Origin of the sequence: Flavobacterium zhoui, from assembly GCF_042787235.1 — a bacterium.
GTDB classification, from domain to species: domain Bacteria; phylum Bacteroidota; class Bacteroidia; order Flavobacteriales; family Flavobacteriaceae; genus Flavobacterium; species Flavobacterium zhoui.
The window spans coordinates 57,672-115,342 of the sequence record NZ_JBHZPY010000012.1 but is presented as its reverse complement, the minus strand read 5'-3'; the positions used below and the strand labels follow the sequence as shown (position 1 = coordinate 115,342).

The window sequence follows — 57,671 nt, the reverse complement described above, 5'->3', positions numbered from 1 at the left end:
GCTATATCATTATTCCGGGAATGCATTACTTATTTTAAAGATGAAAATGCAAGAGCGTATCTAAATTCACTCCATTTAATGGGGCTTTGCCATAACAAAATAGGTAACTACGGTTTATGTTCAGAAACAAATGAAAAGGGTCTGGCAGAAGGAAAAAGGCTTGATAATAATGAAATGAAATCCTACTTTATTCACTCGGAAGGGATAAATCAATATTTTAAAAACAATTATGCAACGGCTATTAAAAAAATAACCTATTCGCTACCCGTTATAAAAGAGAACGAAGATTTCGCTAATGAATCTGTTGGGTATTTTTATATTGGAAAAAGCTACTGGGCACTTAATAAACCTGAAATGGCCATACCGTATTTCAGAAAAGTAGATGAAATCTTTGATACTAAAAGTTACATTCGTCCTGATCTCCTAGAGAACTACAAATTGATAATAACGTATTATAAGTCTCAAAATAATCTGAAAGCACAACTTCACTACATTGAAAAATTACTTAAAGCGGACCATATTTTAGATACTAAATACGAATATTTATCCGGTAGAATTCGTAAAGAATATGATACTAAAGAAATCATTTCGGAGAGAAACAATATTAAAACTCTTCTTGATAGAAGAAAATACAATGACTTCATTTTTATAGCCGTAATCACTTTTTTATTTTTCTCAATACTTTTCCTTGTCTATAGGCATATTAGAAACAAGAATTTGTACAGACAAAAATTTGAGGAGCTTATGAAAAAAAGCGAGGTCCCTAAAGTTCAAGCCAAAAATGCAAACAAAGGAACTTTAAACATTAATGAGGATACCGTTGCAGCTGTCTTGAAACAATTGGAAAAGTTTGAAAAGGATAAAAAATTTCTCGAAAAAGATATGATGGCAGCCAAGCTCACAGTAGCTTTCGGTTCAAATGCAAAATATCTTTCTAAAATAATTTACCATTACAGAGGGAAAAAATTCACAAAATACATCAATGATCTAAAAATTGATCATATCATTTCATTATTAAAAGAGGATAAAAGAATAAGGAATTATACAAACCTAGCTTTAGCCGAAGAAGCGGGTTTTAGTAGCACACAACGTTTTACTACTGCTTTTTATTCCAAAACGGGAATGCCGACTTCCTATTTTATTGAAGAGCTCCAAAAAGTACAGCCCTGATTGTTGGTTTACAATTTTTTTGCTGAAATTGCACTGACAAAACAAACTAAATCCTTAGAATAAAACACTTGTTTGATTCTTGAAAATCAGAATGGCTCTGATATTCCATAACTGATTCTACATTTATCAATTCCCCTCATAATTTTATAGAATTCTAAAATATTTAAATGCTAATTAATTCTTGTTTAGATACTAATTTTGTTACTGTATCGTATTGAAACCGTAGCCAATTAGTACATTAGCTGTTGTTTGTAAAGATAATAATTGTATATTTGTTCATAAATTATCATTGTTCACGTTTTCGTGAACAATATAAATAAGTGAACAGATGAATGAAAAAGAAATCATACAGCACGCTATAGATAATATCCAAAAGGAAGGTGCTATCAATGTGGAGTGGAAAGAACTCCACAATGACAATGCTATTGATGGTAAACTACTCCTCCAGTTGAATAAACATACCGTAGAACTATATGCTGAAATAAAAAAAGAACTTAGGAACATACATCTTGCTAAAATAGAAGAATTGGCTATTACAAAAAATCCTTTTATTATTGTTGCGCAACGTATATTCCCTAAGATAAAGGAAGAGCTACGGAAGAGAAATATTGCCTACATAGAAGCTAATGGTAATATATTCCTGAATAAAGATGAAATCTATCTCTACATTGATGGTAATACACCTATTGAATTAAAAAATAAAACAACTAATAGAGCCTTTACTAAAACAGGATTAAAAGTGATTTATCAATTTCTAATTAAGGATTGTATCAATAAAACCTATCGCGAAATTGCTGAATTAACTGATACCGGAATTGGCACTTTAAACACCATATTCAATGGTTTAAAAGAGGAAGGTTTTCTAATACAGCTAACCAAGAATGAACTCCAGATGGAGAACAGGAAAAAATTATTAGATAGATGGGTAATGGAATATGAAAAACGCCTTAAGCCAACATTAGCGATAGGAACATTTCGTTTCCTCAATAAAGACGATTTTTATAACTGGAAAGCTATTCCCCTTAAAAAGGGTAAAACAATCTGGAGCGGAGAACCGGCAGGAGATCTTCTGACCAATTATTTACGTCCAGAGGAACTTACCCTATATACCAACGAAGAAAGAAGCGATTTAATGAAAAATTACCGTCTCGTTCCGGACTTAGAAGGCAATATTAAAGTATTTAAACAGTTTTGGATAAACGAACAAGAAAACACAAAAACCGTACACCCACTCCTAGCCTATGCCGATTTAATGAATAAAGGAGACCGCAGATGTACAGAAACCGCACAAAAAATTTACGATGGGTATTTACAAGATCAGTTTTAAACAATTACAACAACAACCTCATATTTCAGAAATGCTTACGGCATTAGAAAAAGGACTGAATAAATATGGAATAGATTTTTACCTCGTAGGCGCTGTGGCACGAGATGTTTGGATGACGGCCATAAATGATATACCACCCAGCAGAGTTACCGGAGACATCGATTTTGCCGTTTTTATAAATGACAAAAACACCTATGCTGATCTCAGAGAATATCTCATCAACGTAGAAGGATTCATCCCTTACAAAGGCAATGGCTTTGTACTTAAATGGAAAAATATCATACAAATAGATTTAATGCCTTTTGGGGAAATTGAAGCTAAACCTTCTAATATAACAGTTGAAGGAACAGGACTTACCAGTCTCAATATGCCTGGTTTCAAAGAAATCTATGATTCCGGTCTTCCGGAAGCGGAGCTAGAAGAAAAACACCGCTTTAAATTTTGCACCTTACCCGGTATTGTACTGCTCAAATTACTTGCTTTTCAAGAACGTCCCGAAATAAGACGCGACGATATCAAAGACATTAGCAAAATCCTGAAGCATTTTTTTGATATGTATGCGGATGAAATATATGAAAAACACAATGATCTTTTTGGAGATAAAGATATCAACCTAAATTGGATTGCTGCAAGAGTTTTAGGAAGAGATATGAGTAAAATTGCTCAATTAAACGAAGATCTTTTTATCAGGATAAAAAAGATATTAAAGAAAAACACTATTGATATTCATTCCAGTGATATCGCCAAAATTATGGCAGAGTTTTTTCAAAACACGATCGAAGAGAATGTAAAACTGTTGGAACAGGTAAAAATTGGGTATTTAGAAAACTCATAGCTTATAAAACTACAATCGAATAACACCCTCAAGTCGCTTATAGCCAACATAATTCGTCTATATTGAATTACATGCCACAGCTACTCCTAAAAAGTGAGAATTTTAACAGCAAATTAGTTATATCTAATAAGCAAACTTTTTATTTTTACATCCTAATTTAATAAAGCATTATCATGAAAGATCTAGTTGCAAAAATCAACGCTGAATTCGAAACATTTAAAACAGAATCTGAATCACTACTTGAGAAAGGGGTCAAAGCTGCCGGAGCGAGAGCTCGTAAATCAACTTTGGAGTTAGAAAAACTTTTAAAAGAGTTTAGAAAAGTTTCTGTAGAAGAATCAAAAAAATAAATTCATCTTTAATTGCCAGCCCTTTGGATTTTCTGGAGGGCTTTTTTGTATTGACTATTGGGTTTGGACTTCCCTATCCCATAATTTAATATTCAAGTTTTCCTACCAACTGCAAAATAAGAACTTCCATTCCCTCATTGATTTTCTACAATGCCTCTTTAACTGTAAACCATAGTGCTCTATCAATCTTAGGAAAGCTTATTACTATTCCTGACTTTTGTGGTCATTCTATCTCATAGATATTGCTTACCACAGTATCTCCTAAAAAGCTTACTTCACAAATAGCTAAAACCTAAATATAAGTTGAAATGCAATAGTTTCTTTTTCAATTTGTAGTACATTTATCTTAGACTGGAAATTTTTTCAAAAGAACATTTTAAAATGGCACAATATGTTATCAAAAACAATTGAAACACTAAAATATTTACTATTGGAATATCGTTTTTATTTCTTAAGTATTGCATTGTTATTGGCACTCTTGATTTACAATCATAATGAAACTTTGGCATTTGAAAAAGAACTTATTCGAATAGAAAAAGAACTCCATATGAATCAAGCCATTTTCGAAAGAAGGCAAAAGGCATATGATGAAAAAGTAAAACAACAGCGAGAAAAACTCGAGCGTATGATAAAAGAGATCAAATCAGAGAAATAAAACTTATAAGCGATTCCGTTCAACCGGGGTTTCATTGTTCGTTCTACGCACGCAACAAAACCCTAGCTTTTAGGTAGCTCATTATTTTCAAATTATGATCAAATACAGAGATTTTTCGCGTAAAAGCAATAAAGGATAAATCAATTGTAAAATACATAAGATTTTAGTTTCTTTGTTTGATGAATTTTGAACCAGGATTTTTTAGTCGCTTTGAATTATTAATTAGCAGTATAGGTGTTGTTTTGGGGTTTTTCTTTGGAATAATACTTCTTGCCAAAACAAATAAAAATTCAAAAGCAAATTTATTTTTGGCTGTATATCTTTTAACATTAAGCTTGCGCACAGGAAAAGCGTTATTTCACAATTATTATGCAATTAGCGATTCTATTCTCACCTTATTTTTAGGCTTATTTTTATTAATAGGTCCCTGTTTATGGTTTTATGTAAATCTTTTATATAATAATAATAATAATAATGCTTCCTTAAAAAGGATAGATTGTTATCGGCATTATGCACCATTTTTTTTGGTAATGATTTTAACAGTGTTTGTCCCAAATAATGGAATTACGAACTTAGGAAATTTTTATTTGTTCTTATTCACACACGGTTTAATTTACTGTTGTTATAGTTTTTATTGGTTAGTAAAACACCCAAACTTTCATGATGTTTCACAAAAGAATGTGAAAATTAAAAATTGGTTAATTGCATTTATAGTAGCTACAACTTTAATTTTTATTCATGCAATATTAGTATTCTTTGATGTTGTTTCTTTTTATCCTAGTAGTGCTTTCTTGTTTTCATTTATAATTATTTCTTTAGCAATTTTGGGATGTCAAAATTTGTGGATATTTGAAGATGAAAAGAAGAAATATACTAATTCAACATTAGATAATACAAAAGCAAGTGAGTATCATAAACAGCTTAATCAATTTATGGAAAATGACAAATTGTTTTTAGATCCAGAGTTGACTTTAGTAAAATTAGCAGAAAGAATGAACATTTCTTCTAAGCAACTATCTCAAATTATCAACCAAATTGAAAACACAAACTATTCCCAATATATTGCTAAATATCGTGTTGAAGAAGCCAAAAAAAAATTAAAAACCCCCGATTTTTATAATTATAAAATTGCTGCAATTGCATTTGAAAGTGGTTTTAATAGCATTTCTTCTTTTAATGATACATTTAAAAAACTTACAAATACTACTGCAATTGATTATCGAGAATCATTTATAAAAAAATCAGAATTAGATTTATAATTTTGTTTGCCAGAATCATGAATTTAGTATCTGTTAGTAGTAATTTAAACGAGTTTTGCATAAATTCTTTAAATTATTCAAATGACTAGATTTTTCTTATTATTCCTCATTTTCCAATTTGTTCATTTTTTAGCCACTTTTAAATTGTATGTAAAAGCAGGTAGAAAATCTTGGGAAGCATTAATACCAATTTACAATGCCATTATATTAATGCAAATAATTAATAGACCTAAATGGTGGGTGTTTTTATTTTTTATTCCTATAATAAATTTAATAATGTTTCCTGTTGTTTGGGTTGAAACCATTCGTAGTTTTGGTAAAAACAGCACAAAAGACACTTTGTTAGCAGTCTTATCTTTAGGTTTTTATGTTGCCTATATGAATTATAATTCTGATAAATTAGAATACGTAAAGGGTAGAAACTTAAGCCCGAAAGCAGGATTAGGCGAAACCGTAAGTTCACTATTGTTTGCTATAATCGTGGCAACTATTGTTCATACTTATATTATACAGCCTTTTACAATTCCGAGTTCTTCTATGGAAAAGTCATTATTAGTTGGAGATTTTTTATTTGTAAGTAAATTGCATTATGGAGCAAGAGTACCAATGACAACAATAGCTTTGCCAATGGTGCATGATAGTATTCCTTTAATAAAAAATAAATCATATTTATTTAGTGATGATTTTTCTAAAAAAGAAACCTCAATATTAAATATGTTTCAATTACCTTATTTAAGATTACCCGGTGTTCAAAAAATTGAACGTAATGATATCGTGGTATTTAATCAACCAGCCGATACTCTTAGGGATATGGATAATTTTTCGCCTGATAGAAATTATTACAAACCTATCGACAAGAAAACAAACCTGGTGAAACGCTGTGTAGGAATTCCTGGAGATACTTTGGAAGTTAGAAATGGTTACGTATTCATTGATGGAAAACAAACTAAACTATCTGATAGAACAAAATTGCAGTTTTCATATACTATTAAATTTAAAGCTCAATTTTCTTCTTATGAGGAGGCGTCTAATATTCTAAAATTATATGATATAACCGATGGAATAGCTTACGATTCTAAATCTGGAGAATATTTTGTTCAAGCAACAGAAGAATCTGTTGCTAATGCTAGGAATAATCCATACATAGAAAGTCTTGAATTGAGAAAAAATAATAAAGGAGATCGCGATTCTAAAATATTACCTCATGACAAGAATTACAATTGGAATGCTGATTTTTTTGGACCAATTTACATTCCTGAAAAAGGAAAGACAATTGACATAAATGTAAATATTCTACCGCTTTATAAAAGATTAATCACGGAATATGAAGGTCATCAGCTATCGGTGCGAGGAAATCAGATTTTTATTGATAATAATCTTGCTACAAATTATACCTTTAAACAAGATTATTACTGGATGATGGGCGACAATAGAGATAATTCAATTGACGCTAGATTTTGGGGATTTGTTCCTTTTGACCATGTGGTTGGCAAGCCAATTTTTATTTGGTTAAGTTGGAATACTGATGGCAAAGGAATTAATAAAATTAGATGGAATCGAATGTTTACAACAGTTGGAGGCATAGGAGAACCGCGATCTTATCTCGTTTATTTTGTAATTGTTTTAATTATTTGTTCGGCTTACAATAGATACCGAAAAATAAGAGATGTCAAAAAGGAATAATTTTACTAATTAAAATCTTTCAAAAAAATATACTTTTTAAGTGCAATTTTGTAACCGAGTTACCTACAACGTCTGTTCATCTAAAAACCTCCAAACAAACTTTGTTTTTTTAATTAGGAAGTAAATATATAGGATTTAAACTACCTCCGGTTCCGTTCAACACAGGTTTCATTGTTCGTGCTGCGCACGCAACGAAACCTTTGCTGTTGCAGGTAGTGCTTTATTTTGATATTTTAGACTTCTTAATGTTCAAAGCTTTATGTTTTATCCATTGAACTGAAATATCAAATGGTTCTGTAATATTTTCAGAAGAAGTATTGTGTCCTAATTTAGAAAACAAAGTATATTCGAAAGGTTTACCTTGAGCTTTCAATGAATTTTATTGCTCCATACACAACTTTACCGGAATCTGTATATCTTTCTCACCAAAAAGCCAAAGTCCCGGAATTGAAAGAGTATTCAGAGAAATTTTTGGGTCAGCCGCAACGAATTGATACCTGTCTGGGTCATTTTTAGTATGTTCACGAGCTTCTGCATCAGTATGATTTTCCCAAAATTTATTATCTCCATTCGTGTAAAACTGAAATCGTAGTTGTTCTAAAGTTGTTATCGTCGGACAACTAAATAAAACCATAAATTCAATTTGTGGATTCTTGCGTGCAGTAATTGGAATTATCCATCCTGCTTGACTGAAGCCAACTAATCCAATTGGTGTTTTTTTATCTTTCAAATAGGTTCGAAAAGTGTTTACTGCTGAACTTGCATCGTGAGATAATAAATTAAGATTAGTAGTGTCAATATTATTAGTACCAACAGATGGCCCTACATATGCACCGCCCGATTCCCCAACTCCTAGTTTATCATATGTCAATACAGCAATACCCTCTTTGGCAAGACGTATTGCGAAGTCCATTTCTCTTTTTACAGGATCAGAACCGTGAACAATTACAACTGCTGCAACTGTTTTTTTAGGCGTTAAAATTGAGCCTGCAAGAGTGACGCCCTGACTTTCAAATTTTACATCTTGAATGATAAAGTCGGCCGATTGACAAAATACCATATCTGGTAATGTGATTAACAATAACCAAAGAAATAAGTTAGAAAAAAAGCTAATGTTCATTTTGGTTTACTATAAAAAAAATGTTTTGAATGGATTGCTTTAGCATTGCCTACAACGTCAATTCGTCTAAAAACCTCCGTTTGATCGTTTTATGTTTAATTATAAGGTAAATATAGGCGATTTAGATTACAATATTATTATTCTTATAAAAAAGAGATTGGATTTGAAGCAATAAAAAAAAGTCCGTAGAAAGCTTTAAAATTTTATAAACTCTAATTCTATATTATGTTGTGAACACGAAAGGAATCGTATTAATAAGCATTTAATTAGACTTGTTTTGATTTGAGCGCACAGGTAAATACCTGCGCGAACGATTGTGGTGATAAGTCTGCGCGGTCGGGGCAGTGTGGAGTATTTTCTAAAGAATCACGAAATTAAGCCATTGAGGCAAACCGCCGTTATAGCCCGTTTATGAATATTTTATATACTTATTTAAAAAGCTCTTTAAAGTAATGATTTTGTTTTTTTGATACCAATATAGTAACGAATCATCAAGCCCATCGAGTAAGTGAATAAATACTGGAAACTTGCATTCATCAATAAACTTTCTCCAATGTTTTTTTTTAAAAACAATTATTTGATATAGATCTTTATGATTTAAGTGAAAGTGGCTATCAAAATTTTTTCTGATTTCTTCTGAATCATAGTATCCATAAAGTTCATTCAAAATTTCTCGGACTGTGTAATAAAAATTTCGTTCAATAGAATGAAAGTCTTTTTTATTATAATAATCAAATTCAAACCAACAACCGTTATCTTCGCTAAAGTTTTTTAAATCGGGATCGTCCTTTAGATTTTGAAAAAAATCGGTTTCGAACAAGTACTCCTTAAATTCATCCATATGGTAACCCTCTATGATTGAACTATACTCTGGAATTATAAAATGGAAGGAATATGCCTTTTTGTATAACCGATAATTTATTGAAGAATTACTTGCCAAAGTCTTTCCATTTATTATCCATATCATATTTCGTTTACCATAGAAATTTTCTCTTTGTCAAATTTCCTCAGGTTTTATTGGAGAGTTTTGAACTTCAATCACTAACCCATTTCCTAATTGAATATCGGCACGGTGTAGAACATTATTTTCCGGATCTTTTAATATTACTTCTTGATTCTTCAATGGAAAATAGTTTTGCCATGAAAGATGCCATAAGGTTGTTGGTTCATACCATGAGTCACACTCTTTAGCTTTGTGGCGCCAATACTTATCCTTAACTTCGCCTTTGTTACCAATTACTATAGAATTACATCCAGGGCAGAAAGCTTTTTCTCCCGAATGTGAAACTTCAATTCTAAGATTTTTGTCGTTAACTGCGAATTTCATTTAAATGGTCTATAACGTCAGTTCGTATAAAAACCTTTAAACGAACTTTATTTAGTTAATCAGTGAGTAAATATATGGGATTTAAACTACAATTAAAATTCTTTTTACCTACTTCTGTTCCGTTCAACACGAGTTTCATTGTTCGTGCTGCGCACACAACGAAACTCTAACTGTTATGGGCTGGTTTTGTTCGTTATTTCTAATACTCTTTGGATTTCCTTAATCATATTTTCGTAACGATTTTTATTTTTTTCACTATCCCAAAATCTACTACCTAAAAATTTACTTTCTCTCGTAATAAATGGAATATTTTTATAACGATATACAAAATCGTTATCTAAACTTGCATTGAAATTGAATATAGTTTGTTTTTTGTCGTGAAGAATTTTTTCAGTAAAACTGTTTGCGACAATTACCAATTTTGGATTTATTTCTGTAATTAAATCGAGAGTTAATTTTGCTTGTTCTAGAATAAAGTTTCTATCATTTTGTGTTTTATATGAATTTTCTATATCGAGTTGCTTGGATTTTCTAAGATACAGTAAATCTAGAAATGTCCAATGTTCATTTATTTCATTCTGAATTTTAAAAAAATTTTTAAAATGAGGAACAGATTCGTTTTCTTCATAGGAAATTTTTGAGTTCAAAAATCTCCACGGATTTGATTGGGTAAAACCATACTCAACATCTTTTACAAAAGACGGTAAAGATGGATTTAGAGATAAAAACAAAACGTGATTTTTTAAAACACATTCAGGAAACATAGGCGCAATGGAGTTTTCATTTTCATAATAATTCGCCCATATTTTTTTTAGTTTTGGGTTAAGATAATCTTTAAGTGTAAATATATCCATTGAGGTTTTTGATTAATATTTTTTATATCCCTAGTACATTCCGACTTGTATTCATAATGTCCAATATTCCGCTATGAACTTGGTTTTCTTCAGTTTCTAATTGAAAATAAAAGTTACTTGAATGTGCGAATGGAATTTTATTCATTTTTTCTTGAACTGCCAAACATTCTTTTGTGTCTTTTTTCCAAGTTATTAGTCTAGTTTTAGTCATTAAACGTGATTTGTATGCTTGGATATGTTTTGTTAGACTTACGGCAATTTTGGATTGCAATTTATAGTAAGCTCTCCATTGTGTAACTGAATTATCTATTTTTTCAATTACGTCGCTCTTTTTTTCATTTAAAACATAATCAAAAATATCTCCTGTTAGAACGCATTTTTTATTGTTTTTTAAAAGAAGAATCTTATCGTCTTCTAATTTGAATTTTATCTGTAATTCAGTTGATACTTTTATAAATTCATTTACTTTTTCTTCTGGTTCAAAGTGAAATATCGTTTTTAGTTTTTCAGCATCTAAATATTCATCGCCTTGAGAATATGTGTTATAGGAATTTAACATCATTGTGAAGAATAAAAATAATTTTATTTTCATCGAAAATTTGGATTTAAAGTTCATTTTTTGTGTTTTGATTTGCGATTTTTTGGGTAAACTAGCCCATAACGTCCCGCTAGTAGGCGATGGTCGGGCTAAGTAAAGAAAAAATTTCGGATAGTCACAAGTTTTCCAAATACAAAACAGCTTTTCCATTAAGCCTAGTTCCCGACTATTGCTTACTAGCTGTAATGCGGTCGGCTTTCTTGTCTCACGTTATTTTGCTTTGCGTTTCTCAATTGTTTTTAATATTTCTTTTGTCTTTACGGCAATACTGTCAGTCGTGATTGAAATCATTTTTAACTCGTAATTGCCTATGTAAATTTTGTCAAGTTTATTAGAAACATTTGTCAAATTTTTGTTTACCTCTTTTAATTGAGTATCAGTTTCTGTTGTCTTTGGTTTGGTCGTAATATTTACGAAGTAAATCAGAACAGCACCACTAAAACAAGCTGCCACAACTAAATCACGAATTCTACTAATGGAAACAGAAAATTTTGTGGGTGTCCATTTGTTGTCAATTACTAAATGTTTAAAATTTCTCAAATACGAAATTCTTAGTCGTTGCCAAAGTGTTGGATTGCCATCAAGACTTGTACATTCCATATATGCCATAAGGTCATTCCATTGTTTTTTTAAGAACGATTTATCTTTGAGTCGAATTGGGTCAATCCAAAGTCTAAGTGAGATACTGCTCTCAATCGGTTTTTTATTTTCAGTCCCTGCAGGATAAATGGAAATGATTACAAAACCGCTGTCGTCCCTTTCAAATAATAGTGTTGCACCATATTCAGATAATGCTTTCCAAGAATTTCCAAGAGTAATTGTCTCAAATGGTCTACTACCCCAGAAAACTTCAACAACTCGATTATTGTCTCCACCTGCACGACTTCCAGGACAAACACTTAGCATATAAATTCTTTCAAATTTTTCTGCGTTTGGATCGTTGTCACGAAATGCTTTAAATGTTTCTTTTGCCGTCCCATAAAAATCGTCAAAGTCATTTCTCCTGTCTTGTCTTGTTCGTGCCATTATTTATTTGTTAGTTGTTGTCTTAAGCTGCCGCATAACGTCAGTTCGTCTAAAAACCTTCAAACGAACTTTATTTGGTTAATCAGTGAGTAAATATATGGGATTTAAACTACAATTAAAATTCTTTTTAATAAAAGCCATTTTCTCATTCTCAAAATAAAATAAGGTGTAAAAGGCATTAAAAAGCGCTGTTAGAATGGCAAAATATTGGGACAATCTTTTTAGATATTCTTTTAGTAGATTGTGGTCAATTAGGTTGAAGATCCGGCGCAGGTTGTAGGCTGATAAAATCAATCCTACATCGGCTGAGGCGTTTTTGATGGTTTTCTTTGTCATGATATAATAAAAGTCCCATTGGCGTTTTATCACTCCGTAGGGATGTTCTACAATGGCTTGTCGTCTGGGGTAGATTTCATAATTATTTTCGATTCTTATTTTATTTTGATAAATCAAATCCGCATACTGGGAACGTTCAATAAGTCTGCCTTTGGCATTTTTTGTGCATTTTGCAAAGAGTTTACAAGTCAGGCAGGCACTGGTTTTATAATGCTTCATCTGGGTTATTGATTTGCCGTTCTTTTTGGCGTACCAATTTCCATTGGTCGTTAAAGTTTCATTGGCTGGACAAGTATAAGTGTCGGTTTCTGTGTTGTATTTAAAATATTCTACATCAAAAGCGGTGTCAGGTGCATGTGCAGACACGCAGGGAATAGCGACGAGTACATCAACACCTAGTCGGTTAGCGTAATCAAACTCGCTTCCCGTGTGATATCCTTTGTCGTAAATAGCAGTAAAATTGTTGTGTCCCAAAATAGTTTTGGTTCGTCGCAACATGCCGCCCATCGCTTTGGAATCGTTTTCATTGGTTACTTTGAAATCAATGGGAATGTTGTGCAGCGCATCCTCTGTGGTTTGTACCGTGTAGGCCACTTCCGAGATGTTGTTTCGAGTCATGATTTGTCGGCTATCGGGATCTGAGGTCGAGATTTGGGTGACACCAGTTGTGTCGATCGTGTTTTGATACCCAATGTATTTTTGCTTTTGAATGCTATGTTTTTTTATCTTCTTTACTAGGATTTGTTTTTCTAGAACATCACCATCTTCTTTGGCTAAAGCCGAGTTGTATTCTTCGAGTCTGGCATCGATATAAGCAATGTGACGCTCTATTTTATTAGGATTGAAATTGTTTTTCTTGGAGTTTTGTGCTCTGAGTTTGGTACTGTCTCCTGCGACCAAAGCACCACCAATAAGTTCAAAGTGCGCTGCTAGTTTAACTGTTGCCCGAAAAATGCGGGCAATGGCTTTAGGGTTGTTTTTGCGGAAATTAGCAATGTTATTGTGGTCAGGAACTAAACCCTTCAAAAGCCACATGAGTTCAATGTTACGACTGCATTCTTTCTCCAAAGTTCTGGAGGAACGCATGCGATTGAGGTAGCCGTAAATAAAGAGTTTGAGTAAATCCGAAGGATGATAAGCGGGTCTTCCGTTTTCGACAAAATCGAAAGTGAATCCAAAATCAGCGAGTTTAAGACTGTCTACAAAAAGGACAATGAGCCTGATTTCGTTGTCTTGCGCAATGGCATCATCAATCGATGAAGCAAAAAGCGGGAGTTGGTTTCTGTTGGTTCCGTTGATGAATTTCATACTTAAATGTAATAAAAATCAACGAGTTATACAAATTATTTGAGAGATTTTTAATACAAATATCTAACCGGAAGAAAAGAGGTTATTAGACAGTTTGACGTTCCGCTGCCTGTGGTCTGTTGTGGGAGTTCGTAACCTTTCAATTTTCGGCTTAACGAAAATATGATTGCGAAACGGTAATTCCACTAAATCCCACAATAGCCACAGACAGCTGTTGCCAGATCGGTTTTATTTTTCGGTTTCGCTTTTCCACCGCTATTAAGTGAAAAGTATTTATAAATTATTTTATTATGAAATTATTTTCTATGTTTTTAAAACGCAAAAAAACTTTAGAATCTCTATCAGATAATAAGCAGCGGCTACTAAAGTCCCAATTGCTATTACCCAAGTCAAAAGAACTAACTGAAATTGATTTGAAGACTGTTGCTCTTCGAGAGCGTTCTGCCTTTCAGTCATCTCGTTGTTCCAATTTTCTTTCTTTTGGTTTTCTCGGTTTTGATTTTCGTAACCGCCGTTCTTTATAAAAACACGACCTTCAAAAGAGATATTATAAAAATAGTTTGTTCTTGGAGTGTCAAATAATTGGTCTGTTGTGTTTTCTGAATTTTGATTAACATAACCATCTTTTACTAATTTCAATAATGCTGATTTTAGTATTGCATTATCAATATTTTTTAAAAAGTCAGATTTTTTGTTAGCATCATTTCTTATATGAGCAAATTCATCATAATCAGTCTCTAAAAGATATTTTAAAAGCTCGTCTAAAATCTTATTTTCCATATTTTTCAATTTTTAACCGTTACGCCAAACTCCCTGGCAACTTGTATATAGACGAAACAAACCTTCGTATATACACCCAAATACAGGTAGATTGACGAAGGTTTGTTTGGCTTTATCGATTTTCAAATATATTAAAATTTTCTTACAAATAATAAAGGGAACTTTTTAATTGCTATAACTTTTCCGTACTGACAGGGTATATATTATGGTAGTTTTAGTGTTATTGTACTGATAATTCTTTTACCTTTATAAATCCGCGTCTCTTTCTAGCAGATGACTAATGTCGCTGTGCCACGGCCTGAGGAAAGTGTCTGGTTTTGTAATTTGTACCGCATAAAACAATAAAAGACGCCCCTCAGCATCTTTTATTCCTTCCTCCTACTCTTCCAATTACTATTTTTATCACAATCACTCCTAAGCTCATAAATCTTCGATAAAAGGTAAAGACCTAAAAATCAAACTACAATTAGCCCTGTTCTTATCGACCATTCTCAGCAATCGGGTTAAGTACCACACGAAAGGATTCGTGCGGCAGGGGGGAGTTCCTATGTTCGTGCTGCGTAGCCAACGAATCCTAGTTGCTGGCGACAAGTTTTTATTATTCAATTTTTCTTGCAAACCATTGAGTATGCTCTCTAGAAAAAGCATTTTCACAGTTAATTATAAAATCCGAAAAGTCAGACTCATTGTCAATTGAAACGATTTCTGCCCTAATTAAGACTATTTCATGAGCTGTTAAAGAATACGAGGAAGATAATTCATTATGTTTTTTAGCTTGAATCCATGTAAGTACTGAAGAAGCTCCAACAGCAATTACGTCAATCGGAAATTTTATGTTTGGATGCTGAATATTACATAACAATAGTATTATTGCTAAAGAATGTAATAAAACTGTTACCCAAAACCAAAGTGCACCTTGCCTTTTATTAAATTTTGCTTTCTTCGAATACCAAAGTGCTTGATTCGTAATCCGCTTAAGTCTATAAAATTCAAATCTTTCATTTCTATCTAAATTTCTAATTTGAATCATTGTATTGCTAATGGGTTCTTCTACGCTTGCTTGTAATCCAATTTTACCTATTAGGCTTTCATTTTGCGTTAGTATTGTTTTTAAATCATTAATGAAATGTTTTATGACTCCCGTATTGTCTTCTAACTCGTAAGGATGGGCTTTCATCATCCATCTCCAAGAACGTGTTTTAACTGATTCAGCGACCGCTCGTCCATTATACCAGATATCATGTGGTTTACTTACTCTTAACCATATAATTATTGATAATGTAGCTAAAAATAAAATTGCTGAAACAATTTTTAATACTGGTTCATGTACGATATCATCGTAATAAGTTAATGAAGCGGCAATAAATAATAAAACTAAATACGTAGCAATTCCTATAAAATATTTTTGCTGCTCTTTTATTGAAGACTGATCAGCAGATTGATACAATCCAGGAAAATCTTTTTCTATTATCTCTATTTCCATTATGGTCGTACTGTTATATTATTTGCGATTGGCATTGAGCGTTTATCAAACGCTTGATCTATATAAGTATTTGGTTTTGCAACAAAATCATCCCATTTTACTAAAATACAATATCTATCATCATCGGTCCAAGAGCATTTATTATTAGGAACATAATAATTACAACTAAATTCTTTTATAGTTGTTAAATCATTAATTGCAACAGATCTGTGAGTTTGTTTACAGTTAGGACATACAATTGAGCCAAGAAAGACATTATTATACATATGCGGTAAAACTATACCTAATATCCCATTCTGGGTATTACCAATGCCATGATACAATGAAGCTTGTAATTCTCGTTTGATGAATCTTTGTTCATAACCTCCCAAATTTTCATTGCTGACGGAACCTATTAAAAAGATTGTTACGGTTGATGTAGATAAATAGTCTTCACGAATCTTTCGCATAATGTAATCAAGGTTGTCCGAATTAATTGCTTTATCCAAAGAATGATCTATCATATCAACATCTAAATCTTGTTGAATATAATCTTTATAAAGTATGTCTTCAGTTTTAAAAGAAATAAAGCATCTGTGTCCCATATTATTATTTTAATTTTTTTATTAGTTCTTTTAAGTTTTTTGATTTCTTTAGCAAAGGCAATATTTTCTTATAAGGAATTGGAATAATTTGAATTCCAAATGCAAATCCACTAACTGAATACGTATTAAAAATTATTTCTAAATCATTTTTAGAAATGAAAAAATTAGAAAATTTGTCCCATTCTGGACTTAAACTATCTTCCCAAAACAAAGTATTTGGAGTTTGCTCTTCCAGTTCTTGTTCAGTTGGCTCAGTCCATTCATTATATCTCTTTCTTAATTCTTCGTAGCAATAATTTGAAAGGAAATTTAATATAGTTTCGTGATCATCGTATTCGAATAAATCATCAAGTGTAATCTCGAATACCGGATTTAAAATATAGTTATACGCTTTTATATATGATAATCCATGAGCTCCACCACTATAAGCATAACTATCTTCACTTAAACTTACAATAGATTTTGTTATTAGATTAGGAAAAAAAGTAACATCAAAACTCCAACCGATCTGTAAACTGTATGGTTTAATTAATTTACCTGTAATCTCATGAAATTGCTTCCTAGCAAATGTTGTGTGTTCAATCTTTTTGCCTTTTATTATTTGATTTAGTTCATTTAAATTTGGGTTCGATTCGTCAATAAACTGAAAATATTTGTTGTTGATATCGAATCTAATTTTATTGAAATATTCGAAAACTTCTTCTTTTTCCTCGTACTCAAATAACTCCTTCTGAGCTATTTGTTTGTTATCGAACTCAACATATTTTTGTCTTTGAATTGATAATGAAGTAAGAACTAAATTGAAACAATTTTTACTGTCGTATTCAACCCATTGAAATTTAGATAATCTATCTGGAACTTCACAATCATTTATTTTTAAAGGAATCAGATATATATCTTCTTCAAGTTTTTCTTCATAATATTCAAGAGCTAGCTTAAATTCTCGTTGAATATATCCTCTTTTTTGCACTGAATTACTAGATAAAAGTAAGATAATATAGTTAGCTTCTCGTAACGCTTTCCTTATTATAAAATTCCAATCTTGCCCTGGCAAGAGCGCTTTTTTATCTAACCAAGGGCGAAAACTGTTTTCTTCTAAAAAATCATGAAGTTTTTCGGCAAATGCAAAATCTTCTTTTGCGTAACTTATAAAAACTTTATCGTGCATTAAAATGATGATTTATATTAATTCTAAAGTCAATTAGTCAAACTTTCAAACGAACTTTATTTTATTAATTAGTAAATATATATGATTTAAACTACATATATTATTTTTAAAACTACCTCCCTGTTCCGCAACGCAGATTTTATTGTTACCTTTTCAAGCCCAACGAAACCTTAGCTGTGACAAATCTGTTTTTCATTTTGCATAAGTTCTTATAGCCTGAACAATACTTTCTGTATTCCATTTAACATCAGCAACAGAATATTTAGTAACAGTTTTCGAAATTCTTTCTTGACCCCATGGAGCTACCCCGATAATCGGAATGTTATTTCCATGAGAAGTTAATATTTCCCATTCAATCCAATCTGAATGAGATGCGTAAATTCCTGAAATAGCTAAGACAACATCTGATTCTAGTATTTTTTTCTTTAAAACAGCTTTTATATAGGCTGCACTCAATGAGTTAATAGGTTGCTCCTGAGTAGCTTCTTTAAATTCCACATTAAAATATCCTCGTTGATTTAATAAATTTTGTAAGTTCTTTAAATCGTCTGGATAACTCCATGAATGACTAATGAAAATTTTATAATTTTTTGCCATAGCTTTTAATTTGTTATTTCTATTAGTTGTTTTTTACTTTTTTCAAATGTTTCTATTTCCCAATCTAATGAATTCTCTAAAAACTTACTTTCAAATTCTTTCGCTTTATCTTGCATATCAATTGATAAATAACAATGTGATAAAGTTGCATAAACCCATTTTGTGTCAATTCTATGGTGAAATTCATCATCATTAACTTCCTTTTCCAAATTTTGAATTATTTTTTGTCTTGCTATTTTCGCTTCAAAATTGCAATAAATTTTTTCGTCACTTTCTTCTATTACTTTTGCTTTTAGATTTAAGCAAAGAGCATAATTTTCTCCTGTATAATAATTTTCATTTATATTCCAACCTTTTCTGTAATTATCAATTGCTCGATTTAAGAATTCTATATCATTATTTAATAAATACAATCGTTTATAAATTGCTCCTATAATTCCAAGAGTTTCTGGGTCAATTGACGGTAATAAATCTTCTATAATATTTAAAGCATCTGACAACGCAAGTTGTTCAGATGGTTCTTTTGATTTATATCTGCAAAGTGATTTTTGTTGAACAAAATACGTTTCACTTTCAATTAGTTTACTTGCTTTGTCCCAATATTGATAAGCCTTAGAAAAATCATTTTCCTCCATTAAACTTTTTGCATTTTCTACTATTGCAAAAATATGTTTTTCTTTGTCGGCTAGTTCGGTTATAATACTTTTGAATTCACCATCTGGTAATTTTGGAGGTTCAATTGAATTAAAATATTCATAAAGTGGGCTGTCTGCTTGTTGATTTTTGGTTATCGCATTAATTAAAGAACTTAAAGCTTTTACACAACGCTCTGCTTCATCACTTCCAATATCCTCTCCTAGATGTGTATATTTGAATGTTCGCGTATGGTCTAAATCAAATGGAACTTTTCCTTCCCTTTCTTTTATTACTATTGTTGAAAAAGGTTTTACAGCATGCCTAATTCCTAATTCATAAATTGCATTTGGATTAAAAGTTGAAATATCAGCAATTACTAAATCAGATTGAATTAAAAGTGCATACATACTTCTATCAATAATTCCACTATCTTGAATTTCATCTGCTCTCACACATTCAAATTCGGAAAGTAAAACTGCTGGCTGAATTATATTTTTATAGGTTTTATCTAAATCTAGAGTCTTTCCTGTTGATGGGTCAGTCTTTTTTCCAAATCCCATAATTACAAAACATATTTTTTTTTTCATATTTTTTCGTTTCTGTACTGTTTAGGTCACTTCCCACAAACTAGTAATTGAAATCAATAAGTTATCCCTTTTTATACTTTTAAATCGATTTATACTATTACCTTACCTTGTAAATAAAAGCTTTTTAAATTGTACTTACAATACCCACTTTTAGTGATATTGCTAAAATTGTAGGAAGTAAAGGTATTCCATAATAATTTTAATTTGTAACAGGCTTTCACAAAAACAAAACTCATAAAAAAAAGACACCTCACATCATGTTTTATCGTCTATCCTTCCCCCTACTCTTGCAATCCGTGCCCGGACTGTATATCAAAATGAGTCTAAAAACAGAACATCTAATTGATTTACTAAACCAGCATAGTTTCTGGCCGATTAAAATGATCATTATTTTATCTTAATAAATAACGCACGAATTGCAAAGCTGCTCTGCCGGCTAAGATTAGCTTTATTACCTAAATATATAGTATTACAATTGATTATTGAGGTTAAAAAAGAATGATGTTATTGTAGTTTAGGATGGTTGTGTATAAATGACATGTACCACACAAAAGGATTCGTGCGGTAGAGTTCCGCCGCGTGGTATAGTGGCAGTTAATTTAAGAAAAATATTCTGTGTGATGAAAGATTTCGGGAAGCCGTTAGTTTTCCGGCAGAGCACTTAGGAGCTATTACGCCAAACGGCTGGCTCTTTCTGCTTTTTAGAATGTGGATAACTTTAAGTTTAAAATTGATAATTATGTAATATTTTTGTAAAAAAACTATTAAATATGAAAACATTAGAATTGTATTTTCAAGAACAGCCAATCCGTTTTATTGTAGGTAAAAATGATCAGGTTAAGGTGAATGGTAGTGACATGGCAAAAATTTTTAATAAAAAAATTCAAGATTTTTGCGATTTAAAAACTACGAGAGAATTTGTAAAAGCGTATTTAGAAAGTGAAAACGTAAATCCTGCGAACTCAACTTTAAAAAGAGATGATGTAATTTTTAACAAGCCAAATTTTCCAGTGATGCTCAACAATGTTTTAGCTATTAAAGCAGCATCTTGGATAAATTCTGATTTGGAAATTTGGATAATGAAAACTATAGATGATTTAAAATTTGAACACTATAAAGCACATCTGAAAGCGGTAAGTGCTCATGAAGAAGAAAAAATTCAATTTGAAGATTTAAAGAATAAGGCGATTAAGGAACAGAATGAATTAGCTCTTTTAATAATTGAAAGTCATAATAGATTGGATCAATTTAGAAATGATAGTGTAAGTGCATTAAAAAAGAAAAGGAGACAAGTTCATAATACACTTTTCACTAGAGAAGAAGAACTAAAATAAAATGTTTTTTATTTGCAGGGTATTTGTGAGCATGCCGCTAACGACTTGCTGCTTTGAGATGGCTGGAAATTCATAACCTTTCAGTTTTCGGCTTAACGAAAATTTGATGCGAAACGGTAATTCCACTATACTCCAGCTAGCTCAAAATGACCGTTGGCAGATCGTTATTTTATATATTTTCCATCTTTAAAGTTTTGAACTTCTAATAAATTTCCATCTATATCATATAAATTTAGTGTTCCATTTTCGTCTTTTAGAGTGCCTTTATCTAATTGCTTTCCATCGCCATCTAAACAATTAATTATATTCATTAGTTTTCCATCAATATATAATCTTTCAGTATAAATTTTTCCATTAGTATGGTACCAATTCCATTGATCAATTAATTTTCCATTATCTAATTTTCCAATTCCTTCTTTATTTCCGTTTTCGTAGAAAAACTTCCATTCTCCGTCTTGCTTTCCATTATTAAATTTACCGATCTGGTGCAATTTGGCATTTTCGTGAAAAATTTTCCAAACACCAATTTCTTCTCAATTAAGATATTTTCCTTTTTGAAATATCTTTCCGTTTTTATGATAAAATTTCCACTTTCCATTTTTTAAATTACTTGATGTTCTCCCGATTTTTTTAATTCACCACTGTCATAAGTTTCTTTTGTCAGTTTACAAGAAACAAGTAATAAAGTCGTAATAATTACGATAATAATTTTTTTCATAAATTAATATTAATTTTTCTACGTTTCGATTAATAATGTTTTCCAACGTTATGCCGCTTTGAGATGGCTGGAAATTATTAACCATTTAGTTTTCGACTTAACAAAAACAGGAATTAAAAACGATAATACCATTGAATTTGCAATAGATAGAGAAGAGTGTTAGCAACCGTTTTTTAAATTTGATTTTTGTTTAAAACTCCTTCATATTGTGATTTTTTCCAAACTTCAGCAAAATCTTTAGATTGAGATTGATTAAAAATTTTCATATATTCATCTTGTCCAAGAACCTCATGTGCTTTAGCGAAGGAAAGTTTTTCAGTTTTGTTTTTTTCCATATACTTTAAAATTTTTGGATGTTTATTTATTAAAGCATTTTGTCGAATGTGCCACTCCTTTTGAATTCGAACATGATCATCGACTGATTTGTTAGTCATTTTGGTTAAATAAATACATTCATCAAAATCATTTCTTTTCACATATTCATAAACTCCAGTATAGCCGAACCAGCCATGCAAATTTATTGAAAATATTTCCGAGCCAAGATTTATTGGAAAGTCAATTCCTTGACTACTTACATCAAAATTAAACACTTCGTTTTTAAAATAGATATTTAAAGTGAATAACGCAGCCATAATTTCGAAAAGGCATTTTACGTTAGCAAAATTTAAACTGTTTCCTCTGTCATGTTTTAAATTTTGGTAAGAATTGTTCCATTTATATGTTAAACGTTCAGTGCCTGTTCGTTTTTCATTTTTAACAAATGGATAAATAACTCGATTAGTTAGATAGCAATTTGGTGAGCTGATAATTATTACTTTTTTTTCGAGAAGCCATAGCTGATTCAAATGTTTTATAGCATCTTCATCATATTTTATTTGTTGAGTTTTTGTACCATCGTTAATTAAGTACAAATCTTTTGATATTGATTCAATCTCAATTGCGGCACGTAAAATTAAATCTGAAATTTTTAATGAATAAACATTGATTTGATTATCATCGATGTGAATGTCAAACATTAGGTCGACAAATTGACGCTCAAGATTTTTAAAAACTGGCCAATAAATATTAATCATTTGTTTTAGTGTAGAGTTGGTATAAAATGAGTGCTAACGTCAGTTCGTCTAATAACCTGCAAACAGAGTTGTTTTGTATTAATTATTAAGTAAATATAGCCGATTTAGATTACAATTAGTTTCTTTTTGTAAAAAAGAAATGGGATTGGAAATACTAAAAAGTAACCTAAGAAATCTTTAAAAAGGGTTATTTTTGCTTCAAAAAACAAAGCCATAGTTTTTAAGTCTTGTATTAATTCATTTTGCTCAATTAAGTTGAATATTATCTTGAGGTTGTAGGTTGTGAAAATGAGTCCCACATCAGCGGAGGCATGTTTGATAGTTTTCTTAGTCGGGTGAGAAGTAAAACCGTAGAACCAGTAATTAGAACATTGGTTAATTTTACTAATATGACGCGTGTAAATACTAGAGAAATTAAGCAAGCTAGCAAACACGTTTTTATGCCAGCATTAACCTATAATTAGAAGAAATACTTGAAGTTTATCACCAAAAGACCAAAGATAAAAGCAGGAATTGTAAGTGAAATACAAGCACAGGCACATATACCAACTTCTCTAAAAACCGCTTTCCATGACTTGAAAAACTTGTTTTTAAGCACCTTAATATTAAAAACGACAACTTAAAACAAAAATAAGCCTCGCTTAAATGAGCTTAAACGAGGTTGTTTTTTATAATTCCTTTTTAAATTTTACTTTTTAAGAGTTGCGCTACAGCTACGGCTGTTAGGCGTTCGTTATTTTTATTCCATCAAAGAAATAATTCAAAATATATTTATCAAATTCGTCCAAATTATTTGTTCTTTCAATAGTGGTTTCTTTTCCTATTTCGTTGAACTTTTCAACTACTTTATGTATTGTCAATTCACTATCATAAAAATCAATAATTCTGGATTCATGAATTTTTTTTGAAATCATTCGCGGCAAACCATATTCTTCTAGTTGGAATACAACTTTAGGAAGAAATGCGTTTGAACACCACTTTATGAATTTTGAAATATCATATTGCTTATTTACTAAAATTCTTTTTTGTAACGTATTTAAATCATTTAAAAGTGCTGAAAATTTATAAGTTACATTTCTTTCTAATAGAAAAAATGTATCAATTCCAACATCATAGTCTTCAAGTTCTTTTAGTAGTTCGGGAATTGATTTAGTCCAATTATAAGCCATTATTTTTATGAATTCAACAAAGGTTTTATAACTACAATCCCAGTTTCCTGGTTGTAATCTTATGACTTTATAAAGTAGTCTATCCCAGTTTTCGGGCTTAAATTCATTCAAGTAGTATAAACCATTCCATTCGTCAGGGTTTTTAGTTAGGTCAATTGCTATAGTTTTTATTAATTCAGAATTGCTTGATTGAAATACGGATGTCGATTTCAATTCTTCATACACTTGAACACCTACAATCTCATTCATTTCATCGTTGTAGAACTTTAATTTTGCAACTTGCTCTTTCGTTAATAATCCCTCATATTTTGTTTCGTTTAAGTCTCCTAGTATTTCATCTGGAAAAGGAATGTCTAGTTGAGTTTGACCTTCCTCTGGTGGTTGTTCTAAAATGTAAATCTTACCGATAAAGTGCTTAAACATTCTACCACCTCTGCCAATAATATTTTTATAAGTGAAGTCGTCCAATTTTGCACTTCCTTTTCTATTTCTCCAAATTATGACGTTTTCTGCAGAAGTGTTAACACCTTCAATGATTGAAGATGTTGAAATTAAATTTCGTATTCCAGTTCCTTCTTCAAATAATTTTACTTGAATTTGACTTAAAGAACGATGTAAGCGACCATTATGAACACCTATTTCACGACTAACTAATTTTGTTAAACTCCAATTAAAATCATAATTCGTTGAAAGCCAATCTGCAAACATTTCAAGAAGTTCATTTTTAACAGGTTCATATGTAGCAAGAAATAGTATGGTTAAACTATCTATGTTGGAGTACGTACCAGCATATATTAACGATTTACCTTTGTTTTTAGATAAAATTTCTAATAATGCTACGCTTTTTTCATCATTATTTTTGATTTGATTATATAGTTCGTGTTTTTCTAAAAAAACGGTATTAAAATCAAGTCTAATAAATTCCATATCCTCTGTAAATGGATTGTTGTCTAAAGACGTGATATTTGGTGCTAAATAATATTTTTGATTTGATTTAGCTCCAAGTTTAATCATTGCTCTGATTAAACTTGGGGACCTTTCTTTATCAAATTTACTACTTGCTTTATAAAATTCATCAACTATCATAATATCGAACGATTCTACGATGTTGACGTAATTCATTGCTCTTTCTTGCGGAAAAATAAATATGTTTTTATCGGATAATTCAACATCAGAGGTTGTTATAATTTTATATTCGTGAGCAAATTTTTTATATAGCCTTCTTCTAGTTTCATCAGTTAGCGCTAAGGTTGGCACTATTATTAATACGTTATTTGGTTTTTTAATTTTAATATACGCATCAATTACAAAGCTTTTACCAAAACTCGTTGGTGCACTTACAGCAATGTTTTTTCCTTCCAAAAGTTTTTTAAGCAAAAAAGATTGTTCCCTATGGAGTGTTAATGGGTTCTCTTCGCCAACATCTACTTTAAATGCGTTATAAATAAATCTTTCTTCCCAATTTGAAGTTTCGATTTCTAAATATGGGAAAAGACCTGTTTCTCTTATTAGATGATTAACTAATGGTGTGTAAGCTAATTGATTAGTATTGTGATAATCTAACAGTTTAATGAGCTCTTGTCTTGCTTCATTTTCTTGGTTATCAATTAAAAGTCCATTAATTATATGGCATCTGTCAAAAATTTGTTCTTGCATATCTAATCTCTGTAAGCTTTAGCGATTTGAATAAATTTATCTACGATTTTAGCCTTGTCAGCAATTGGAAATAATATTATATGGAAATTGACCTTTTCATATAAATGCACGTCAGTGCATTTCTGAATCTGTTTCTTAAAATATTGAGTTGCTCTATCTTTATGGTAATCAATAATACCTTGTTTATATTCTGCGGTCAAACTTGTTCCAAGTTTTGTCTGTTCACATTCATATAATAGTAATATTGGAATATTTAATATTGGCTTTATGTTGTCAATAGATTCGTCTTGCGAAAGACTTGCTTTTATTTTAATTCTTAAATCTTCAGAAATTTCTTCAAAATCGTTGATATCGCTTAAGTTGGTAATTATACTATTCTCTTTTTTAATTTTCTCTAAACTTATAGAGTCCTTTACAGATGCGACAATTGCGTCTAATCTTGCATTTTCTATGCTGTTATAAAATTTTGATTCTCCAAACCAAAGTGAAAATGAATCTTCTGACTCTATAACAATATGAACACTATCAGAACCTTTGGCTTCATCTTTTTGATTTTGCTTATAGAAAATTTTAGGTACAATTGGCAATGCTGAATAATGATTTTTCATTATTCCATAAAGTACAATTTCGGCAATTTCACTTCCTCTTCCAATTGCGTCAACTGATTCAATTAAACGTAGTTTTTTTGCTGATTCTGTTAAAATAGAACCTTCTCCATCATGTAAAAGTGCTTTCCTTTCACTATGACTTAAAGCAGTTTCCTTAATATTGTTCCAGATGAATTTTTGAAATTTATCATATCTCCATTCTCCATTTTCAAAATCGTTAATTATTCCAAGAACTGATTTGTTATTGGTCGGTTTTAAAGTGTCGTCTAATTTGACGTCATCAAAAATTTCATTTAATATAATTTCAAATTTCATTCTGGTTTTTTTATAATGACGCCTAACTTATATATAACATCAATAAGTAACGCTTTTTTTTTAAAAGTTTTACCATATTTCAAGCGATATATTCTAGTTGGTAAATAAAGTCTTTTATAACTATTGTTACAATACCCACATTTAGTGATATTTTGGGTTAAATTAAAGAATATAATTGTAAGTAAATTTAATGCGACATATTTTTCATTTCTTTCCTCTACACCTCCAACTACCATTTTTACTATAATCCCTCCTGAACTCATATATATTTCCCTCTTGTATGCTCAGCGGGGATTATTGAGGTCAAAAAAGAATGATGTTATTGTAGTTTTTGGATGATCATCTACAAATGATATGTACCGTACAAAAGGATTCATACAGAGGCAGCGGTGGACACGAGCGAGACACTCGTGCCAGCTTTAGATTTGTTCTTAATTGATTTAGATTGTAGGCACAAGCGAGACGCTCGCGCAAGCAGGGGTTCTCGCGCTTGTGGCTTTTGCGGGCTTCGAAGACGAGTATTTTCGGCTAAATGAAAATACGATTTAAAAACGATAGCTCCACTAAATTCCGCAATAGCCACATACGTGTGTTGGCAGACGTATTTATTACTTTATTTTTAGTTTAGTTATTATGCTTTCTAATGCGTCAGATTGTTTTTCCGATAATTTTCCTTTTTTCGAACAATTTTCTTTAAGTGAATTAACGAAAGATATGTCAAACCAAGTATTTTCTTCTGCCCATTTTAAAACCATATTTATTCTATTTAAATGAGAATTTGTTTCACTACTTGTAAAGTCTATAAATTTCTGATTTATTTTTTTTTTAAATTCGAGCTGTTTATAAGACAAATTTCGTTTTCTAAAAATATCTAAATAAAACTTATATTCGGTCTCATTTATTATTCTTTTCTTTTTTAAATATTCTACAACTTCTTCGCTGATACTTTTTGAAAAATCATTTTTAATTTTATTGATTGATAGAAAAATTTTATTTCCGTCATCTATTCCAAGAAATTTATTTACACAACAATTTCCAACTTCTGCATCGTTTTGATTTTTTGTGTTTTTAATTATGCAAATATTAATAATTGGAAAATGTCCGCACAAACAAGTTTGAGGTTTTTCACTTTGATATGCATATTCAAAATTCCATTCAAATTTTGCAGATTCCCAATAATGGGAAACACTTAAATTTATTATTTCTTCGGTTAATTTATAGTGCATTTTTCGTCGTTTTTGAGAATATGTCTGCCAACTAGTATATAACATCAACAAGTAACGCTTTTTTAAAGTTTTAACACAACTCAAGCTATACATCCTAGTTGGTAAATAAAGCTTTTTTAAACTATTGTTACAATACCCGCTTTTAGTGATATTGCTAAAATTTAGGCAGTAAAGGATTCCATAATAATTTTAATTCGTAACGGGCTTTCACTAAAAAAAAACTCATAAAAAAAGACACCTCATCAGCATCTTTCTACCCCTTCCCCCTACTCCTCCAACTATCATTTTTATTATAATCTTTCCTAAATTCATTTATTTTCCCGCTAATATATGCACCCACAGGAACAAGCACTATCAATATTATTATTTCATACCATTCCATATTTCAAATATAAAAAGATTAGATCATATTTCATTAAGCATGAAATCATTAATCGATTATGACAACTATTAATCCTGAATTGATAAGTATTCATATCGTTTTAAAACAAAAAAAAGATGTTTAGGCATCTTTTTTTGTTTTTTTATCTAAGTATTTGTCAATAATTGAAATCCCGTACTCTTTTTCAAAATCGGAAAAAAAAGTTGATAAGGCTATTTTTTCTTTTGTACAAATACTAGTTATAGTTGCAAAAGGTATATTATAACCATCTGAAATTTGTAATTTAGTAATAGTTGATGTCGCTAAATTGCAATCTTTTGCATACTTCCTTTTTGTAACTTCTTTACCATTTTCATCAACCCTGTTGATAATCCAACGCTTAGAAATATAATTGCAGATATACTTATTTACAAGCATATTCCTTTGTGAAGTCTTATTTTTATTACTGTTTTCCGTCATTATATTTTCTCTAATTAAACAAATTAAAATAAACATCATGAAAAAAGCGTTCGCGATAGCGAACAATAAAATAATTTATATTATATTTGCATATAATCATTTATGGTTTGTATTTTTGCGACTCTTCAAACAAAACATTGAAGCATTCGCTTTGAATCTCGTATCAGAAAACTGGTAATTTTATAGGAACGAGAAGATAAGTAAGATGCTCACGTCCCATGGCGTGGGCTCACTTATTGTTCCCCGGTATACCAGTACCTCTGATATGATAAGCTGAGTTCCATGCCATTTTTTTTGGCCAATACTTTTGTATTATTCAACTTCCATTCTTAGCACCGCTTCTTCTTTTTCATAGTCTCGCAGCAGTTTAATCCGCTAATACCCGCATGCCTATGAAATAAATACAAAATACTACTTACCTAATGCCTGCACCGAAAGGGTCTTTTGAACAATACACCTAGTTAATTTAATTTGAATTTGTTAATAAAGGTGCAGGTTATTTAGCCGCAACAACAACTCATAACCCTTAACCAATAAAAAAATGCCTATGAAATACTACAAACAAATACAAATAGGAATAATTATACTTTTTATAGTAACGATGTGCCTGTGGCTTTATAGTTGCCATTGTTTCAACGAAATAGATCTTCCTAAGTAGAACAAAAAAAGGCAATCGAACTCTTCTTGGTAGTTGAATAGAGGACCATCGCTAACAAAACTAACGTTTCAATTAACTAACCCAATACTAATTAATAATATGAAGTACTACAGACAAATAAAAGCTGCGTTAATAGTAGCCTTTATAGCTCTTATATTCCTTTGGCTTTATGGTTGCGCCCGTTTTACGGAAAGCTAATATATGTTGAATTTAAAATGTTGCATACAGAACCCGAAAAAGAAATAGATAACTCCAATTAAATGATGCCTATGATAGAATAATAACTAAGCCCTTCGACTGCGCTCAGGGTGACAAAAATTAAGCGCATAAAAAAAAAGGCCCTCTAACTCGTGACCAAACTAGCATAGAGGACCATCGCTAACAAAACTAACGTTTCAATTAACTATACCAATATTATGAAAAAAAATTCATTTTACAAGGGTAGTTCGGCTTTTTGGTACCTGATTCTTTTTGGGTTCTTATTAACCTACACCCCTGTTCCAGCAAAAACCATACTGAGGCAAATACAGTATCTACCTCAACAAAGTCAAGTAAGCGGCACCATTACTGATGGTATAAGTCCCTTAGCAGGTGTAACCATTTTCATAAAAGGTACGCCAAAAACTGCAGTCTCTGATTACAACGGGAAATATGCGCTAACAGCCTCGCCCAACGACATTCTTGCTTTTACTTACATAGGCTTTGCAACTGTTACAGTTCCTGTAGCAGGTCGCCTTGTCATTAACATTCGGATGCAGGAAGACGCGACCGCACTGCGGGAAGTCAAAATCAATGCGGGCTACTATTCCGTCAAAGAAAGTGAACGTACTGGTAGTATTGCAAAAATAACATCCAAGGATATCGAGAAACAGCCAGTTACTAATGTACTGGCCGCTATGCAAGGACGGATGGCCGGGGTTAACATTACCCAAACCACTGGAACGCCTGGTGGTGGCTTTGATATCCAGATACGGGGACAAAATAGTTTGCGAGCTGAAGGGAATGCGCCGTTATACATTATTGATGGTGTTCCGTATTCCTCAGACCCAATTGGTTCCAATTTTACGGCTACCATTTTCCCAACAACTACGAGTCCTCTCAATAGCATTAGCCCTGATGCAATCGACAGCATAGAAATACTTAAAGATGCTGATGCTACCGCTATCTATGGATCTCGAGGTGCCAATGGTGTAGTGCTGATTACCACTAAAAAGGGGAAGAAAGGCAAAACGCAATGCACTGTAAATGCATCAACTGGAGTCGGGCAAGTTACCCGCTTTATGAAGCTAATGGATACCAAGCAATACCTTTCGATGCGGGCACAGGCTTTTAAGAATGATGGCTTTACGCAATATCCGGATTGGGCGTACGATATCAACGGCAATTGGGATCAAAACCGCTACACCGATTGGCAAAAAGTACTCACAGGTGGTACTGCCCAAATAACAGAACTGCAAGGAACCTTTTCTGGCGGTTCAGAAAGCACTCAATTTTTACTGGGTGGCAATCATCATATAGAAACTACCGTATTTCCGGGCGATTTTAAGTATAAAAAGGGAGGCGTGAACCTGAATATAAATCATACTTCCGAGAATAAAAAGTTCCGCCTGACCTTATCCACAAATTACACTGTACAGGATAACGATCAACCTTCATTTGACTTTACAGTCGATTCCCGCAGGTTATCCCCAAATGCCCCCGCTTTATATGACAAAGAAGGCACTCTAAATTGGGAAAATGGCACTTGGGTGAATCCTTTAAGCAATTTATACGGGGTGTATAAATCAAGAATAAATGATTTGGTGGCCAATACCGTTCTGTCATATAAAATTCTGCCTTCTCTGGAAATAAAAAGTAGTTTCGGCTATTCCGACACCCATAGTAGGGAAACGCGCATAGCACCTTCTACCGTCTATAACCCTGCTTATGGATTAGGCCCAGAATATTCAGCACTTTTTGTAAGCAATATAGCGCGAAGATCGTGGATCGCAGAACCGCAAATTGCATATAAAACAGAATTCGGACAAGGCGAACTAAATGCGCTACTTGGAAGCACATTCCAACAGCAGCTTGCGGACCGTCTCACTGAATATGGTGTCGGATTTACATCAAACAGCCTCATTTATGATTTAGCTTCTGCTTCCAGCCGCAGCGTGGTTCTCAGTGACCAAATTGTATATAAATACCAAGCCTTCTTTGGTAGACTGAATTACAATTGGAAAAAAAGATACTTTCTAAACCTGACCGGAAGAAGGGACGGCTCTAGCCGTTTTGGACCAAGTCACCAATTTGCAAATTTCGGGGCAGTAGGTGCCGCATGGCTATTTTCAAAGGAGAATTTTATCATGGACAATCCAGTAATAAGTTTTGGAAAACTTCGGGCAAGCTATGGAACCACCGGCAATGACCAGATTGGTGATTACCAATTTCTCAATACCTATACATCCTCAGCTGGCATATATCAAGGTACGGTCGGTCTGCATCCTTCAAGATTATACAATCCTGACTTTGGTTGGGAAACCAATAGGAAATTGGAAGTGGCACTGGAAGTAGGTTTTCTCCAGGATCGTATTTTTCTAACTGCCGCTATGTACCGCAACAGTTCCTCCAACCAATTGGTAGGAATTCCTATGCCCGGAACCACTGGGTTTACATTCATGCAGGCGAATCTCGATGCGACAGTACAAAATAAAGGCTATGAATTTACGCTGCTTACACATAATTTCAGAAATGATACTTTTAAATGGATAACAAATTTCAATCTGACGGTTTCACGCAACAAGTTGTTGGAGTTTCCAGGACTGGATGGTTCTGTTTACAAAGAACAGTACCGCATTGGGGAACCCTTAAACATCAAACTGGCCTATCACTATACAGGTATTGATGCTCAAACCGGTTTATACCAATTTGAAGATGTAAACAGGGATGGACAAATCACTTTTCCTGACGATAAACAAACGGTCGTTGACCTAAACCCAAAATTCTTTGGAGGCTTACAGAATCAGTTGAATTATAAAAGATGGAGTCTCGATTTCTTATTCCAATTTGTAAAACAGCAAAATCTGGCTTTTACAATGGGCAATGCAGGGACTATGAGTAATCAGCCGGCAAGCCTTACGGATAGTTGGCAACAACCTGGAGATAACGCACACTATCAGATTTATACTGCTGGGGCTAATGCTGGGGCTTTAAACACGCAATCGCAATATGAAAGCAGTGATGCTGCCATTGTAGACGCATCCTTTATCAGGCTCAAAAATATTTCACTCACGTACGATCTTCCTTTGCATGAAAAAATTACGCAGTGCAGAATTTCACTACAGTCCCAAAACCTACTTGTCATTACTCCTTATGATGATGGAGATCCCGAGTTCAGCGGTCTGGGATACTTGCCACCGCTTCGAGTAATTACCGCTGGAATTCAGTTAACATTTTAAAAGCTATAGCTATGACAACAATATACCATTCGAAATTTAAAGGCATAACCAAATGGAAAGCACTTCTTTTTATACTATTCTTTTCTCTTACTTCCTGTGATTCCTTTGTAGAAGTTGATCTACCAAATTCACAACTTACCGGACCTACAGTTTTTAAGGAAAGGGCTACAGCTGATGCCGCTATGGGTCATGTTTATGCAAATATTAGGGATCAGGGTTTGCTATCGGGTACATCATTTGGGCTCTCTTGCAACTTAGGTGCCTATGCCGATGAGCTAGATTTTTATGGAGACACCTCCTACTCCACATTATACTTTTACAATAATAATTTATTGCCTTCTAACACAGCTGTCGGGAATTATTGGAACACGGCTTACAACCAGATATACGCTGCAAACGCAATATACGAAGGGATACAAACATCCACGACGCTTTCCTCTTCTGATTCGAACAACTTAAAAGGAGAAGCGTTATTTGTTAGAGGCCTGTTGCATTTTTACCTTGCCAATTTGTATGGCAACATTCCCTATGTGACTACAACGGATTACAGGGTCAATAGTACCGTCAGCAGGCTATCCATATCCGAAGTTTACAAGCGGATACAAGCCGATTTAGAGCAGGCAGTCCTCCTTTTACCGGACAATTATTTTACATCAGGCAGAGCACGTCCCAACAAATCGGCAGCAAATGCGCTGTTAGCGCGTTGCTATTTGTATTCCGGTTCATGGGCAGAAGCGGCTAACGCAGCATCAACAGTATTAAACCAAACTAACCTATACCAGACGGAACCCAATTTAGAAAAGGTTTTCCTTAACGAATGCACAGAAACTATTTGGCAACTCCCCCCAGCCGCAGAAGGAAGGAACACCGATGAGGCGGCTACCTTCACCCTATTTTCTGGGCCTCCGCTAACTTTTGCTTTAAGTGACTCTTTTATGGAAGCGTTTAGTCCCAATGATCTTCGCAGAACATTTTGGATTGGTGAAGTTACCAACGGAAGCCATACATGGTTTTATCCTCGCAAATACAAACAAACTACTGTTGCAGCAACAGCATCAGAATATGCCATTGTACTTCGGCTTCCCGAACAATACCTCATCCGCGCCGAAGCTCGTGTGCATCAAGAGGATCTAATAGGGGCTAAAGAGGATTTGAATCAGGTAAGGCAACGTGCTGGAATTGGGGAGACCACAGCGCTAAGTAAACAACAACTACTCGAAGCAATACTATTGGAGCGACGACTTGAATTATTCACGGAATACGGACATCGCTTCTTTGATTTAAAACGTAACGGAAAATTGGATGCTGTTTTGAGTACCATCAAAATCGGTTGGAATTCCAACGACAGCCTCCTACCAATTCCAGAAAGTGAATTAAGTGTCAATCCTAACCTTTTACCTCAAAATCCAGGCTACTAAAATGAAAAATACAACAATCAGATTGAATCAGACCAGAAATACTTCTTGTCCTATTCTATACTTCACAACGTTTTGGTCAGTTATTTTGTGGTTAGTTTCCTGCCCTATAATGGGGCAGGCTAAACTACAAAAACAACTTACAGAGAAAGAATATCATTTGTGGGGCGATTTAAACCTGAGTGACATCGCTCCCAAGGGAGATTGGATCAGTTACAAAGTAGGGTATGAAAGTGGGATAGATACCCTTTTTGTAAAAGAGGTTAAGGGAGAGAAAATTTATACATTTCCGAAGACCTATTATGGTATTTTTAGTGCTTCGGGTTGGTATGCGGCACCAACGTCTGAAGGATTAAAATTAGTAGAGCTAAAGACGGGAAATACCCATACTATTCCAAACGTCAAATCCTTTGCCTTTACTGCAAGCGGCAACGAGTTAGTCCTTTTAATTGCAGGAAAAAAAATAGACCCTCAGCTTAAAATTATGGAACCTGACGGCAAAACAATATCTATCATTTCCGGCGCAACAGAATTTACGATGAATCCATCGAACGACAAATTGGTATATGCTGCAAGCAATGGTGATGAAAGTACGGCAGGTATTGTTGAATTTAAAAATAAAATTCAGCAAACAATAATACCAACAGGTGACGCTAAGGGATACTTTCATAATTTAGTATGGGAAGACCATGGAAAAGCAGTGGCGTTTTTACGGAAACGGGATACCTCAACTAATACAGAAAACAACAGCCTTGTATTCTTTAATATTTCTAAAGGAAAATCACACGAATTAATACCGGAATTTACCTCTGATTTTCCAAAAAAGGGGCATATAGTACCAGTCGACAGGTACAAATTAACCATTTCAGATGATTTGGAAAGAGTGTTCTTCGCCATAGATGATTTCGAAAATCCAGAAGAAGTTTCTGATAATCAGCTACAAATATGGAATGCTAATGACAAGTATGTCTTTCCTCAACGGCAGTATTTAAAAGATTCGCGCAAAACAAAGGTGGCTGTTTGGTGGCCTGATACGAACCGTTTTCTGCAAATTAATTCAGATGAAGTACCGCTGGTAATGTTAGCCGGAAATCAAAAGTATGCAGTAACCTATGACCCGAAAGCATACGAACCCCAATTTGCCTATAGTGGGCCAAAGGATTTTTATATTAAAAACCTCCAAACCAATGAATCAAAGCTACTGCTAAAAAAACAGTCTACTTATATAATGTACACCCTTCCCTCACCTGGAGGAAAATACATTACCTATTTTCACCGGGGGAATTGGTGGGTCTATGATATTTTAAAAGATAAACACAAAAACATTACAGCCGCTATTGGTTTTCGTTTTGATGATGAAGAAAACGACATGCCTGGCCAAGGCGATGCGTATGATTTAGTAGGATGGACGCAAAGTGACAAAACGGTTTTAATTTATGATCAATTTGATATCTGGGAGATTAATCCAGAAACAGGGAGTTACAAAAGGCTGACAAAAGGGCGTGAAAAAAACATACGCTTTCGTATTGCAGATACCAAAAAAAGCAATCAAAAACCAAACTTTGATGGTGGATATGGCAAAAGTATAGAACTTGAAAAAGGGCTATTGTTACAAGCAGCCAGTGATGATGGTAATTCAGGATATTTCAAATGGACACCCCACTTGGGAGAGCAAAAAATTACCTACAAATCTAGTAGAATAGACCAACTCCTTCAAAGGGATCAGACTTTTATTTATAGGGAACAACGTTTTGATCTTTCTCCAAGAATAATGTACCATTCTGTCAAAAGAAAGGAGAAAGTGCTTGTTCAAAGCAACCCCCAACAACAAAAATTTAGTTGGGGAGCCACTAAACCATTTACTTACCAAAATGCTATTGGAAAAACGTTACGGGGCTTTCTCTGTTTTCCTTCGGAATACGAGCCTGGGAAAAAATATCCCATGATAGTTCATATTTATCAGCGTCAATTTCGTGATTTACATACTTACACAAACCCTGAAGAATATCCTTCCATAGGATTTAATGTCACTAATTTTACATCAAAGGGGTACTTTGTGCTTTACCCCGATATACAATATGAGATTGGTAATACGGGGCACTCAGCAGTGGAGTGTACAGAAGCTGCCGTAAAAAAAGTTATTGAGCTAGGGGTTGTAGATGAAAAAAAGATTGGGCTGATTGGCCATTCCTTTGGGGGTTATGAAACTGATTTTATTATTACTCAGTCGAATATTTTTGCTGCGGCCATAGCTGGTTCAGCGGCAACGGATTTAAACTCTTTCTATTTAACACTGAACTGGACAACGGGAAAACCAGATATGTGGCGCTTTGAAGATCATCAGTGGAGGATGGAAAAATCACTATTTGAGGATCGGGAACGATATAAAACAAACTCACCCATTACCTATGTGGAAAATATAAAAACTCCATTGCTCTCTTGGACAGGTCAGGAAGATTTACAGGTGGACTGGCACCAGAGTATTGAACTGTATCTGGCATTGCGCAGACTAAGTAAAAAGCACATACTACTTCTATATCCAAAAGAATCTCATGAGCTTTTCAAACCAGAAAATCAGAGGGACCTTTCTAAAAAAATGCAGCAATGGTTTGCATATTTTTTAAAAGGTGAATCCCCTGCAGATTGGATTAGCAAAGGATTAAAATGATTAATTGAAATTATAAAAGTGATGCAGTTCCTCTCAGAACTGCATCGTTTTTTACTTAGACCGCCATCTTAAGGACGGAAAAGTGGTTGTAGACATGTAGTACCAGGCTTATCGGAAGCAATATTTCCGGAAGGGTAATTCACACGACAAAGTTGGTTACCAGTGTCAGAACACTGTACTTGAAGCGAACAAGGCTCTCCTTGGGCATTTGTCGCCCATCCAATTTTTGGTGCCAAAGCATCAGCTGTTTTTTGCATGGACATAGTCCCAAAAGCTCCAGCGATACCTAGCGCAAACACGGACATAGGCATCATTTTTTTTAAAATTAAAGTTTTCATAATTAAAATATTTAAGATTAATGATCTACTCTTTTACAGGTTTTCGATCTTACCCTGATACTGGCCAGTATATCGTTAATGTGACGCGTTAAAATCGCCACTGAATTGCATCATTTCCTTTTTCAGATTGCCCTTGATAGCATAGGATACTAGTTGCGTATCAATTAAGGCATAGAGATGAGTTGGGGTAACCAATAGACTTTTTAACTTATTGCCTTCTATTCCTGCAATATAAAAACTAAATAAATAGACGTTTTTTTTCAAATCGTAAACATCAACAGTGGAGGCATTTTGCCATGCTTTCAAATTATCATACTTTCCTCTAAGTGTCGAATTGACAAACAAAAGGGAATTACAGACAGCCGTAGCAGTATTAACTGAAAGTGGCGGTGCAGCCATTTTCCTTTCACCATCAATTTGAGCAACTTTGATTTGTGCCCGACTTACAGTATCAATTGTATTTCCGCGATAAACTATATTAGCCCTTTTATCGGCTACTACAAATTGATTTCGATATCTATAAACATATACAATATTGGAAAGGCCGTTATTATACAGCAGTGTTCCATCAGTATCAAATATGCCATCTCCTCCCGGTTGTTTCTCTAAAAGTTTAGGAGACAAGGACACGATTGGAGGTGTTGTCAATTTAAAAGTGCCTAGTACGTTGACACCTGAGTTTGAACTGTTAGCACGAAAGGCAAAAGTTATTGAATCGATTGGCTCTGCGAAAGTAAAATAAGGATTCTCTTTTAGCCTTAAGCTTGCTTTCCAATCAGTAATCTTACCACTATATACGCAAGGTACTGTTCCATCCATCAAGTAAAAATTAGGCGGAGCTACCCGAAGTTGCACAGAACGAAATTGAAAATTGCTTTTCTCTGGAGTTATCCTAATTTCTTGCTTATCCTTAAAAGTGGTGTCAATCGCTATACCATGTAATGGTGCTGTGTAATTACCTAGATAAAGTATTCCCTTGTCATAACCTGCAAAATAATAAGAGTTAAACCTTAAGTCAGCTTGTTTGACATATTCTGCCAGATGCGGAGGAAAACTGCGCAGAAAGGGATTCTGTCTTTTCATAGTGGCCTCAGAGATGTGATACAATATCAATAGAATGGATACACCTACTACTGTCGTAATCAATAAAGAAATAAGCAATACTTTTGATTTCATGGCTTTTAGTTTTTATTAAACACATTATTTCGAGTAGAACTATCTTTTAACAAAAATAGTCCAGAAATGGCCAATAGTAGGAATCCTAAATTGAACACAAGATGTTCTGTCCAACCTAGTTTTTCAAGGATACCGCCACAAGAACATGGGACATATGAGCTATAGTTAAGAATAATATAAATGTAGGCTGTGAACATTGTCATTAAGATAAAACCTGCGTATAATGCCCAGAAGCGTATGGAATAAAAGCACAAAGCAATGGCAATAACGAGTTCTATTAATGGAACAAGCCAAGCTAGCCAGCTCGCAAAAATATTGAGCAAAGGGGACTGCCCTAACTGAACCCGGAAATTCTCAAAATCCAGAAGTTTACTAACTGCTGCATAAACAAACAATAAAATATACAGCAGACAAATACTGTTTATAAAAATACTTTTAGAGGTGGCAGTTAGTTTCATATCGGCGAAATTTAAATTTAATTCGATATAAAATTCCGAAAACAAAACGCCATAAGCATTATCAAATCAAGATATTGGCTTATCAAATCAGGATTAGTTTATTTCTAGTAGTTCTATTTACTATTGAAATGACCTCTATAAAAATGAAGTTTATCGACTCATGGTTGGTCTTTCCAAATCAGTTGGAGAATGCCCATACTTAATTTTAAATGCTCTTGAAAAATTTGGATAGGTAGAAAAACCAGCCATAATAGCAATCGTTTTTAATGGTATTCTTGTGTATTGTATTAAAAGTTGTGCCCGATTGAGTCTTTCATTATTATAAAATTGCTGGATAGTTGTCTTAAATAAATGCTTAAAGCCATTCTTCAATTTGTATTCATTAGTGCCGAAAATGCGGGAGAGTTCTCTTAAAGTTGGCAGTCCGGAATCTAAATTTGCCAATATATAGTCATAAACCGACTGTGTTGATTTTGCATCTAAATAATTTTTGATTTTCCATTCTTCAGCTGTCAACATTTCTCTTGCACCAGTTGGTTTTTCGGTAGTGTCTATTCTATTGGCAGAAAAAAAAGTAATCATCACTTCTGTACTTCCGACTAGATTGCAAATAGTACAAGGAGCTGGAATACTTAATTTTTTAGCACTAACTAGTCCAAGTGAAATAATTGTGCTATTGGATTTATTCTCTACTACATCATTCCATAGTGTTTTAAATAAAGGAACTGATTCTTTTGCAAGAAGCGAAGTAAAATCTAACTCTAATAATTCATTGGAGGTACATCCCAAAAGTTCAGGCACATTTACACTAAAGTCTTTTATAATGAATTTATTATCTACCATAAATGTACTTTCTGCTATATACTGATAACTCTGATGCGGATTACTATAGCCGCTATGGAATACAGACTCTTTCATTTCTTCGGCCATCCAATTCACCAGAACAGCTAATGCTTCTAATTGATCATCAATTCCTGTTCTTGGTATGCGGTAGGCAAAATTTCCTTCTGCCATTTCCAAAAGCATTTTACAGATCGCATTGATGCGCTGTTGGTCTATTTCCTGATCCATCTCTAATTATTTAAATTATTACTTCTAGACAAAAGCTTTCAAAAATTCTAGTGCAGCCGGCTTATCACTAAACACTTTTGTTGGTACTTGCGGCTTACATATTTTCAGGTAAAATGACATCATTACAAACGATACTGTTTGGTGTGCCAAGATACTGACCGCCTTAATCAGAACAGAGCCATGTTGCGCCAAATAATCTCTGGCAGCTTTGTCAGAATCGGCAATGCCTCTAACATCGCACAAAACTGGATAGGCTTTCTCCTTTTGCATTTGCATTCTATCCGTTACAATGCGCTGTGCAGCCACTAAATTAATGACCACACCCGGTTTATACTCAAAAAAAAGTATGTTTCCGCTAATCCAGAACAGGGCAAATTCATTTTCAAAATAGTCATCCATATTTTCTGATTTTGTAATGGGACATGGCAAATTAGCAATTCCTTTTCTACCATTAGTTACTCAAAAAAGGGAAAATGTAATAGTAATCAATCATTTTATTTTACACTTGGCAATTCGGGATTATTACTTGTCAATTCGGGATTATCTGTTTAGTTACTTCAATTCTGCCTCTTTAAATTCAGAACTTTAACGAGTTAAAATTTAGCACTATAGGTAAAAAAAATATTCACTAACTAAAATCATAGAATACTCATGGCGAAAATAAAACACAACAATTTTATCGATACTGTCGATGAAATGTTAGCAACGGCAAAAAACGAAGGGACAATCCATCTCTATGCAGAAGACAAAATCTTTACTGGTCGAAACCTTAAAATTAATGGAAAAGAACTATTTCATTTTGCCACCACCAGTTATCTTGGCCTTGAATATGAAGCCAGGCTAAAAGAAGCTGCAATTTCTGCTATTTCAAAATACGGCACTCAATTTCCCCTTTCTAAAACCTACATTTCTCATCCATTATATCATGAACTGGAAACTAAAATTGAGGCTATGTATGGCGTGCCGGGAATTGTAACCAAGAACAGTACACTGGGACATTTCGCAGTGATCCCAACTGCAATTCGAGATGAAGATGGAGTACTATTAGACCATCAGGTGCATTGGAGTGTACAGAATGCCTGCCAACTCTTAAAATTAAGAGGGATTCCTGTGGAGATGATTCGGCACAATAACCTTCAAATGTTGGAAGAGAAGATAAAAGAACTGTCCTCCAAATGCAAAAAAATATGGTATATGGCTGATGGTGTTTATTCCATGTTTGGTGATTATGCCCCAATATCTGATTTACTGGAATTGTGCAAAAAATACGCACAGTTACAACTCTATTTTGATGATGTACACGGTATGAGTTGGAAAGGAAAAAATGGTACCGGCTATGTTCTTGATATCCTAAAAGAATTACCTGAAAACATTATGATTGTAGGCACACTGAGCAAGACATTTGGTGCCAGCGGAGCCGTCTTTATAACCTCTGATACTAAACTCCGGAATCGAATTAAGAATTTTGGAGGACCCCTCACTTTTTCAGCACAATTGGAGCCTGCATCGGTGGCTGCGGCATCGGCTTCAGCGGATATACATCTTTCTGCTGAAATCACCATTTTACAAGAAGAACTCGCGCAAAAGATTGGGTATTTCAATTCGTTGATTAAAGCAACTTCGCTTCCTATGATAGCCCCAAATAGTTCTCCCGTTTTTTTTCTAGGTACAGCCATGCCATTGACTGCCTATCGCTTAGTGCAACGCCTTTTCAACGAAGGCTATTTTGTCAATCCAGGACTCTATCCGGCAGTACCCGTAAAAAATTCGGGTATCCGTATTACCGTTTCTCGCAATAATCAAGAAGAAGATATAAAAGGACTTGTTCAGGCTTTGGAATACCATTTTCCAAAAGCCCTTGAAGAAACTTCCAACACGCTGCATCAGGTTTCAAGGGCCTTTGGCATCCCTGAATTTTCGGAGAAAAAAGAAAAATTAATTCCGCAATCATCCCTCAACCTTCAATATGAAACATCGATACAACAAGTGGATAAGGCGACCTGGAATGCGCTTCTGGGTGGGCAAAGTACCTTTGATTGGGATGGACTTTGTTTCCTTGAAAATGCGTTTAAAAATTCTGCTGATCCAGAAAATAATTGGAGTTTTCATTACTACCTAATCAGTGATAAGAATGATGTTCCGCTGCTGGCTACTTTTTTTACCTTTGGGCTATGGAAAGATGACTTACTTGCTCCCGAGTCTGTTTCACAGCAGCTTGAAGAGAAAAGAATTCGAGATCCTTTGTACCTTACTTCAAAAGTTCTAGGCATGGGTTCACTTTTCACTGAAGGAAATCATTGTTACATCAATACCGCACATCCTTTGTCGAAAAATGCGATAATATTACTTTTAGAACAGGTCGAAATGCTACATCAGAATTTAAATTCCAGTATGCTGGTTTTACGAGATTTTGATGAAGATATACAACTAAATCGCCTGTTTCATAATCAAGGCTTTATAAAAATAAACATGCCTGAAAGCTGCATCATAAAAGACAACTCTTGGAATACTACTGAAGAGTTTGCCGCTACCCTTTCCGCTCGTTCCAGAAAGCACTTTGTGAAAGAGATTTTACCTTTTGAAAAAGCATTTGAGATCATTATAAAAGAACAATTGACAGAAGATGAAATTGCTCAAGGATATAACCTATACAAGAATGTGAAAAATAATAATTATGCCGTTAATAACTTCACTTATTCAATAGATGTCTTTAAAAAAATGGTTGCTAATACCCATTGGGAATTTATACTGCTGCATCTAAAGGATACAGAAAATTTACAAAATGAGAATCCTCTAGTTGGAATCCTTTTCTGCTACAAAAACACAGGTAAAACCTATGTACCTTCCTTAATTGGGATGGACTATGCAGTTCCCAAAAAATTCAGTTTGTATCGCCAACTTTTATTTCAGGGAATTAAACGGGCAAATGAACTAGGTTATAAAAAAATTGATTTTGGAATTACGGCCACATTTGAAAAGAGAAAACTAGGAGGCAAAGTGATTCCAAAAGTAGCTTATATCCAGGCAAAAGATAATTTTTCGATGGAATTTATGGGTACGATGCAAACCAAATAAAAATGTATTGCCATTAGAAAAATAATTCCATTTATAAATAATATACAAAACTGCCAATCCATTATTGAGTAACAAACTTTTATCACTACTCAACAATGGATTGGCGGCTTTTTTTCTACTTCCCGTCACCCAAAGTATTGAGCTTTTCCTTCAACTCAATAAGCCCGGCTTTCTGCAGACATTCGTCTGCTACCGCTTTTAATTCCTGTAAGCTCTCTTCAGGAACACTGCCTAATAATGATAATGATTTATCATCCTCTTTAGCAGACAAACCACGCTCAATAACATGGTTTAATAACAGTACATTTTTTCGTGAAATTTTCAAATCTATTTTCACTATCTCATTCATCCCAGGCGTGCTCAATATCGTATCAAACACTTTGGCCACATCATTTGTTGTAAGCATATTTTTAACGTTTTAATTAATAATTTACTATTCCAAAGGTATAAAGGCTATACTTACTTTTCATGGGTGAAATATACCTATCATAGGTGAGATTCCTAACGCTAACTTATCTTCGTATCAGATTGAAGTAAGGAACTTAAAAACAAATTGTTATAGACACTTTTTTCCTTTAAACGAAATAACAAAAACCTTCCTGAAAACAGTCCGGACTTTGTTACTTTAAAATCGATTTTTTGCTTTGAAAGAGCACGCTCGTTGATTGAAAATTGTGAATCAAACCGGGTATGTGATTACTAGGACACAACGGTACAAAATTATATTCAGCGTGCACTTTCCTTGAGTACTAAATACAAAGACGAAAATACGATTTGCAAAATTAATAATTATATATGTAGTCCTTCTTGATCTCCGAAATACCGTTTTTACTATATCTCATTTTAAAAAGAGGCTATAAATAAGAAATCAACTTTTGAACATTTTAGAAATATTAAAAATTCTAATAGCCGATTAAAGTATCAGGAAGATTGCCACGTTCCTGCAATCGGCAAGATGTCCGGTTGTATCACAACCGATATCTTGCTGCCTATTCACTCGGGACTCGTGGGCAGTGACACTGAAAGATGAAAAGACTTTGAAAACAATAAAATGAGAGATGATGAAAGAGAAAGACAACCGAACAAAGTGGCTTCATCTGCGGTTGACCCCTGATGAATATCAAAAGATAATGAAGGAGTTTAATAAATCTACTTGTCGAAAAATAAGCGATTACGCCAGAAAAAATCTTTTACAGAAACCTATCGTCAACACCTATCGAAATCAATCTTTAGATGATTTTATGGCAGAAATGATTCGTTTAAGAATGGAACTTAATGCTATCGGCAACAACTTTAATCAGGCTGTGAAAAAACTGCATACGCTGCATCAGATTGCCGATTTTAAGCAGTGGTTTATCAGTTATGAATTGGACAAAAAGATACTTTTTAATAAGGTTGATGAAATCAAAAAACACATTCAAAAATTTGCAGAATCATGGTTGCGATAATCAAAACTGGACACTCCATAAATCGCATTTTGAGCTACAATGAAAACAAAGTTCAGCAGGGAGTAGCAGAATGTATTGGCGCCGGAAATTACCCGGTTGATATTGAAAAAATGGCTTTTGCGATGAAACTAAACCGGTTCATAAAACAGGCTGATTTAAATGAAAACGTGAAACGCAACAGCGTGCATATTTCGCTCAATTTTGATGTGACTGAAAAAGGAATTTCAAAAGAGAAGCTAATGGAAATAGCGGATACGTATATGGCGAAAATTGGTTTTAAAGAACAACCTTATCTGGTGTATCAACATCATGATGCTGGACATCCTCACATACATATCATTTCTCTAAAAGTTAGGGATGATGGCAGCCGGATTGACATGCAGAATATTGGTCGAAACCAATCCGAAAAAGCTCGCAAAGAAATTGAAACAACGTATGGATTAGTTCCAGCGGAGAAGCATAAACGAGAAAAAGAATTAGTCGTAAAACCAGTTGATGCCAATAAAGTGGAATATGGACGCATTGAAACTAAAAGGGCCATAACGAACGTATTGGATAAGGTACTTCAAAATTATAAATACACGAGTCTACCCGAATTAAATGCAGTGCTTCAACAGTGTAATGTTGCAGCGGACAGAGGCAACGAAAATTCAAGGATTTTTCAAAATAGAGGATTGGTGTATCGCATACTGGATCAAGGCGGAAACAAGGTTGGTGTTCCAATTAAAGCAAGTGATTTTTACAGCCATCCAACGCTTAAATTTTTAGAAGAACGATTTATTGAAAATGAAAAAGCGAGAATACCCCATAAATCAAGAGTAAAAAATGTCATCGATATTGTATTATTGGACAGCAAAAAAATGTCAATTCAGGAATTGGCAAAAATAATAGAGCCGTCTGGAATCAATTTGGTTCTTCGACAAAATGCTGAAGGTTTACTTTACGGAATCACCTATGTGGATCACCAAACGCAATGTGTGTTTAACGGAAGTGCTTTGGGAAAATCATATAGTGCAAAAGCCATTCAGGAACGCTGCGGCTTATATGAGTTCGAAAATCAAAAAACAAACGTTTCTAAAATTAAAAAATCGGACGGAACTAACCCACAAGTTAATCCAAAAACAGTTAGCGATTTGTCAGTCGAGAGTGGTTCAAAAACAAATATAGCAGTTGAATCAACTAACGTAGTAGAGAAAATAATAAACGCAATCACCCAGACAGAACATGATTCCTCTTATCTGCCCAATCAACTCAAAGGGAAGCGGAGAAAAAAGAGACGAAAAGGACAATCTGATAACCAATAAATGGTACTATTATGGCTATGCAAACCGGAGAAAACGAACAGGCCTTGCGGAAAATTCTAGATATGACCCGACTCATCAGTATCGCAATTTTACTGCTCCATTTTTATTATTACTGTTATACTGCATTTCAACAATGGGGTTATGTGAGCAGATTCAGTGATAAAATATTGGGTAATATTCAACATACTGGATTGTTCAGTTATTTTCATAAATCAAAGATTTTTACTTTGGGATTTTTATTGATTTCTTTGCTTGGAGCAAAAGGCCGTAAAGACGAAAAACTTAATCATAAAACAGCTATTGCTTATATTACGACGGGCGTACTAATTTACTTTTTAAGCTACCTGCTGATGCTCGTAAAAACAGATACTACTACATTAGCAATTATTTATATCGGTAGTACGACTATCGGATTTTTATTAATGCTTTCGGGAGGTACATTACTCTCACGGATGATAAAAAACAGGTTGAATTCCAAAGATATTTTCAACAAAGAAAATGAAACCTTTCCGCAGGAAGAACGACTGCTGGAAAATGAATACTCGATTAATCTTCCAGCACGTTACCATTTGAAAGATAAAGTCCGGAATAGTTGGATTAACATCATCAATCCCTTTCGGGCTTTAATGGTTTTGGGTACACCCGGATCTGGAAAATCCTATTTTGTAATTCGTCATGTTATTACTCAGCATATTCGAAAAGGGTTTACGATGTTTATTTATGATTTTAAGTTTGATGACCTTTCAAAAATCACCTACAATACCTGGCTTAATTACAAGCAACTCTATCCTATTCCACCCCAGTTTTACGTGATCAATTTTGATGACTTGGCTCGCACCCATCGATGCAATCCCTTGGAGCCTTCTGCTATGACGGACATCACAGATGCAGCGGAATCAGCGCGAACTATTTTACTGGGTTTAAACAAGGAATGGATCAAAAGACAGGGCGACTTTTTTGTCGAATCACCAATTAATTTCTTGACCGCTATAATATGGTATTTGAGGAAGTATAAGGATGGTCAGTTCTGTACGCTGCCACATGTTATTGAGCTCATGCAACTGGATTATGACAGTCTGTTTACAATATTACGGACGGAGAAAGAAATTGAAGTACTCATCAATCCATTTATTAATGCGTATCTCAATGATGCCATGGAACAACTGGAGGGACAAATTGCTTCTGCTAAGATTGCCATGGCGAGACTTTCTTCTCCTCAATTGTATTATGTATTATCTGGAAATGACTTTACCTTAGACATTAATAATCCGGCTGAACCAAAGATTGTCTGCATGGGCAATAACCCTCAAAAAATTCAAATTTATGGTGCTGTATTATCCTTGTACGTTTCCCGTTTAATCAAGTTGGTGAATCAAAAAGGGAAACTGAAAAGCAGCCTGATCTTCGATGAATTTCCAACTATCTATCTCAACAATATGGACAGCCTGATTGCTACGGCCCGAAGCAATAAAGTAGCCACTTGCTTGGGGATTCAAGACTTCAGTCAGCTTCGTAAAGATTACGGTCGTGAACAGGCTGATGTGATAATGAACATCACCGGAAATATCGTTAGCGGACAGGTAACTGGTGATACAGCAAAACAACTTTCCGAACGTTTCGGGAAAATTATGCAGGACAGAGAATCGCTATCGATAAATAGCGGAGACACCTCCATCAGCCGTTCTAAGCAATTAGAGTCCGCCGTCCCTCCTTCCAAGATTTCTTCTTTGAGTTCCGGCGAATTTGTAGGTATGGTTGCCGATGATCCTAATTGTAAAATTGAATTAAAAACCTTTCATTGCGAAATTCTTAATGACCATGAAGCGCTAAAAAAAGAAGAAGATAATTATAAAGATATTGCTGTGATTAGGAAGATTGATACTGCAATAGTACAACGAAACTATTTACAAATAAAACAAGATATTCAAGATATAACAAATTCAGAAATTGAGCGACTATTGAATGATCCTGGATTAGCTTATTTGGTAATGAAAAAGTGAGAGGGGATTTATTAGTTTGAATATTGGTTTTAAATACACAATTAAAATGCTTATTTACATTTCAATAATATTATAGATTCTCAATAATCGAGATATTATTAAAGATGACTCAACAATGTTTCTAAAGAAGATGAATTGGAAAAAAATAGCAATGTGCAAAAAATGCATCTTGCAAATTCAGATAACCCTGTTGATTTTTACAATTGTGATGTAATGAGTTCAGTTGGTTAACAAGGTACTCAATTCCGCCAATGGGCCACACAATGTTTAAAAGATTATTTGTTACAGGAATATGCCATTGACGTAAAACGATTAAAAGAAGCCGAAAATAAGCTTCAACAATTAAAACAAGCATTGCGTTTACTAGACAATATTGTAAAAATTAAAATAGTAACTGGGATGAGGCACAAGGTATAGTAAAAGTACTAAGTGATCATACTTTTGCGTTTGATATTTTACATCAATACGGTCATCAAACTTTAAAGGCTAGAGTAACCGATAATAAGGAGATATTCAAAAGATCGTCCCAAGAAGCAAAGAAAGCTATTGAAGGAGTAAATTCAATTAAAAAAAGTCTATTTTTGCTGATAAAAATTGTTAATAAAATGTTCAATATATTGCACTTTATTGCAATCGTTTTACTATTTTTGTTCTTATGCAATACTAATAATCTACTCAAAAAGGATTAATTATGAGACCAACTAAACAAGGACAAATCGCAAAATTCCACACCCCACAGGAGGGAGAAAATCCGGAACAATTGTATGTAGTACTGACTACCCAATCTATATTTAAGGAAGGGGTAAATAATACCGACGAAACTACAATTAAATCATTAATCGAAAAAGCAAAAATGAAGATGAATAAAGGAATGCTTCTCAATTCAAATGATCCACAAAAAGGACAATGGGGAGGAAAAGCTGCAAATAACGATCGAGAATTAATTGCAACAGTGGAAGGAATAGGAAATATATTATTCAAAATAAATTTAAAAGTCGTTTCTACAAATATCATTGAGAAATCAATTAAAGATAATGAGGTTGTTTTATTTGCATTACATCCAACTTTTGGAGATCCACCATTCCGTATTGTAGAAACTGAAAAAGGCACAGCTGAACTAAACCTATATTCTTACGGCTCCTTTACAGTTGGAGTTTTTGCAGATAATGGCAAGACCGAATTAGAACTGGATTTAGCTACATTACCTGGAGTGTCAAAATATTTTAAAGCTAATTAAAAAAATCATTTTTAAATACAAACCAGCAGAAAAGGGGAACAGAAAGTAGGGAAAAACTAAAAAAATTTAGGAAATAAGAGTAATAAACTTTCTGAGGGCAGAGCCAAGCGCCTTTCTGCAAGATGATATTAATTTTTTTGATGATGAAATAATCAAAATGGCAGAAACCAATGGTCTTTTTAGTTTGCAGCTTAAGTTCGCTCCCGCCTCCGAATCATGCTCACCTCAACGCCTCTAGAAAAAACACAAAAGACAAACGATAATGAAACTATTATTCTGTCGATAAACACCCCTACTTCCCATTAAAACTTAGATTTTGTGGGTAATATCCAATAACCAGAAGATAATAATAGTCTTCCAACATAAATAAAGCATATCCTTTAATTCATCATCTGTAAAATCAACATTATTAGTGAGCTCGTATAAATAGATACGATACTTAAATTCCGTAAAGATCTTTCTCAGTAATCAGTAATACGCCTAAGATGGACTTCAAGATCGTGATAGAAAATTTCATTGCTTATCGGCATAGGCATAAAACTTCTAATTTTAAGATAATAATAAGCGAATAAAATTTATGATACAGGTAAACTATAATTAATGAAACTTAAAAAATCGAAATTTAATTCTTTTTCGAAATTTAAAAGAGCAATTCCTATTCCAATGATGCCGTGGCCAAATGACAATTGCGTATTAATATCAAATTTATTAAAAGTTGAATCAAATCCAGCCCATTGATTATTGTTGGTTTTATATTGCTCAGTTTTATTATACCAATATTCAACAGAATCATTTAGGATTGAATTATCAATATTTTTTTTAAATAAATTTAAAAGGGAAGCGACTCCTAAATTCCCATAAAGTAAATTTGCATCTGTAATTTTATCATTATCATCATCTCTAAATTCACATGAATTTAAAAGAACTTCCATCCCTATCTTTGTATAATTTGGTAATTTGCAAATCATACCTGCTCTGTACAACCCATATGCAATACCTAAGTCTCCATAAATTGTTCCAAATGAAAAATCTCTTTTCTCAGGGGTTTTATCTGCAGAAAAAGGGAAAAGTGATTTTCCAAACTGTAGCTTATAATAAATAACATAACGAAGTGCTTTTTCAATCAATCCAAAAACTCGTTCTCTTTGAAAGCCTATTTCATATAATTTAACTAGATGATCTATAATCCCCATAACACCATGTCTAATGCCTAATTCAATTAAATATTCACCTTCTCTTTTAATATTAGAAACCCAATAAATTCCTTCACTATCCTTATGGCTGCATGATAATTCTTCAATTTTATCTAATACTTTAACAAATAAATAGTTATACTTGTTTTCTATAGATGGTTTTCTTGAAATAAAATAATTTGCAAAATTTAAAACTCCAAATACTGGGTTTAATATATTTTTATCAAGATTTTCAATCAGTAAGCTTTCTATTATAGGCTCATAATTATCAAAATAAGATATCGTATCATCATAACTCAAAATACCTTTGTCTCTATAAAAGTCTAATAAGCATCCTATTTCAAGTATATCATTAACAATAGTAGACCCCATGTAACTTTCATTTAACCCATCTATTGATTTTTCAAGATAATGCAGACAAAAGTCGAGTTTCATGTCACTAGCCTTTTCTTTGCTATTCAAATAATAATAAAATAATGATACACCAGCTAATCCATTAGTTACACCCATAGATGTAAAAATTTTATTATTTTTTCTTATTGATTCTTCTATTTCAATAATATAATCTGATTTAAAACTCATAATTTTCTTATTTCTTAATTACCTAATTCTAATTGATTTTTCACTAAATTAAAGTATTCTCCTTTTTTTTCTACCAATTGGTTATGTGTTCCATTTTCCATGAGTCCACCATTTTTTAAAACAACTACTTGGTCCGCGTTTTTTACGGTACTAAGACGATGAGCAATAATTATGACTGTTTTACCTTTAAAAAAACTAAATAAGTTATCATGTATAATTCTTTCATTTTCTGCATCTAATGCAGAAGTAGCTTCATCAAATAAAATATAATGTGGGTTTTTATAAACAGCACGGGCTATTAATATTCTTTGTCTTTGTCCACCTGAAAGTCCACTACCCGCAGCACCTATTTTGGTGTTGTACTTTAGAGGTAGAGATTCTATATATTCTTCAATATTAGCAATACGTGCAGCATTCACTAATCGCTTAACATCTATCTTTATATCACCAGTAGAAATATTCCTTTCAATTGTATCAGAAAAGATAAAACCATCCTGCATCACAACACCACAATTTTCTCTAATACTTTTTGGAGAAAGATTTAAAATATTTTTATTATCGAAACTAATTTCTCCATTAACAGGATTATAAAATCTAAGTAATAATTTCATCAATGTTGTCTTACCGCTTCCACTTGCACCTACAATAGCAGTAACTTTACCTTTAGGTATAAACATATTTATATCTTTAAGAACAAATGGGGATCTAGGTCCTTCATATTGAAACGATACGTTATTAAGCTTTATCCCCGAGTTGGCAACTCGATCTGATATCACTAATTTTGAATAAGTAGGACTTTCTTCTGGAGAATGATCTTGAACTTCATTAAGTCGGGCTAAACTTAATTTTGCGTCCTGTAGAGACTGGAAAAATATAACTAACTGATTTACTGGCGAATTCATCATACCGATGATATAAGAAACACTCAATAAAACTCCTATAGTCATACTTCCCTCAACTACTAAGATTGCAGTATAATATGATACGCAAATATTTTTAATGTGATTAACAAAAGTAAATCCTGAAACTTGAATTTGATCAAGTTTTAGAATCCTCCTATTTATCTTGAATAATTTATTCTGAATTTCTTTCCATTTATTACATTTATATTCTTCGAAATTATTTAATTTCATTTCAGTAACACCATTCAATATTTCATAAATAGATTCTTGATTATTACCGTTTTCAACGAATTTATGATAATCTAAAATTTTTCGTTTTTTCAAGAAATAGAGCGACCATAGAATTGATAAAATGCTTAATGATGTATATAGAATTACTATTATATGGTTATAATATGCCAAAACAACGAAAAACACAGATAAAGTGATTAATGAAAAAAAAGTAATTATAGATTGCGAAGTCAAAAAATGCTCTATTCTGTTATTATCTTGTATTCTTTGCTGGAAATCACCCATCAATTTAGTATCAAAGAATTTAAGAGGAAGAACTAGTATTTTATTCAAAAATTCGGAAATTATTTCGATACTAATCTTTGTACCTACAATCAACATAATCCAATTTCTAAATATTTCCATTATGATAATACCTGAATATAAACTAAGTTGTGAGAACAATATAAATTTAATATAGCCTACATCTTTATTTGAAATACCTTTATCAATCAAGTACTGTGTTAAAAAAGGGAATATCATGGTTATTAGGCTCCCTAATAACATTAATATGAATACATAACCTAATTCTTTTTTAAAGGGTTTAAAATATTTTATAAGATATCGCAATGATAATTTCTTAGGCTCTTGAAATGAAGATTCGTGAAAAGTTTTTTTAGGCTTCAAAAAAAGAGCGATACCTGTATTATTATCTTCACTCCATGACTTTTTAAATTTTTCATCATCTAAATTAATAAACCCATGACTTGGATCCGCAATAGAATAATTTTTATTTTTCACAAAAAAACCTCCTTTTTTTCTATAACCTCTTAGCACAACAAAATGATTGCTATTCCAATGCAAAATACAAGGAAAATCAGATTTGTCAATTTTTTTCAATTCATCAATACTTAGACTAGCTGAAAATGTTTCAAAACCAATTTTTTGAGCTGCCATATCAATTCCTAGTAGTGACACACCTTCTTTACTTATGTGGCACTCTTCCCTTAAATAATTAAGTGCAAGTTTTTTTCCATAATGATTAGAGATCATCCCTAAACAAGATGGACCACAATCCATTGCGTCATATTGTCTAATAAGTTTCATCTTCTACTAAATTTTTATTATATTTCATAATTCCAATTTCTTTTTTGTAATATTTTTCTAAAATTCCATACAAAATGAGTTCATGAAATCTTGGATTTGAAGGCATGAATCTGTTAACATGCATATGTATATAACTCCATACCAGATCATGAAGATTGTCTTTTGCTTTCTCATTAAATTTGATTGCTTTTAACTCATTTAGTCTTTCCAAATAAATAGATTTAAGACTTGATGGCGGAGTACTAAATAATGTTGAAATTTCTTTTTCGTATTTACGAAATTTTACGTCAATCTCTTTTTTAATGGATTTGTGTGAACCATGTTCAACCCAAAAACTATTAAACATTTTTTGCATTATTTCATTCTTATCATCAACACTTAAATCAAAAGCAACAAAAAAATCATCTATTGATTTTAAGATAAAAAACCATCTTTTTATGCTTTTTTCTTTTTTCAATTGATTTAAGAGATTTATTGTGAACTTACTATCAATATAGAATATAGTCTCGGAATTCTCTATATTACTCCATTGATATCTTTCTAACTCCCTTTTATAAGTTGACAAATCTATTTTCCAAATTTTATTACCCTTTTCTAATTCATTAAATTTCGCATAAATTTCATTAGAAACTTCATTATATTTTGAAACATCCGTTAAATGAAACCTAATTCTTAAATGGAAATCCGGATCAGTAAATCTTAAGAAAAACCATTTATCAATAACCTTTTGATTTATTAAATTAGTAGTGATGTCAGAAATACTTTTCAAGAGAATTTCATCGGCAGTTACTCTCCCAGTATATATTTTAAAATATACCCATTCATCTCCATAGATAAAATTTCTTTTTACAACCTCATTTTGAGACACTTTGATTATTGGCTTAACTGTTTCTTTATTGTTCGAATTTGTTTGAAAAATACTGATAAATTCATTAGCATATCCTTTATCCTCATCATACATATTATAAATACATTCTGTAATTTTAACAACTTTATTTTTATTGATCTCATCAAATAAAACATTTAACGTATTTAAATTTTCTTTGTCAATAATCATTTTGTCTTCTCCTCCATTTGTGATGTAAAAAAATTGAGGGACATTTATGTAATCTAAATATATCTTTAAATCTTCTATTTTTTTACATTCTTCTTTTTTTATCAACCAAGTGGCATTCTGTAATATTAAATTTTCACCAAAAATTAGCCTTGGAAAATGGTTCAATCCACCAATAGAAAATCCACCAAAATTAAGTGACAATTTCGTTAATCTTTCTTGAGTTTGAAGATCACAAAGAAATTGATAAATAGGTAACGAATTATAATGATAATTTTGAGCTGAAGTTAAAAATGGCATTATTTCTTTATCTTCTTTTTTGGACTTCAATATTATTCTGTCCCCCCTCAGGCTAATTGTGAGATCATTGGCATCAATTGTATTTGAATTATTAGATGTTTTAGAAATTAAACTTATTTCACTACCTCTGTCTACTTTTCGAATTAGAATATTCCCAGCCCGATTCATTGGTAAATGTATAATCTCAGCTGTAATTTTATCTTTAAATACAGACTTTTCAAAATCTGTGATTTTTCGCATTATAGCCATGACATCTTTGTCGTTATTACTAAATCTCCCTAATAGATTACTCCCGCTAGCCCCACCAGCATGTTTTAAATATAATTTATCATTTAAATAAGAATAGGTAACTGAAAATGTGCCATTAACAACTTTATCATTGATCTCAAAGGCTTCTAAGTTTTCTTTTTCTAAATCAATTATATCAGTATTTTTCATGAAAAGATTTAACCAAAAATTGTATATCGCAGGTTCAATTTTAACCTCTCTAACCTTAATCGGTTCACTGGGCAAAATAATATCATCAATTAAATCCGAAAAAATAACATCATCTTTGAAATTGGGCAAATATCCAATACCTAATTCATTATCTAAAGCTTCCATTAATGGGACTTCTTGATTTTCATACCTGTTATAGAAGTTTTTCTTGAAAACTTCAAAATGTGATTGCGAATGGATATTACTGTGTGACAGTTTGGTTAAAACTGATAGCAGTTTATTTAATTTCTTATCTAATTTAATCTCATCAAAATAGTCATTTGTGTTTTTTCTCAAGTTAGAATTGACTACAAATTTTTCTTCAAATAAAATTCCAATATTATTTAATTCACTAAATATATTTTGATATTTTTCTTTAGAATTAAAAATTACATTGTCAAAAACTTTAATTTTTTCATTGACATTAATGATAATCTCAAAAATTTTATTTAAATATGCATCTTTAAGAATTTCAATTTTATGTTTTTGATAAAAATTAATAATCTGACCTAATAAATTTTCTTCATTTAAACTCACTTCAAAACAACTTATATAAATCTTAGAATCAACAAGTTGATTTATATAGGATGCGATTTCTTCTTCATTAACATCTTCAACCCCATCAAGAATCATTTTTTTTACATCGGTCAAATAAAATTCTTTCTCTGTTAAAGACAATAATAAATCTAAAAGTTGATCAGATTCAATGGAAGAAAGAGTGTACGTAAGTATATTGTCACGATATTGGGGTTCTATGTATCTGTAATGATTCCCGACCTTATAAATTGTATTATTTTTTCTAAATAAAGTAATTTTTCTTATAATTTCATTTTCATTTAAATGTTCAACCAGTTTAACGAGATATTCCATATCCACATTTGTAAACCTAGTGAAATCCTCTTTAAAATTTATATTGGAGTGAATTGAATATGTTGTAAATAGACCAAATGGAACAGTATTTGAAAATGATCTTAGATAATATTTTAAAATTGATTCATTTATTTTACCTCGATCCTTTTCACCTTTTACAATTTTTTCCCATTCTTTATGCAAAGAAGGAGAAGCCAAATAAACAGCTTCTGAAAAAATTTTATGATCGAATAAACGATCAATAAATTCGCCAAGTTCATTTGGATCTTTAGGGATATTATGATATTTAGAAAGTGGGAATATAGGTTCTCTAATAATTTTATCTGATAAAACAGTAATGTTTTTCATATTTAAATGTTGTTTGTTTGAAGAGTAACGGATTATAATGAGATTTCGACACTATTTAACTCCATTACATGATTTATAGAAACAAGATTTTCAATTTTTTTATCTATATTTCTTTCCGTATCATATAAGATAAATTCGTTTATCCCATATATTTCTTGAAATTCTAGGAGTTGTTCTTCCATTGAATCAAAATCAAGTGCTAAAATTTTAAGAGCTTCTCTTCTATTTTGTGAGTTTTTATTAATCTCCTCTAACTCTTTTTTAGATTTTGAAAATGAAACTGCAATAGCGGCAGCAACTTCAGGATATTTTTTATGTTTTTTATAAAATTGATCTTTATAAGCTGATAAGTTTTGTTTCTCCGGGTCAACATTTAAAACATCTAATCCATGCATTAAGGAACGGCAAATATTCAATCGTTTTTCAACAGCCAAGTCCTTAGAAGTATAGCTATTTGATAAATACCATAGTTCAGGTGTTTCTCCCTTAAAAGGAGGAATAACAATTTCTTTTTGCTCATAATTAGATAATTCATTTTGTAATAGATCACAAATATTTTCTAGATTTTCCGAAAACATTAGATTTTTAAAAGACTGATTATTTGTGTTAAAAAAATTATGCCTATGAGAGTTTGAGGGACGTCCTTTTGAAAGTCCAAAATCAATACGATTGTTATAAATATTATTTAGTAATTTATAATTTTGAGCTAATGAGTACGGCGAATAATAACCAATTAGTGATCCTGCTGATCCTACCCTAATTTGCTCTGTTATTCCAGCAATTATAGTTATTAAAATTTCTGGATTATTATACGCATGGTGAACAGATGGATTATGGTGTTCAGTTAGCCAAAATCTTGAATAATTAAGTTCATCTGCCTTTGATGCATAAGCTAAAATGTCTTCTACAATACTCATCGAATTGAGTTTATCGCTTAATCCGAACTCTAGAATACCTAATTTTATGTTTTTCATAATAATAATAATTTTGACCATCCAATAGACTTCGATTCTTCAAATTCTAACAGCGCCAATGATGTAGCTGGTAAATTATTAACAAAGTCTAAGGGATGCTCTTTTATGGTGTTTTCATTTAAAAAAGCTAAAGTTTTATTATACCAATAAGTGGAAGCTTCATGGAATTTTTTATTATTCGTTTTTTGGTACATATAATTATACATTTGAAGCACGCCCGAGCTACCAAAATAAAATCTGTGATCCCACACTCGTGTATGTTCTTCTTTTATTTTACCTATACTTCCTAAAGCAATCTTGTCAGCTAATTCTAATAATTCATTTGTAATATATTTTTTCTTTAACGAGTAAATAAGTGTCGAAAAATTAACATCACTGTTCGACCAAGCTAGTACTGCTCTATAGTTTAGTTCTCTTTTTTGGCTTTCATCTTTATGAATGCTTCTAGGGAGATAATAGTTTTGGCCTTCAATTATTACATCATTATCATTAACTATTTCAACGATTTTATCTAATAAATTTGTAACCATAAAGTCGCATCTTGGATCATCAATCTCATTAAACACTTTTACTATGGCACATAAACCATGAGCATAACCAATATGTATACCTTCCAGATATGTTGTATTGTTATAAAACATAAATTCCGTATTGTTTAAAAATTCTTCGTAGAATTTACCAACTAGATCATCAACATGATTTTCACATCCAACAAAATTTAAATAATACAAAATACCAAATGGCCC

General features: G+C 32.6%; 47 protein-coding genes and 1 pseudogene (2 of these 48 cut by a window edge). 17 read left to right on the top strand and 31 right to left on the bottom strand.

Features of this window, described 5'->3' with window-relative positions:
* The 7 genes from ACFX5F_RS13400 to lepB form a co-directional block, all read left to right on the top strand.
* Positions 1–1,170: the 3' portion of an AraC family transcriptional regulator gene (locus ACFX5F_RS13400; protein ID WP_379852511.1), read on the top strand. Its footprint begins 501 nt before the window's first position; 1,170 of the gene's 1,671 nt are visible here — the last part of the coding sequence; its start codon lies off the left edge, out of view; the stop codon is at positions 1,168–1,170.
* A 328-nt stretch (positions 1,171–1,498) separates the two neighbouring features.
* A complete protein-coding gene (locus ACFX5F_RS13395; RefSeq protein WP_379852510.1) occupies positions 1,499–2,497 on the top strand; it encodes a type IV toxin-antitoxin system AbiEi family antitoxin in 999 nt (332 codons plus the stop codon).
* Positions 2,472–3,332, top strand: coding sequence for a hypothetical protein (locus ACFX5F_RS13390; protein WP_379852509.1), 861 nt, complete (start codon positions 2,472–2,474; stop codon positions 3,330–3,332). Before ACFX5F_RS13395 ends, ACFX5F_RS13390 begins: the two co-directional genes overlap by 26 nt.
* Before the next feature lie 173 nt (positions 3,333–3,505).
* Positions 3,506–3,682 (top strand): histone H1, encoded by a 177-nt coding sequence (locus ACFX5F_RS13385; protein WP_379852508.1) that lies wholly within the window; start codon positions 3,506–3,508, stop codon positions 3,680–3,682.
* Between the two features lie 391 nt (positions 3,683–4,073).
* Positions 4,074–4,337, top strand: coding sequence for a hypothetical protein (locus tag ACFX5F_RS13380; RefSeq protein ID WP_379852507.1), 264 nt, complete (start codon positions 4,074–4,076; stop codon positions 4,335–4,337).
* A gap of 179 nt (positions 4,338–4,516) precedes the next feature.
* Positions 4,517–5,596 carry a helix-turn-helix domain-containing protein gene (locus ACFX5F_RS13375; RefSeq protein WP_379852506.1) on the top strand — a complete coding sequence of 360 codons (1,080 nt, stop codon included), beginning with the start codon at positions 4,517–4,519 and terminating at the stop codon, positions 5,594–5,596.
* A gap of 81 nt (positions 5,597–5,677) precedes the next feature.
* Entirely contained in the window at positions 5,678–7,279 is a 1,602-nt protein-coding gene (gene lepB, locus ACFX5F_RS13370) for a signal peptidase I (protein WP_379852505.1), read from the top strand.
* Positions 7,280–7,658: 379 nt separating this feature from the next.
* On the opposite strand, the gene ACFX5F_RS13365 is transcribed toward lepB, so the two are convergent.
* The 13 genes from ACFX5F_RS13365 to ACFX5F_RS13305 all read right to left on the bottom strand — a co-directional run bounded on the left by ACFX5F_RS13365 (position 7,659) and on the right by ACFX5F_RS13305 (position 19,683).
* Positions 7,659–8,399, bottom strand: coding sequence for a serine aminopeptidase domain-containing protein (locus ACFX5F_RS13365; RefSeq protein ID WP_379852504.1), 741 nt, complete (start codon positions 8,397–8,399; stop codon positions 7,659–7,661).
* Between the two features lie 409 nt (positions 8,400–8,808).
* Positions 8,809–9,366, bottom strand: coding sequence for a hypothetical protein (locus tag ACFX5F_RS13360; protein ID WP_379852503.1), 558 nt, complete (start codon positions 9,364–9,366; stop codon positions 8,809–8,811).
* Positions 9,367–9,396: 30 nt separating this feature from the next.
* Positions 9,397–9,726 (bottom strand): competence protein CoiA family protein, encoded by a 330-nt coding sequence (locus tag ACFX5F_RS13355; RefSeq protein ID WP_379852502.1) that lies wholly within the window; start codon positions 9,724–9,726, stop codon positions 9,397–9,399.
* Between the two features lie 173 nt (positions 9,727–9,899).
* Positions 9,900–10,580: a hypothetical protein gene (locus tag ACFX5F_RS13350; RefSeq protein ID WP_379852501.1), complete on the bottom strand. Its 681-nt coding sequence runs from the start codon at positions 10,578–10,580 to the stop codon at positions 9,900–9,902.
* A 22-nt stretch (positions 10,581–10,602) separates the two neighbouring features.
* Positions 10,603–11,196 (bottom strand): hypothetical protein, encoded by a 594-nt coding sequence (locus tag ACFX5F_RS13345; protein WP_379852500.1) that lies wholly within the window; start codon positions 11,194–11,196, stop codon positions 10,603–10,605.
* A 192-nt stretch (positions 11,197–11,388) separates the two neighbouring features.
* Positions 11,389–12,204, bottom strand: coding sequence for a hypothetical protein (locus ACFX5F_RS13340; protein ID WP_379852499.1), 816 nt, complete (start codon positions 12,202–12,204; stop codon positions 11,389–11,391).
* Positions 12,205–12,282: 78 nt separating this feature from the next.
* Positions 12,283–13,848, bottom strand: coding sequence for an IS1182 family transposase (locus ACFX5F_RS13335; RefSeq protein WP_379852498.1), 1,566 nt, complete (start codon positions 13,846–13,848; stop codon positions 12,283–12,285).
* A 303-nt stretch (positions 13,849–14,151) separates the two neighbouring features.
* Positions 14,152–14,628: a hypothetical protein gene (locus ACFX5F_RS13330; protein ID WP_379852497.1), complete on the bottom strand. Its 477-nt coding sequence runs from the start codon at positions 14,626–14,628 to the stop codon at positions 14,152–14,154.
* A 598-nt stretch (positions 14,629–15,226) separates the two neighbouring features.
* Positions 15,227–16,111 (bottom strand): DUF4231 domain-containing protein, encoded by an 885-nt coding sequence (locus ACFX5F_RS13325; RefSeq protein ID WP_379852496.1) that lies wholly within the window; start codon positions 16,109–16,111, stop codon positions 15,227–15,229.
* On the bottom strand, positions 16,111–16,695 hold the full coding sequence (locus tag ACFX5F_RS13320) for a TIR domain-containing protein (protein ID WP_379852495.1): 585 nt from the start codon (positions 16,693–16,695) through the stop codon (positions 16,111–16,113). Before ACFX5F_RS13320 ends, ACFX5F_RS13325 begins: the two co-directional genes overlap by 1 nt.
* Before the next feature lie 4 nt (positions 16,696–16,699).
* Positions 16,700–17,863 (bottom strand): TIR domain-containing protein, encoded by a 1,164-nt coding sequence (locus ACFX5F_RS13315; RefSeq protein WP_379852494.1) that lies wholly within the window; start codon positions 17,861–17,863, stop codon positions 16,700–16,702.
* Between the two features lie 192 nt (positions 17,864–18,055).
* Positions 18,056–18,460, bottom strand: a complete 405-nt coding sequence (locus ACFX5F_RS13310; protein WP_379852493.1) for a TIR domain-containing protein — start codon at positions 18,458–18,460, stop codon at positions 18,056–18,058.
* Between the two features lie 5 nt (positions 18,461–18,465).
* Positions 18,466–19,683, bottom strand: coding sequence for a TRAFs-binding domain-containing protein (locus ACFX5F_RS13305; protein ID WP_379852492.1), 1,218 nt, complete (start codon positions 19,681–19,683; stop codon positions 18,466–18,468).
* Between the two features lie 770 nt (positions 19,684–20,453).
* On the opposite strand from ACFX5F_RS13305, the gene ACFX5F_RS13300 reads away from it, so the two are divergent.
* Positions 20,454–21,017 (top strand): KilA-N domain-containing protein, encoded by a 564-nt coding sequence (locus ACFX5F_RS13300; protein WP_379852491.1) that lies wholly within the window; start codon positions 20,454–20,456, stop codon positions 21,015–21,017.
* 164 nt (positions 21,018–21,181) lie between these two features.
* On the opposite strand, the gene ACFX5F_RS13295 is transcribed toward ACFX5F_RS13300, so the two are convergent.
* From ACFX5F_RS13295 to ACFX5F_RS13265, 7 genes are all read right to left on the bottom strand, one after another.
* Positions 21,182–21,508, bottom strand: coding sequence for a toxin-antitoxin system YwqK family antitoxin (locus ACFX5F_RS13295; RefSeq protein ID WP_379852489.1), 327 nt, complete (start codon positions 21,506–21,508; stop codon positions 21,182–21,184).
* A gap of 400 nt (positions 21,509–21,908) precedes the next feature.
* On the bottom strand, positions 21,909–22,808 hold the full coding sequence (locus ACFX5F_RS13290; protein ID WP_379852488.1) for a hypothetical protein: 900 nt from the start codon (positions 22,806–22,808) through the stop codon (positions 21,909–21,911).
* Between the two features lie 722 nt (positions 22,809–23,530).
* Entirely contained in the window at positions 23,531–25,633 is a 2,103-nt protein-coding gene (locus ACFX5F_RS13285; RefSeq protein WP_379852487.1) for a DEAD/DEAH box helicase, read from the bottom strand.
* A gap of 2 nt (positions 25,634–25,635) precedes the next feature.
* Positions 25,636–26,556: a HamA C-terminal domain-containing protein gene (locus tag ACFX5F_RS13280; protein ID WP_379852486.1), complete on the bottom strand. Its 921-nt coding sequence runs from the start codon at positions 26,554–26,556 to the stop codon at positions 25,636–25,638.
* Positions 26,553–26,819 carry a hypothetical protein gene (locus ACFX5F_RS13275; protein WP_379852485.1) on the bottom strand — a complete coding sequence of 89 codons (267 nt, stop codon included), beginning with the start codon at positions 26,817–26,819 and terminating at the stop codon, positions 26,553–26,555. Before ACFX5F_RS13275 ends, ACFX5F_RS13280 begins: the two co-directional genes overlap by 4 nt.
* 345 nt (positions 26,820–27,164) lie before the next feature.
* The gene (locus tag ACFX5F_RS13270; protein ID WP_379852484.1) at positions 27,165–27,782 is read right to left on the bottom strand and encodes a hypothetical protein; all 618 of its coding nucleotides are present in this window, start codon (positions 27,780–27,782) and stop codon (positions 27,165–27,167) included.
* Between the two features lie 502 nt (positions 27,783–28,284).
* Positions 28,285–28,662 (bottom strand): hypothetical protein, encoded by a 378-nt coding sequence (locus tag ACFX5F_RS13265; protein ID WP_379852483.1) that lies wholly within the window; start codon positions 28,660–28,662, stop codon positions 28,285–28,287.
* A 1,035-nt stretch (positions 28,663–29,697) separates the two neighbouring features.
* Between ACFX5F_RS13265 and ACFX5F_RS13260 the strand changes: the two genes are divergently transcribed.
* Genes ACFX5F_RS13260 through ACFX5F_RS13250 form a run of 3 tightly spaced genes read left to right on the top strand, consistent with a single transcriptional unit; the run spans position 29,698 to position 36,801 of the window.
* Positions 29,698–32,718, top strand: a complete 3,021-nt coding sequence (locus ACFX5F_RS13260; RefSeq protein ID WP_379852482.1) for a SusC/RagA family TonB-linked outer membrane protein — start codon at positions 29,698–29,700, stop codon at positions 32,716–32,718.
* Positions 32,719–32,729: 11 nt separating this feature from the next.
* Complete coding sequence (locus ACFX5F_RS13255) at positions 32,730–34,136, top strand: RagB/SusD family nutrient uptake outer membrane protein (protein ID WP_379852481.1); 1,407 nt, start codon at positions 32,730–32,732, stop codon at positions 34,134–34,136.
* A 1-nt stretch (position 34,137) separates the two neighbouring features.
* The gene (locus tag ACFX5F_RS13250) at positions 34,138–36,801 is read left to right on the top strand and encodes an alpha/beta hydrolase family protein (protein WP_379852480.1); all 2,664 of its coding nucleotides are present in this window, start codon (positions 34,138–34,140) and stop codon (positions 36,799–36,801) included.
* A gap of 68 nt (positions 36,802–36,869) precedes the next feature.
* Here ACFX5F_RS13250 and ACFX5F_RS13245 read toward each other — a convergent pair whose 3' ends face one another.
* The 5 genes from ACFX5F_RS13245 to ACFX5F_RS13225 form a co-directional block, all read right to left on the bottom strand.
* Entirely contained in the window at positions 36,870–37,139 is a 270-nt protein-coding gene (locus ACFX5F_RS13245; protein WP_379852479.1) for a DUF6520 family protein, read from the bottom strand.
* 75 nt (positions 37,140–37,214) lie between these two features.
* Positions 37,215–38,315, bottom strand: coding sequence for a hypothetical protein (locus ACFX5F_RS13240; RefSeq protein WP_379852478.1), 1,101 nt, complete (start codon positions 38,313–38,315; stop codon positions 37,215–37,217).
* A gap of 5 nt (positions 38,316–38,320) precedes the next feature.
* Positions 38,321–38,773 (bottom strand): MauE/DoxX family redox-associated membrane protein, encoded by a 453-nt coding sequence (locus ACFX5F_RS13235; RefSeq protein ID WP_379852477.1) that lies wholly within the window; start codon positions 38,771–38,773, stop codon positions 38,321–38,323.
* A 150-nt stretch (positions 38,774–38,923) separates the two neighbouring features.
* Entirely contained in the window at positions 38,924–39,844 is a 921-nt protein-coding gene (locus ACFX5F_RS13230; protein ID WP_379852476.1) for a helix-turn-helix domain-containing protein, read from the bottom strand.
* Positions 39,845–39,868: 24 nt separating this feature from the next.
* On the bottom strand, positions 39,869–40,243 hold the full coding sequence (locus ACFX5F_RS13225; protein WP_379852475.1) for a DUF7793 family protein: 375 nt from the start codon (positions 40,241–40,243) through the stop codon (positions 39,869–39,871).
* 252 nt (positions 40,244–40,495) lie between these two features.
* Here ACFX5F_RS13225 and ACFX5F_RS13220 point away from each other — a divergent pair, with 252 nt between their 5' ends.
* Entirely contained in the window at positions 40,496–42,919 is a 2,424-nt protein-coding gene (locus tag ACFX5F_RS13220) for an aminotransferase class I/II-fold pyridoxal phosphate-dependent enzyme (RefSeq protein WP_379852474.1), read from the top strand.
* Positions 42,920–43,034: 115 nt separating this feature from the next.
* Here ACFX5F_RS13220 and ACFX5F_RS13215 read toward each other — a convergent pair whose 3' ends face one another.
* On the bottom strand, positions 43,035–43,325 hold the full coding sequence (locus tag ACFX5F_RS13215; protein WP_379852473.1) for a hypothetical protein: 291 nt from the start codon (positions 43,323–43,325) through the stop codon (positions 43,035–43,037).
* A 652-nt stretch (positions 43,326–43,977) separates the two neighbouring features.
* Here ACFX5F_RS13215 and ACFX5F_RS13210 point away from each other — a divergent pair.
* The 5 genes and pseudogenes from ACFX5F_RS13210 (at position 43,978) to ACFX5F_RS13190 (ending at position 48,908) form a co-directional block, all read left to right on the top strand.
* Positions 43,978–44,367: a plasmid mobilization protein gene (locus ACFX5F_RS13210; protein WP_379852472.1), complete on the top strand. Its 390-nt coding sequence runs from the start codon at positions 43,978–43,980 to the stop codon at positions 44,365–44,367.
* Entirely contained in the window at positions 44,355–45,671 is a 1,317-nt protein-coding gene (locus ACFX5F_RS13205; protein ID WP_379852471.1) for a relaxase/mobilization nuclease domain-containing protein, read from the top strand. Before ACFX5F_RS13210 ends, ACFX5F_RS13205 begins: the two co-directional genes overlap by 13 nt.
* A gap of 17 nt (positions 45,672–45,688) precedes the next feature.
* Positions 45,689–47,671, top strand: a complete 1,983-nt coding sequence (gene mobC, locus ACFX5F_RS13200; protein ID WP_379852544.1) for a conjugal transfer protein MobC — start codon at positions 45,689–45,691, stop codon at positions 47,669–47,671.
* Between the two features lie 243 nt (positions 47,672–47,914).
* Positions 47,915–48,088 (top strand): annotated as a pseudogene (locus ACFX5F_RS13195) (hypothetical protein); the annotation flags it as partial.
* Between the two features lie 274 nt (positions 48,089–48,362).
* Positions 48,363–48,908, top strand: a complete 546-nt coding sequence (locus ACFX5F_RS13190; RefSeq protein WP_379852470.1) for a pYEATS domain-containing protein — start codon at positions 48,363–48,365, stop codon at positions 48,906–48,908.
* Between the two features lie 575 nt (positions 48,909–49,483).
* Here the strand turns inward: ACFX5F_RS13190 and ACFX5F_RS13185 are convergent.
* The 5 genes in view from ACFX5F_RS13185 to ACFX5F_RS13165 are tightly spaced (at most 32 nt apart) and all read right to left on the bottom strand, a layout consistent with a single transcriptional unit that may run on beyond the window.
* Positions 49,484–50,683 carry a lanthionine synthetase LanC family protein gene (locus tag ACFX5F_RS13185; RefSeq protein ID WP_379852469.1) on the bottom strand — a complete coding sequence of 400 codons (1,200 nt, stop codon included), beginning with the start codon at positions 50,681–50,683 and terminating at the stop codon, positions 49,484–49,486.
* Between the two features lie 14 nt (positions 50,684–50,697).
* On the bottom strand, positions 50,698–52,902 hold the full coding sequence (locus ACFX5F_RS13180) for a peptidase domain-containing ABC transporter (protein ID WP_379852468.1): 2,205 nt from the start codon (positions 52,900–52,902) through the stop codon (positions 50,698–50,700).
* Positions 52,889–55,951, bottom strand: coding sequence for a lantibiotic dehydratase (locus ACFX5F_RS13175; RefSeq protein WP_379852467.1), 3,063 nt, complete (start codon positions 55,949–55,951; stop codon positions 52,889–52,891). The genes ACFX5F_RS13180 and ACFX5F_RS13175 overlap by 14 nt, the downstream gene beginning before the upstream one ends.
* A gap of 32 nt (positions 55,952–55,983) precedes the next feature.
* Positions 55,984–56,925, bottom strand: a complete 942-nt coding sequence (locus ACFX5F_RS13170; RefSeq protein WP_379852466.1) for an LLM class flavin-dependent oxidoreductase — start codon at positions 56,923–56,925, stop codon at positions 55,984–55,986.
* Positions 56,922–57,671, bottom strand: the 3' portion of a protein-coding gene (locus tag ACFX5F_RS13165; protein WP_379852465.1) for a lanthionine synthetase LanC family protein. 381 nt of this gene lie beyond the right edge of the window; 750 of the gene's 1,131 nt are visible here — the last part of the coding sequence; the start codon falls outside the window, past its right edge; the stop codon is at positions 56,922–56,924. Before ACFX5F_RS13165 ends, ACFX5F_RS13170 begins: the two co-directional genes overlap by 4 nt.

What these genes read in the sequence shown, in the direction of transcription:
- ACFX5F_RS13395 (WP_379852510.1), top strand. Translation starts at nt 1,499, where the DNA reads ATGAATGAAAAAGAAATCATACAGCACGCTATAGATAATATCCAAAAG.
- ACFX5F_RS13390 (WP_379852509.1), top strand. Translation starts at nt 2,472, where the DNA reads ATGGGTATTTACAAGATCAGTTTTAAACAATTACAACAACAACCTCAT.
- ACFX5F_RS13385 (WP_379852508.1), top strand. Translation starts at nt 3,506, where the DNA reads ATGAAAGATCTAGTTGCAAAAATCAACGCTGAATTCGAAACATTTAAA.
- ACFX5F_RS13380 (WP_379852507.1), top strand. Translation starts at nt 4,074, where the DNA reads ATGTTATCAAAAACAATTGAAACACTAAAATATTTACTATTGGAATAT.
- ACFX5F_RS13375 (WP_379852506.1), top strand. Translation starts at nt 4,517, where the DNA reads ATGAATTTTGAACCAGGATTTTTTAGTCGCTTTGAATTATTAATTAGC.
- lepB (WP_379852505.1), top strand. Translation starts at nt 5,678, where the DNA reads ATGACTAGATTTTTCTTATTATTCCTCATTTTCCAATTTGTTCATTTT.
- ACFX5F_RS13365 (WP_379852504.1), bottom strand. Translation starts at nt 8,399, where the DNA reads ATGAACATTAGCTTTTTTTCTAACTTATTTCTTTGGTTATTGTTAATC.
- ACFX5F_RS13360 (WP_379852503.1), bottom strand. Translation starts at nt 9,366, where the DNA reads ATGATATGGATAATAAATGGAAAGACTTTGGCAAGTAATTCTTCAATA.
- ACFX5F_RS13355 (WP_379852502.1), bottom strand. Translation starts at nt 9,726, where the DNA reads ATGAAATTCGCAGTTAACGACAAAAATCTTAGAATTGAAGTTTCACAT.
- ACFX5F_RS13350 (WP_379852501.1), bottom strand. Translation starts at nt 10,580, where the DNA reads ATGGATATATTTACACTTAAAGATTATCTTAACCCAAAACTAAAAAAA.
- ACFX5F_RS13345 (WP_379852500.1), bottom strand. Translation starts at nt 11,196, where the DNA reads ATGAACTTTAAATCCAAATTTTCGATGAAAATAAAATTATTTTTATTC.
- ACFX5F_RS13340 (WP_379852499.1), bottom strand. Translation starts at nt 12,204, where the DNA reads ATGGCACGAACAAGACAAGACAGGAGAAATGACTTTGACGATTTTTAT.
- ACFX5F_RS13335 (WP_379852498.1), bottom strand. Translation starts at nt 13,848, where the DNA reads ATGAAATTCATCAACGGAACCAACAGAAACCAACTCCCGCTTTTTGCT.
- ACFX5F_RS13330 (WP_379852497.1), bottom strand. Translation starts at nt 14,628, where the DNA reads ATGGAAAATAAGATTTTAGACGAGCTTTTAAAATATCTTTTAGAGACT.
- ACFX5F_RS13325 (WP_379852496.1), bottom strand. Translation starts at nt 16,111, where the DNA reads ATGGAAATAGAGATAATAGAAAAAGATTTTCCTGGATTGTATCAATCT.
- ACFX5F_RS13320 (WP_379852495.1), bottom strand. Translation starts at nt 16,695, where the DNA reads ATGGGACACAGATGCTTTATTTCTTTTAAAACTGAAGACATACTTTAT.
- ACFX5F_RS13315 (WP_379852494.1), bottom strand. Translation starts at nt 17,863, where the DNA reads ATGCACGATAAAGTTTTTATAAGTTACGCAAAAGAAGATTTTGCATTT.
- ACFX5F_RS13310 (WP_379852493.1), bottom strand. Translation starts at nt 18,460, where the DNA reads ATGGCAAAAAATTATAAAATTTTCATTAGTCATTCATGGAGTTATCCA.
- ACFX5F_RS13305 (WP_379852492.1), bottom strand. Translation starts at nt 19,683, where the DNA reads ATGAAAAAAAAAATATGTTTTGTAATTATGGGATTTGGAAAAAAGACT.
- ACFX5F_RS13300 (WP_379852491.1), top strand. Translation starts at nt 20,454, where the DNA reads ATGAAAACATTAGAATTGTATTTTCAAGAACAGCCAATCCGTTTTATT.
- ACFX5F_RS13290 (WP_379852488.1), bottom strand. Translation starts at nt 22,808, where the DNA reads ATGATTAATATTTATTGGCCAGTTTTTAAAAATCTTGAGCGTCAATTT.
- ACFX5F_RS13285 (WP_379852487.1), bottom strand. Translation starts at nt 25,633, where the DNA reads ATGCAAGAACAAATTTTTGACAGATGCCATATAATTAATGGACTTTTA.
- ACFX5F_RS13280 (WP_379852486.1), bottom strand. Translation starts at nt 26,556, where the DNA reads ATGAAATTTGAAATTATATTAAATGAAATTTTTGATGACGTCAAATTA.
- ACFX5F_RS13275 (WP_379852485.1), bottom strand. Translation starts at nt 26,819, where the DNA reads ATGAGTTCAGGAGGGATTATAGTAAAAATGGTAGTTGGAGGTGTAGAG.
- ACFX5F_RS13270 (WP_379852484.1), bottom strand. Translation starts at nt 27,782, where the DNA reads ATGCACTATAAATTAACCGAAGAAATAATAAATTTAAGTGTTTCCCAT.
- ACFX5F_RS13265 (WP_379852483.1), bottom strand. Translation starts at nt 28,662, where the DNA reads ATGATGTTTATTTTAATTTGTTTAATTAGAGAAAATATAATGACGGAA.
- ACFX5F_RS13260 (WP_379852482.1), top strand. Translation starts at nt 29,698, where the DNA reads ATGAAAAAAAATTCATTTTACAAGGGTAGTTCGGCTTTTTGGTACCTG.
- ACFX5F_RS13255 (WP_379852481.1), top strand. Translation starts at nt 32,730, where the DNA reads ATGACAACAATATACCATTCGAAATTTAAAGGCATAACCAAATGGAAA.
- ACFX5F_RS13250 (WP_379852480.1), top strand. Translation starts at nt 34,138, where the DNA reads ATGAAAAATACAACAATCAGATTGAATCAGACCAGAAATACTTCTTGT.
- ACFX5F_RS13245 (WP_379852479.1), bottom strand. Translation starts at nt 37,139, where the DNA reads ATGAAAACTTTAATTTTAAAAAAAATGATGCCTATGTCCGTGTTTGCG.
- ACFX5F_RS13240 (WP_379852478.1), bottom strand. Translation starts at nt 38,315, where the DNA reads ATGAAATCAAAAGTATTGCTTATTTCTTTATTGATTACGACAGTAGTA.
- ACFX5F_RS13235 (WP_379852477.1), bottom strand. Translation starts at nt 38,773, where the DNA reads ATGAAACTAACTGCCACCTCTAAAAGTATTTTTATAAACAGTATTTGT.
- ACFX5F_RS13230 (WP_379852476.1), bottom strand. Translation starts at nt 39,844, where the DNA reads ATGGATCAGGAAATAGACCAACAGCGCATCAATGCGATCTGTAAAATG.
- ACFX5F_RS13225 (WP_379852475.1), bottom strand. Translation starts at nt 40,243, where the DNA reads ATGGATGACTATTTTGAAAATGAATTTGCCCTGTTCTGGATTAGCGGA.
- ACFX5F_RS13220 (WP_379852474.1), top strand. Translation starts at nt 40,496, where the DNA reads ATGGCGAAAATAAAACACAACAATTTTATCGATACTGTCGATGAAATG.
- ACFX5F_RS13215 (WP_379852473.1), bottom strand. Translation starts at nt 43,325, where the DNA reads ATGCTTACAACAAATGATGTGGCCAAAGTGTTTGATACGATATTGAGC.
- ACFX5F_RS13210 (WP_379852472.1), top strand. Translation starts at nt 43,978, where the DNA reads ATGATGAAAGAGAAAGACAACCGAACAAAGTGGCTTCATCTGCGGTTG.
- ACFX5F_RS13205 (WP_379852471.1), top strand. Translation starts at nt 44,355, where the DNA reads ATGGTTGCGATAATCAAAACTGGACACTCCATAAATCGCATTTTGAGC.
- mobC (WP_379852544.1), top strand. Translation starts at nt 45,689, where the DNA reads ATGCAAACCGGAGAAAACGAACAGGCCTTGCGGAAAATTCTAGATATG.
- ACFX5F_RS13190 (WP_379852470.1), top strand. Translation starts at nt 48,363, where the DNA reads ATGAGACCAACTAAACAAGGACAAATCGCAAAATTCCACACCCCACAG.
- ACFX5F_RS13185 (WP_379852469.1), bottom strand. Translation starts at nt 50,683, where the DNA reads ATGAGTTTTAAATCAGATTATATTATTGAAATAGAAGAATCAATAAGA.
- ACFX5F_RS13180 (WP_379852468.1), bottom strand. Translation starts at nt 52,902, where the DNA reads ATGAAACTTATTAGACAATATGACGCAATGGATTGTGGTCCATCTTGT.
- ACFX5F_RS13175 (WP_379852467.1), bottom strand. Translation starts at nt 55,951, where the DNA reads ATGAAAAACATTACTGTTTTATCAGATAAAATTATTAGAGAACCTATA.
- ACFX5F_RS13170 (WP_379852466.1), bottom strand. Translation starts at nt 56,925, where the DNA reads ATGAAAAACATAAAATTAGGTATTCTAGAGTTCGGATTAAGCGATAAA.